This is a genomic window from Thioclava sp. GXIMD4215 (genome assembly GCF_045291555.1).
GTDB lineage: Bacteria > Pseudomonadota > Alphaproteobacteria > Rhodobacterales > Rhodobacteraceae > Thioclava > Thioclava litoralis.
In genome coordinates, this window is sequence record NZ_CP149515.1 from 2,189,925 (window position 1) to 2,243,834 (window position 53,910).

Below are 53,910 nucleotides of genomic sequence, written 5' to 3' on the forward strand. Positions count from 1 at the left end.
TGCTGAAAGGGATCCGCTGATGCAATATCTCCGTTCGCTCGTCTTCATCGTGCTGATGTATCTCGTGATGGCCGTAATGGCGATCTGCCTGTTCCCCGTTGCCCTGATCGGCGGGCGCGGCGTGGCCATCGTGATCTGCCGCAGCTTCTGTCATTGGGTGCGCTTTTCGGCGCGCTGGATTGTCGGATTGCGGACCGAAGTGCGCGGCACCGTTCCGGAAGGGGATGTGCTCGTTTGTGCCAAGCACCAGAGTTTCATGGATATCCTGATGATCTATTCGGTCCTGCCCAAGGGCAAGTTCATCATGAAACGCGAACTGGTCTGGACCCCCTTCGTGGGCTGGTATGCGTGGCTGATCGGCTGCATTCCGGTTAACCGTGGCAAGGGCGGGGCTGCGGTGAAAGCCATGCTGAAAGCCGCCAAGAAAGGGCAGGAAAAGGGCGGCCAACTGGTGATCTTCCCGCAAGGCACCCGTGTCGCTCCGGGGGCGCAGAAGCCCTATAAGGTGGGGGCGGGGGCGCTGTATTCCACGCTGAAAACGCCCGCTGTTCCGGTGGCGGTGAATGTGGGGCTGTTCTGGCCCAAACATGCGATCCTGCGCAAGCCGGGGCTGGCGGTGGTGGAGTTTCTGCCGCCGATCGCTCCGGGGTTGAAGGTCGATGCCTTCATGGCCGAGATCGAGACCCAGATCGAGACCCGGTCCAACATGCTGATGGCCGAAGCCGGTATGCCGATCGTGGCCGAGCTGACGCCGAAGGGCTGAGGGCTAGAACATATAGCCCAGCAGGTCGATCATGCCGGGGGGCCATTTCCGCGTCCCCAGCGGCTTGACCAGCAGCACGTCGCTCATCTCGCCCTCGATCACCGCATGGCTTCTCAATTCGTCAATCGCCAGCCAGCGCATCGGTGCAGCGGGAAGCGGACGATAGCCCCATGCGCGATAGATCTCGGGGCTGTCCGAAAACAGGATCGCAAATTCGCGGTCCTGCCCCAAAGCTTCCGCGGCCTGCACCAAAGCCCGCCCGATCCCCTGTCTGCGGGCTTTGGGGGTGACGCAAAGATCGATCAGCCCGATGATCCGGTAGGGGGTGCCCTCGATGGAGATCACGCGCCGGTCAATGCCGATCTGCCCCACCAGCGTCGGGCCCTGAAAGGCCAGCACGCGCTGATGCGGCTCTTGCTTGAAAAAGCTGCGCTCTTCGAAAAAGCCGGGAAAAGCCTCGTTGAGCAGGCCGGTCAGGGCAGCATCATCGTCTTCGGCAGAGGCCGTGCGGAGAGTGATCTTGTCTGGGTCGATACGCATGGCGCCACTGTAAGGAACGGCTGGCAAAGCAAAACCCCCGCCATTGGTGATGACGGGGGAGAATTTCGGAATATCGGCGGCTTTATGCCGCAAGCCCTTTCGAGCCCATATCCAGAAACTTCTTGCGGCGCGATTTCACAAGCGCGACCCCGTCGCGGCCCGCCAGTTCTTTCAGCATGGCACCGATTTCCGTGCGCACGGCCTCGAAAGTTGCGGTGCGGTCGCGTTGGGCCCCGCCCAGAGGCTCCTTGATGATCCGGTCGATCACCTCGAGCTTCTTGAGATCCTGCGCGGTCAGGCGCAGCGCTTCCGCCGCCTCGCGCATTTTCTCGGCATCCTTCCACAGGATCGAGGCGCAGCCTTCCGGCGAGATGACCGAGTAGATCGAATGTTCCAGCATCGCCACGCGGTCGCCTGCGGCAAAGCCTACGGCCCCGCCAGACCCCCCTTCACCAATGACAAGCGCAATCAGCGGCACCTTGATATTGAGGCAGGTCTGGGTCGAGCGGGCAATCGCTTCGGACTGGCCGCGCTCTTCCGCGCCCTTGCCGGGATAGGCACCGGGCGTGTCGATCAGGGTGATGACCGGCAGGCCGAATTTATCGGCCATTTCCATCAGGCGGATCGCCTTGCGATAGCCCTCGGGGCGGGCCATGCCGAAATTGCGGGCAATCCGCGAGGCGGTGTCATGGCCCTTTTCATGGCCGATCACCACGACCGGCTGGTCGTTGAAGCGCGCAAGGCCGCCCATAACCGCGTGGTCATCGGCAAAATTGCGGTCGCCAGCCAGCGGCGTGAACTCGGTGAAGAGCGCCTCGATGTAATCTTTGCAATGCGGACGCTCGGGATGGCGCGCGACCTGACATTTACGCCAGGGCGAAAGATCCTTGTACAGATCCTTCAGCATCTGCGCGGCTTTCTTGTCCAGCGCAGCGGCTTCTTTCTCCACATCCATCTCTTCGTTTGCCCGTGCCAAGGCGCGAAGCTCTTCGGCCTTGCCCTCGATCTCGGCAAGAGGCTTTTCGAATTCGAGATAGCTGATCATCGTGACCCTCCGGTTGGCTCGATGGCGCCTATATGACCTCGCGCGCATGGAAATGCAACGGTAGGGCTGTGAGCTTGCGAAAGCTGTGCTACATCAGGGGCGAGGAAAGAGGAGAGCAGTATGATCGGAGAGGTGACCATCCGCACTCTGGCGGGTGTCCGTCTGGCGGGTCTGGCCCATCGCGGGGATTATCAGAACCTGACCGAAGCCTTTGCCCGCTTGGTGCATATGTTCGAGGACGGGCTTCTATGGGGGCATGTGGAAGGGGCCGCCGCCGTGGGCTATGACAATCCGCGGATAACGCCTGTGGAAAAACTGCGTTCGGATGCCTGTTTCATTGTGTCGGAGACCTGCCCGATTGTGCCGCCGATGAAAGAAATCCGTTACCCCGAAGGCCGTTACGCCGTTCTGGAGGTGGTCGGGCCCTATCGGCAACTGGCGCAGGCCTATGCCAAACTCAGCGACGAATGGTATCCCGCCTCGGGCGAGGAGCATCGCGGGCTGGTGGCCTATGAGGTCTATCTCAACAACCCCGAGGAAGTGCCGGAGCGGGAGCTGCGGACGGAAATCCGGCTCCCGCTGGCGTGATTAGACGCCGATCATCTCGGCCTGACGCACGATGACTTCGGCCTGACGCATCGAGGCGATATCCACAAGGCGGCCCTTATAGACAGCCGCGCCTGCGCCCTCGGATTTGGCCTGCTCCATCGCGGCGAGGATCTCGCGCGCTTCGGTGACGGCGGCCTCCGAGGGGGTGAAGACCTCGTTGGCGAGCGCGATCTGCTTGGGGTGAATCGCCCATTTGCCAACCATGCCCAGCGTAGCCGACCGCAGCGCCTGTGCGCGGAAGCCGTCATCATCCGAGAAGTCGCCAAACGGCCCGTCCACCGGCAACAGCCCATGCGTGCGGCAGGCTGCCACAATCGCCGTTTGCGCCCAGTGCCACGGGTCGGACCAGTATTTGGCGCCTTCGTGCAGCATATAGTAGTTTTCCTGCGTGCCGCCGATGCCGGTGGTCGCCATCCCCATCGAGGCCGCGAAATCGGCAGCCCCTAGGCTCATCGCCTGCAGGCGGGGCGAGCTGGCCGCGATTTCTTCCACATGGGCGATGCCCGCCGCAGATTCGATGATCACTTCAAGGCTGACCTTTTTGGTGCGGCCCTTGGCGGTCTCGATCGCGGTGATCAGCGCGTCAACGGCATAGACATCCGCCGCACAGCCGACCTTGGGGATCATGATCTGGTCGATGCGCTCCGAGCCTTCCTCCAGCAGCTCGACCACATCGCGGTACCAATAGGGCGTATCCAGCGCGTTGATCCGCACCGAAAGATATTTGTTGCCCCAGTCGATTTCGTGGCTGGCGGCAATGATGTTTTTGCGGGCAACCGCCTTATCATTGGGCGCGACGCTGTCTTCGAGGTCCAAATTGATGACATCTGCCGCCGAGGCTGCCATCTTGGGAAAAAGCTTCGTGTTCGAGCCGGGTCCAAACAGCTGGCAGCGGTTCGGGCGGGCAGGCGGGGTAGGCTGGATGCGGAAACTCATCGTTCCTCCGGTAATGATGTTTCTATCCTGATGCTTGAGTTGATATATTGTTGCGCGGGCGTTTTCAATCACTTTCTGCAATGCAGAATGAACGAGTCGTTTATGCGGCAGAGGATTGCTTGAATCTGTAAAATTTCAGATCAATCTCCGACTCTTTTTCAGGATGACGCAAATAAAATCGGCCAAATTGCCTTTTGTTGAAATATATTTCAGAATTATCTTTCAAAAATGCTCCAAATACCAAGGAAATTTCTGCGCAAAGGTCATAGCCTATGTCCAACAACCCATTTGGAGGCCTGAACGATGGCGCTTATCGAAACCCCGTATCTTCTGTTCCTTGGTGACGCGCCGGACGCTCTGGCCGCGAAAGTGGCGCAGGGCATCAAGGACTGGCGTCCCGAGTTTGCCGTGGGGCAGTTCCGCATGGCGGGCTGCAATGCCGATATGGGTCTGGCCGATATGACGCTGGAAGAGGCCGTGGACGCGGGCTGCAAAACGCTGGTGATCGGCGTGGCCAACCGTGGCGGTGTGATCTCGGCGGCGTGGAAAGAGGTTCTGGTGAAGGCGCTGGAAGCCGGTCTGGACATCGCATCGGGCCTGCATAACCTGCTGCGCGACGAGGCCGAACTGGTGGCCGCTGCCGAGAAAAACGGCCGTCAACTGCATGACGTGCGTATTCCTTCGGTGAAATATCCGATCGCCAATGGGGTGAAGCGCAAGGGCAAGCGCATGCTGGCCGTGGGCACCGATTGCTCGGTCGGCAAGATGTATACCGCGCTTTGTGTGGAAAAAGAGATGCGCGAGCGCGGCATGAAGGCCAGCTTCCGGGCAACCGGCCAGACCGGTATCCTGATCACCGGCGACGGTGTGCCGCTGGATGCCGTGATTGCCGACTTCATGGCCGGTTCGGTCGAATATTTGACCCCCGATAATGACGAGGATCACTGGGATCTGATCGAGGGCCAAGGCTCGCTGTTCCACGTGTCCTATTCGGGCGTGACCATGGCGCTGATCCACGGCGGCCAACCCGACGCGCTGGTGATCTGCCACGAGCCGACCCGTGACCATATGCGCGGCCTGCCGGGCTATAAGCTGCCCTCGCTGCAAGCCGTGCGTGATCTGGCGCTGCAACTGGCACAGGTTGCCAATCCGGCCTGTAAGGTTGTGGGTATCTCGATCAATACCAAGGGCATGCCCGAAGCCGAAGCCAAAGCCTATCTGGCCAAGGTCGAAGCCGAAATGGGTCTGCCCGCAACCGACCCCTTCCGCTTTGGTGCGGGCCCGCTGGTCGATGCGCTGGAAGCGCTTGACGCCGTCGCCGCCGAGTAAGCCCATGACCCGCCGGAACCAGTTTCCGGCGGGTTTTTACTGACACTCTTGGAAAAAGCCTTAGCTTGCGGGTCAAATGGCCTGTGACAGGCCCTGCCAGAGTGAGGAAGAGATCATGATCAAAGTTACCCCCGACAGTTTCAAACTCGCCGAGGCTTTCACCATCTCGCGCGGCTCGCGGACCCAATCCGATGTGCTGACCGTTCGGATCACCCGCGACGGTGTGACCGGCTGGGGCGAGTGCCTGCCCTATAAACGCTATGCCGAGACGCTGGAAAGTGTGACGGCGCAGATCAATTCGCTGCCCGAGGGCATTACCCGTATGGAGCTGCAAGAGGCGCTGCCCGCCGGTGCGGCCCGTAACGCGGTGGATTGCGCCTTGTGGGATCTCGAGGCCAAGAAAGCGGGCAAGCGCGTCTGGGAAATGGCGGGGCTTTCCGCACCCAAGCCGGAAGTGACCGCCTATACGCTCTCGCTCGATACGGTCGAGAAAATGCGCGAGAAAGCCGCCAAGAACGCCCATCGCCCCGTGCTGAAGATCAAGCTGGGCACGCCCGATGATATCCCGCGGCTTGAGGCCGTGCGCGAAGGGGCCCCCAAGGCCAAGATCATCCTTGATGCCAATGAGGGCTGGGAGATGGAGACCTTCCTCGATATCCAGAAGCACCTCCTGCGCCTGAATATCGCGATGGTCGAACAGCCGCTGCCTGCCGCCGCCGATGAGGGCCTGATGGGGGTCGAACGTCTGGTGCCGATCTGTGCCGATGAAGCCTGTCATGACCGCGCTTCGATGGCGCATCTGAAGGGCAAATACGACATGATCAACATCAAGCTCGACAAGACCGGCGGCCTGACCGAGGCGCTCAGCCTGCGCGATGTGGCGCTGTCGGAAGGCTATAAGGTGATGGTCGGCTGTATGCTGGGGTCGTCTTTGGGGATGGCGCCCGCGACCTTGGTGGCGCAAGGTGCCGCTATTGTCGATCTTGACGCCCCGCTGCTTCTGGCAGAAGACCGTGAGCAGCCGCTCTATTACGAAGATGGCAAAGTTTATCCGCCCGAAGCGTCGCTTTGGGGCTGAGGGAAGAAGGAGTAAGGCCGATGAGCCGTATCGTTTATCTCAACGGTGACTATATCCCCGAAGAAGAAGCCAAAGTGTCGATTTTCGACCGCGGCTTCGTTATGGGCGATGCAGTTTATGAAGTGACGGCCGTGATCGGCGGCAAGCTGTGGGACTTCGAGGGCCATGTGAAGCGCCTCGCCCGCTCGCTGAACGAGCTGGAGATGCAGAACCCGCTGACCCGCGACGAGCTTCTGGAGATCCACCGCGAGCTGATCAAGCGCAACCCCGATTTCATCGACGGCGGCATCTACCTGCAGATCTCGCGCGGGAATGCCGGCGACCGTGATTTCGCCTTCCCGCCCGCCGATGTGAAGCCGACCGTGGTGCTTTATACCCAAGCCAAGAACGGCCTGCTGGATGACCCCAAAGCCAAGAAAGGCATCAAGGTTATCTCGATCCCCGATCTGCGCTGGCACCGCCGCGATATCAAGACCGTGCAGCTTCTCTACCCGTCGCTGGCCAAAATGGCGGCCAAGAAAGCGCATGTGGATGATGCATGGTTTGTCGAGGATGGTTTCGTGACCGAAGGCTCGTCGAATAACGTCTATATCGTGAAGGACGGGAAGATCATCACCCGCGCGCTGTCGAATGACATCCTGCACGGGATCACCCGCGCGGCGCTGCTGAAATATGCCGCCGAGGCGCAGATGCAGATCGAAGAGCGTTCCTTCACCATCGAAGAGGCGCAGGCCGCCGATGAGGCCTTCTTCACCTCGGCTTCGGCCTTTGTGACGCCAGTCATCGAAGTGGATGGCAAACCGGTTGCAAGCGGCAAGCCCGGCCCCGTAGCCACCCGCCTGCGCGAGATCTATCTGGCCGAAAGCGCGAAATCGGCGCTGTAAGCGCGGCCCCCGAAACGGCAAAAGAAAACCCCGACCGCGCGGTCGGGGTTTTTGTCATCCGCAGGATCGGTTCTCGATCAGGCATTCAGGACGGTGGGCAGATAGGCTTGCTGGGTGAGGTCATCCACCAGCACGATCTGTTGCGCCAGCGTTTCCATATCCTCGGTGACGCCTTCCAGATAGGCCACGCTATTTCCGTTGATGCGCACCGTGGTACCCGCATCATCGGCCGAGATGGTGAAGGTCGAGGGCGGCCCCTGCATGGTGCTCAGCACCAGCACTTCGGGGTCATCCTCGGTCGTGCCCTCGCCGAAATCCTTGATGGTCACCGGATCGCCATAGGGCGAGCCAGCATTGGTTGCATTGACGATGAAGGCATCCTGACCATCGCCGCCCCACATGACATCGCCATCATCGCCGATCAGCAGGTCGCTGCCCGCGCCGCCATTGAGGGTATCGGAATTGCCCGCGATCGTATCCAGCGCGATCAGCCCGTCATCGCCATAGCCGCCATGCAGCGAATCCGAGCCCTGATGGTCGATCAGCACATCATCGCCGGTATTGCCGCGCAGCGTGTCATTGCCCGGGCCGCCAAGCAGCGCATCATTGCCCGCGCCGCCATCGATATAGTCATCGCCCGCACCGCCGATCCCGCCAAAGAAGCCCTGATCCTCAAGCGAGCTGATCAGGTCATCTATTGAGGAAAGCGTCGTCAGATCGCTCAGGTCGGCGGGGACGCTGCCCATGTCGTCGCCGCCCTTGAGCATGATCGTATCATCGCCATCCCCACCGATGATCGTGTCGCTGCCCTCGGTGCCGTGGATCCAGTCCCGTCCGGCTGAACCATAGGTGACCTGACCCGAGGCCGCGACCTGCCGTATCGGAGAGCTTTGCGTGTCACTTTGCGAGTCGTTTTCGCCAGAGGTGCTGTCATCGGTGCCGCTTTCCGAGCTGTCCTGCGCCGTTTCGTCCTCTCCGGTTTCCTCGGTCGTGTCGGTGGCTTCGGAGGCGCTATCCTCGGTGCTGTCCGGCTCGGTGGTGCTATCGCTTTGCGTGGCGTCGTCAGAGCTGTCGTCTTCCGCATCGTCGGTCTGCGTGCCGGTATCGGTATCGGTATCGGCGGTCATCTCGTCAGAGGGATCGTCGCTATCATCATCGTGATCGGACATGTCGTGGATGCCGAAAGCGAAAGCCAAAGGAAGAAGGGAAAGAAGTAAAAAAGCGCCCATGACCGGCCCCAGCAGAGTATAAGAATATCTGCTGGATATGTGATTGGATGGTTAAGTCAATCTTAATTCACACGCGCGCGTGATAATGCGTGAAGTTGGAAACTGTTAACCTTGAATACCGCGATATTATCGCTGGTTCTGGCAACAATCCAGAGACTGTTGCAGAAGGGGCGCCAAAGTCGCGGCCCATTCCTCTTGCTGAGCTCTGGTCTGGATCAGATCCTGACGCAGTTCGATCAGGATGTTCAGGCGTCCCGTTTGCAGCGCGTGGCGGTCGATGGAATCTCCGGCAAGATGGCCCTTATAGGGTTCGTTATCTCCGGTCGGAATATGTCGCGCCCTGAGCGCCTCGATCAGCGGTTCGGCCAGTCTGCGGTCCCGGGGATCCGACAGGATGCCGACCTGCCAAGGCCGCGGCGGTCGCCCGCGTAGCTGGGGCGTGAAGGAATGGATGGCGCAGATCACGCTGTTCTCGCGCCGTGCGGCCAAGGTTTCCAGTGCCTTGTGATAAGGACGGTGCAGACGCTCCAGACGGCGCAGTTTCTCGGCGGCATCGGCATGGCGGTTGGCGGGAATGATCGTGCCGTCATAGAGCTTCATCAGCAGCGTCGGGTCCGTCTCGCCACGGTTCGGGTCGATCACCAGCCGCGAGAAATTTGTGCTGATCAACGGGGCGTCCAGCAGGCGTGCCAAAGCCTCGGAGACGCCCAACGCGCCCGGATCATAAGCGATATGGCGCGCCATATCGGCAGGCGGCAGCCCCAGATCACCGCCGTTGATCCAGTCCGGCACATGGTTTGTCGCGTGATCACAGGTGACCAGCCAGCATGCGCTCCGCTCTGCGCCCTGAATGTGAAAAGCGGTTTCGGTCATGGAAGATCACCTATTGTCACGCATTCTTAGTTTTGGTGCTGCATCAAAGTGAATAAGCGAGCCTGCCCCGAAGTGCCAGTTGCACTTGCGACAAAATCGCGCAATACCTTGGGGCGGCCCACGACTAAATCGTAATTCCTAACCAACGAGGTCGCATGAGACGCCTTCGCAAAGTAAAGATCGTCGCCACTCTGGGCCCTGCATCTTCCGACTATGAAACGATCCGCGGTCTGTTCGAGGCCGGAGCCGATGTGTTCCGTCTGAACATGAGCCACGGCACGCATGACGAACAGCGTGCCCGCTACGAGATCATTCGTAAGGTCGAAGAAGATTTGGGGCGCCCGATTGCTGTTCTGGCAGATCTTCAGGGCCCGAAATTGCGGGTCGGAACCTTCGCTGCCGGTGCGGCAGATCTGGAAGAGGGGGATGCCTTCCGTCTGGATCTGGAGGACAAAGACGGCGACCAGCATCGTGTCTGCCTGCCGCATCCCGAAATTTTTGCCGCTCTGGAAGCGGGCACCACGCTTCTGGTCAATGACGGCAAGATCCGCCTGAAGGTCGAGGATTGCGGTGCGGATTTCGCGAATTGCACCGTGACGGTGGGGGGCACCATCTCGAACCGTAAGGGCGTGAACGTGCCGGATGTGGTTCTGCCGATCCCCGCGCTGTCCGAGAAGGACAAGAAAGATCTGGAATTCGCCTGCTCGCTGGGCGCGGACTGGCTGGCGCTGAGCTTCGTGCAGCGCGCCGATGACGTGCTTGAGGCGAAAGCTCTGGCGCAGGGGCGTGCGCTGGTGCTGTCGAAGATCGAGAAGCCCGCCGCAGTGAAGGCCTATGACGAGATCCTCGAGGTGTCCGACGGGATCATGGTTGCGCGTGGTGACCTTGGCGTCGAGCTTCCGGTGCAGAACGTCCCGCCGATCCAGAAGAAGCTGGTGCGCAAGGCGCGTGCGGCGGCCAAGCCGGTGATCGTCGCAACCCAGATGCTGGAATCGATGATTGAAAGCCCGATGCCGACCCGCGCCGAAGTCTCGGATGTGGCGACGGCCATCTATGAGGGTGCGGATGCGGTGATGCTTTCGGCGGAGTCGGCCGCAGGCCGCTATCCGATCGAAGCAGTTAAAACGATGAATAATGTCGCCGAGCAGGTCGAAGGCGATTCGACCTACCGCGAGGTTATCAACTCCAGCCGGACCTTCACGGCAGCCCGCCGCCAGACTGTGGCGGATGGCATCGTGGCTGCGGCCCGCGAGATTGCGGAGACCACCGATATCGCCGCGATCAGCTGCTATACCCAGACGGGGACTTCGGTGCGTCTTGTGGCGCGTGAACGTCCGCAGGTGCCGATCGTCGCGCTGTCGCCGGTCACCAAGACCCTGCGCAAGATCTGCCTGACCTGGGGCGTGCAGGCGATCAAATCCGAAGAGGTGGGGCGCTTCAAGATGGCTGTGGTCAATGCGGTCCGTGCGACCCGCGATTTCGGTCTGGCCGATGAGAAAGACCAGATCGTGGTGGTGGCCGGTGTGCCGTTCAATGTGGAAGGCACGACCAACATCCTGCGCGTCGCGCCTTGCGACGAGCGCCAGATCTTCCGCACCGAGCCGGAATAACCGTTTCAAGCCAAGCTGCCGCCCCGGACCCGCGTTCGGGGCGGCTGTCATTTGGGAGACAGCTCGGAAAGGCAGGGTATGATGGCGGATTATTGTCTGACTTTCGGTCTTTTGCTGATCGTTTTCGCGATTCCCGCCGGTGTTTCCGCCTATTCCGAAATGCGCCCGCCCCGCATGGCCGCCGTCACGATCGTGCTGGGGGCCTGTCTTGTCATCCTTGCGGTGACTCTCAGCCCGACCGGCTATAGCTATGGTGACATTCCGCAGGCCGTGGCGCGGGTGATGGCACGGTTTCTGCCCTGATATCGCGAGATCTGGCCATACCGGCCCGATGGGGCGGCTGTCAGGCCAGAATAAGGCTTGCAAAACGGGGCAAAGCTTTCTAGAAGGCGCGTTCTAGACGGCCGCGCGGCCGGCCCAAGAGGCATGCCGAGTCGCGCGTAAACCCCTCTTACGTTAAGGAGACGGAAATGCCCAAGATGAAGACGAAATCCGCTGCCAAAAAGCGGTTCAAGTTCACCGCGAACGGCCATGTCAAAGTTGGTCACGCAGGTAAGCGCCACGGCATGATCAAGCGGACCACGAAGTTCATTCGTAACACCGCTGGCACCATGGTCCTGTGCGACTCCGACGAGAAAATCGTCAAAAAATACATGCCGTACAACCGCTGATACTGGGAGACTTGAACTATGGCACGCGTTAAATCCGGTAAGGTCACCCACGCCCGTCACAAGAAGGTCCTGAAGGCCGCAAAAGGTTACTACAGCTCGCGCTCGCGTAACTTCCGCACCGCCACTCAGGCCGTCGACAAGGCAAACCAGTACGCAACCCGCGACCGTAAGGCGCGCAAGCGTAATTTCCGCTCGCTCTGGATCCAGCGTATCAACGCAGGTGTCCGCGCAGTCGACGCCGAAATGACCTACTCGAAATTCATCAACCTGCTCGCCGTTGCCGGTATCGAAGTGGACCGTAAGGTTCTCGCCGATCTGGCAGTTCACGAGCCGGAAGCCTTCGCTGCAATCGTTGCACAGGCAAAAGCAGCAGCCTGATCGCTGCCGCACCGATGAGTTTTTGAAAACCCGCGCCGCAAGGTGCGGGTTTTTGCTTTTTGATCTGGGGTTTTCTCTATGAATAGTGAGGAGATTACGCCGTTCGGACTGGTGTCTTGGTCCTTGGAGCTCGCGCGGAAGCAGGATGCGGGTGGTGTCTATCGTGGCGGCTGGCGGCGGCTGGCCCGCGATATCGCGGAATTGAGAGGCGGCGATATCGATCCGATGTTCGATCAGAATGCCAATCTGGATATCCTGCTGCGGTCAATGGAAGACGAAATGTCGCGCAGGGATCGGGCGGGGAGCGGCGCGGAGGGGGATAATGCTGGCTTGCAGATGCAGCTTCACCTCTCGCGGCTCTGGGTTCTGGGCGCGTATGAGGTGTTCCGGAGACTTCATAAGGATCTGAGCGCGGGCGCGCATCACAAGCCTATTGGTGCGTGTCTTCGAGCATCCAACTCCAAAGGATGTGGCTTCGAGGAATGCGTCTTGTGCACCATCGGGCATCTGCGCAACGAACTGGCACTCGTTCGCATTCATCTGGCAAAGTGGGATGAGGCGAAACACATTGAGTCTCCGCCTTTGTCGAACGCTATGCGCGAGACACTCGAGGCGGCTCCGGATGCTTCAGAACCTCCTTTTGACAAGCATCTTATGAGGGGTGAGGGCCATATGTCGGGCGGGATCTGTTGGCATGTCACGGATCTGCGTGTGGGTCGTAACCGCAATATCTCGCGCCGTGAGCTATCGCAGCAGATCTTGGACCGACTTTCGGCAGACAAACTCGATACTGTCTTCGGTCGCGGCTTGAAAACAGTCGTCGCAGAGGCTAGCAACGGCCCCAACATTACAGAGGGTAAGAGTCAGATGAGCGATCTCGACCAGCTTCGCACGAAATATCTTTCCGGCGTGGCGGATGCCGCGGATGAGGCGGCTCTGGAAGAGCTGCGTCTGGCAGGGCTTGGCAAAAAAGGCGAAATCAGCCTGATGATGCGCGAGCTGGGCAAGATGAGCCCGGAAGAAAAGCAGACCTTCGGTAAGGCGCTCAACGAGCTGAAGACCGAGATCGACATCGCCCTGCGCGAGAAGAAACAGGCGCTGGCCGATGCCGCTCTCGAGGCACGTCTGCAGGATGAATGGCTGGATGTGACCCTTCCGGGGCGTCCGCGTCGTCAGGGCACCATCCACCCTGTGTCTCAGGTGATGGACGAGGTGACCGCGATCTTCGCCGATATGGGCTTCTCGGTGGCGGAAGGGCCGCAGGTGGAAGACGACTGGCATAATTTCGACGCGCTGAATATCGCGCCCGAGCACCCCGCTCGCCAGGAGCATGACACCTTCTTCATGCATCGTGCCGAGGGCGATGACCGTCCGCCGCATGTGCTGCGCACCCATACCAGCCCCGTGCAGATCCGCGCGATGCAGGAGCAGGGCGCGCCGATCCGTGTCATCGCGCCGGGCCGTGTGTATCGCATGGATATGGACCAGACCCACGCGCCGATGTTCCACCAGATCGAGGGGCTTGCGATCGGGAAGGACATCTCGATGGCGAACCTGAAATGGGTGCTGGAAGAGTTCTGCAAGGCCTTCTTCGAGGTCGATAATGTCGAGCTGCGCTTCCGCGCTTCGCATTTCCCCTTCACCGAGCCTTCGGCAGAAGTGGATATCCGTTGCTCTTGGGAGGGCAAACAACTCAAGATCGGCGAAGGCAATAGCTGGATGGAGATTTTGGGGTCGGGCATGGTCCACCCGAAGGTGCTTGAGGCGGCTGGTGTGGATTCGACGCAATATCAAGGCTTTGCCTTCGGTATCGGGATCGACCGTCTGGCGATGCTCAAATATGGCATCCCCGATCTGCGCGCCTTCTTCGACAGCGATCTGCGCTGGCTCAAGCATTACGGTTTCGCGCCGCAGGATGTGCCGACCGTGCTGGGCGGCCTGAGCCGCTAAGCCTGCCTGCCAAGATGCAGACCTCAAAGACGCCGCCCCCGAGGGGCGGCGTTTTGCATTTGGCGGCAGAGGAAGGCTGGAATGGTGTGCTGAAAAAATGGGCATCTGGCGGCGGGCCGCTGATCTTTCGCTGCGACATTAAGATCTTGCTCATCAACTTCCCGCCAAGTGGGTGGCCGTTTGGCACGGGGCGGGTAAGAATGCTGGCAGAGATAAATCGTAGGAACCGGAGGGATCTCATGAGCTGGGGTGGGTTGATTTTTCTGATGGTGCTGGGCTGCGCGGTCAGCCTTGTGGGTCAGCTATATGTCTGGGGCAAGGGGACGACGCGCGCGCGGGACGAGGATTACGAGGCGGGGATCACCCGCATTGGTGTGGCAAGCCTTGGCGGTGCAATCCTGTTTGTCTTCCTGCTGGCCATCGGGGTGGACCGCGTTATGCCTCTGGCAAGCTATATGGCCTTTGCCACGGGGATCTGCATCACGCTGGTTATTGCATGGGCGGACACGCGCCAGACGATGAACGAGCGCAATTACGATCTGGGCATGAAATACGATGTCGTGATGTTTGTCGTGGCCGCGATGCATGTGGTCTTTGGCGTCATGATGGGGTCTTTCGGCTGGAATTTCGACATGCTCAGCCTCATTTTTGTCGAGCTGGTGGTCGTTCTGGTCAGCGTGATCTTCCGGTCGGTCGTCCGGGCCGCCACCAGCGGGGCAGAAGAGCACGCACACTGAAAGAGGCTTATGCGGATTTCAGGAAAACCCTTGTTTCACCGCGACCAACGCGGTGATTCCGACGAAAAGCGCAAGCTGTATGCCGCCTATGAACTCGCCTATACATTGGTCGATTTCGGGGCGGCCGTTTGCTTTGTGGTGGGGTCGATCATGTTCTTCTTTGACGCATGGATGACCCCCGGCACATGGCTGTTTCTGATCGGCTCGATCCTCTTTGCAGCCAAGCCGACGATCCGTCTGGTGCGGGAAATCCGGCTTTTGCAGATGGGGGATGCAAAGGATGTCGCGAAGCGGCAGGAGTGACCTTCCCATCCGGTCCCTTATCCGCTAGGACAGGCCCGCATCCCGTAGGGGGAATAGACGAAGGGTTGACCCATGAAATTCACGCTGAGCTGGCTGAAAGAGCATCTGGACACCGAGGCAAGCCTTGACGAGATCCTCTATGCGCTGACCGATCTGGGACTTGAGGTCGAAGAGGTCATCGACCCCGCCTCCAAGCTGGCCAGCTTTACCATCGCCAAAGTGGTCCATGCCGAGAGCCACCCCGACGCCGACCGTCTGCGCGTCTGCCGTGTGGCAACCGATGAGGGCGAGACGCAGATCGTCTGTGGCGCGCCCAATGCCCGCGAAGGCATCACCGTTGTTCTGGCCAAGCCCGGCGATTATGTGCCCGGCCTTGATGTGACCCTGTCGGTCGGCAAGATCCGCGGCGTGGAAAGCTTCGGCATGATGGCCTCCGAGCGCGAGCTGGAGCTGTCGGATGAGCATAACGGCATCATCGAACTGCCCTCGGGCGAGGTTGGCCAGAAGTTTGTCGACTGGCTGGCCGAGAATAACCCTGCCGCTGTTGATCCGGTCATCGATATCGCGATCACCCCGAACCGCCCCGATGCTCTGGGCGTGCGCGGTATCGCGCGCGATCTGGCCGCGCGGGGTCTGGGCAAGCTGAAGCCGCTGGCGGTCACGCCGGTTGCGGGCAGCTTCGACAGCCCCGTGTCTGTGTCCATCGACGCGGGCCTGAAAGCCAAGGGCTGCCCCTATTTCGCGGGCCGCGTGATCCGTGGTGTGAAAAACGGCGAAAGTCCCGAGTGGCTGAAAAAGCGTCTTGAGGCGATTGGCCTGCGTCCGATCTCGGCGCTGGTGGATATCACCAATTACTTCACCTTCGACCTGAACCGCCCGCTGCATGTGTTCGATGCGGCCAAGGTGGCCGGTGGTCTGCGTATCGAACCCGCCAAAGGGGGCGAAAGCTTCGCTGCGCTTGACGAGAAAACCTATACGCTGCGCGAAGGCCAGATGGTGATCGTGGATGACAATGGCGTCGAAAGCCTTGCCGGTATCATGGGCGGCTCTGCTTCGGGTGCCGAGGCTGACACCGTCGATGTCTTCCTTGAATCCGCCTATTGGGACCCGATCACCGTGGCGGCCACGGGCCGTGCGCTGAAGATCAATTCCGATGCGCGCTACCGGTTTGAACGTGGCGTTGATCCGGCCTTCACGCTGGACGGGCTGGAACTGGCGACGCAGATGGTGCTGGATCTCTGCGGCGGCGAGGCGTCGCATGTGGTGTCCGATGGTGCCATGCCGCAGGTGGACCGCGCCTATAAGCTCGACCCCGCCCGCGTGATCAGCCTTGTGGGCATGGAGATCGCGGAGGCGACCCAACGCGCAACGCTTGAGGCGCTTGGCTTCACGCTGGACGGCGATATGGCGACCCCGCCCAGCTGGCGTCCCGATATTCTGGGCGAGGCCGATCTGGTCGAGGAAGTGGCGCGTATCGCTTCGCTCGCGCAGCTGGAAGGCAAGCCGATGGCGCGCGAGACCGCGGGCGTTCCGGGGGCGATCCTCACGCCGGTGCAGCGCCGCGAGAAAATGGCGCGTCGTACCATTGCGGGCGCGGGCTATAATGAATGCGTGACCTATAGCTTCATCGATGCCGCCTCGGCCACGCTGTTCGGCGGCGGCGCGGATGCGACCAAGCTGCAGAACCCGATTTCCTCGGAAATGACCCATCTGCGCCCCGATCTTCTGCCGGGCCTTCTGCAAGCCGCCAGCCGCAATCAGGCACGCGGCGCGGGCGATCTGGCGCTTTTCGAGGTTGGCCCCGCCTTCACGGGCGGCGAGCCGGGCGAGCAGCATCTGCAGGCAACCGGCCTTCTGGTCGGCCAGATCGCCCCGCGTGACCCCTATGGCTCGCGCCGTCCGGTGGATCTGTATGACGCCAAGGCCGATGCCGAGGTCATTCTGTCGGCGATCGGTGCGCCTGCGCGGATGCAGATCAACCGCAAGCTGGATGGCTGGTGGCACCCCGGTCGCTCGGGCGTGATGGCGCTGGGTCCGAACAAGCTGTGTGCCTTTGGCGAGATCCACCCCAAGGTCCTGCGCGAGATGGGTGTGAAAGGTCCGGCGGTGGCCTTCACCATCTGGCTCGAAAATGTGCCCTTCCCGAAAGCCAAGGGCCCGTCGCGTCCGGCGCTGGAAATGTCCGACCTGCAAGCGGTCGAGCGTGACTTCGCCTTTGTCGTCGATGCCAAGACCGAGGTGCTGACCGCCGTAAATGCCGCCTTGGGCGCGGATAAGGCGCTGATCGAGGCCGTGAATGTCTTCGACCAGTTCACCGGCCCGAAAGCGGAAGAGCAGATGGGTGCGGGCAAGAAGTCCATCGCGCTCAGCGTCCGCCTGCAACCGCGGGACAAGACGCTGACCGATAAGGATATCGAGGCGGTCTCTGCCAAGATCATCGACAAGGTCACCAAGGCGACCAAGGGCAGCCTGCGCAGCTGATCCTTTTTGCAACATTGACCAAACGCCCCTGCCACCCGCGGGGGCGTCTTTCTATGTCAGAATGCCGTTTGGCGACCAACGGGCTTGTGCCGTGCGCCTATGCTGCCCATCTTGGAAACAGGAGGTGCGCTATGGCAGGAGGTTGGGCCCGCGACGGGGCCGTGAACGAACAGATCGAAGCCTCGGTTCAGGATGAACTGGCCCGTATGCGCCAGCGCCGTGGCCCCACGGGCGAAAGCGCCGAATTTTGCGTGGACTGTGACGAGCCGATCCCCGAGGCGCGGCGTAAGGCCATTCCCGGAGTAAAGCTTTGCGTCGAGTGTCAGGGCGGCCATGACAGCCGTCATGCAAATCGCGGCGGAATGAACCGCCGCGCGTCGAAAGACAGTCTGCTGAAGTGATCAGCCCATAGCATAGGGCCGCAGCCGGTGTCCGTCGGGGTCGGCAATCATGAAGCTGCGGCCAAAGGGCAGGTCGGTCGGCTCCATCAGGACCGGACCTAGCGCTTTCCACTGGTCAAATTGCGTGTCGACCTCGCCTTGGGCCAGCTTGAAGCCGATCTCGCAGCCCCCGGCAGCTCCCGTGGCAGCCGGTGTCACATGATCCTTCTGCCAAAGCCCAAGGGCTTGCCCGTCGGGCAGTTTGAACAGCGCGAACTGGTCCATCCTTTCAAGCGGTGCCTGCCCGAAAGCCGCTTCGTAGAAGGTACAGGACCGTGCGATATCCGCGACATACAGAAAGAGGGTGGTCTGTGTCATGGGGTGCTCCTTTTCATGATGCCCCCTCTCTAGCGTGCCCCTGTGTCAGTTTCTGTCAGCAGCCAAGCAGCCCCTGCGCGCGCCGCCAGTCATCAAACAGCTTCTTGCGCGGGGGGCGGTAGGTCTCGCCCGTGGGCAGGGCTTCCGATATTCGGTCGGTGCGAAAGCTGCGGAAATCGCCGCGCAGCTCGCACCAGCCCAGAAGCACCCGCGCCTGGTCAAAGAATGCCAGCGCCACGGGCCAGATGACGCGCTCCGACAGGGTGCCCTCGCCCGTGCGATAGGTGATGCGCAGCTTCTGTTGCTGGCGGATGGCCGCCCGCAGCGCGCGCGAGGCCACCTGATCGGGGGCAGGGCGCGGGCCGCCCACCACCAGCGTGGTCAGGTCCATCTCGTCGCGCAGGGCAGCGGGCACCACCGCGCGCAATCGCGCCAGCGCGCTTTCCGCGGCCTGCGCCAGATCGCTATCGCCCTTGCTGGCCAGCCAGCGGGTGCCAACAACAAGCGCCTCAAGCTCTTCGACCGGAAAGGTCAGCGGCGGCAGCAGAAAGCCTTCGCGCAGCACATAGCCCAGACCGGCCTCGCCCTCGATCGGGGCGCCTTGCCCCTGCAAGGTGGCAATATCGCGGTAGAGCGTGCGCAGGCTTACCCCGAGTTCCTGCGCCAAAGCGGCCCCCGTCACCGGATGGCGATGGCGGCGCAGGATGTCCAGAAGCTGTAGCAGCCGTTCGGAGCGGCTCATCTGTCAGAGGGGTGCGAGACCCCGTCGACCCATTTGACAGGCTCCCAGTCGCGGGGGTTCACGCCCTCGATGGCACCAAGGTTCACACCATATTGGGTCGGGTCCGAGCGGCGGCGGTGATGGGTGTAAATCCCGCAGGTCTTGCAGAAGTAATGCACCGCCGTCTTGGTATTGAACTGATAGACGGTCAGGTTCTCTTCGCCCTGCGTGATCTCTAGATCCTCCAGCTTCACCGTAACAGCCGCCGCCCCGCGCCTGCGACAGAACGAGCAATCGCAGCGCCGCGCGGTGCGCAGCCCGTCTGCCAGACGGATTTGCAGCTTTACGGCACCGCAATGGCAGCTCACGGTTTGCGGGGCATTCTGGTCGATGATCATGGGCGTTTCCTCCGGTTCACCAACCAGCATAGGCGAAGATGCCGCGCCCACAATAAAAATGGCCTCCCGCAAGGGGAGGCCATTCAGGGGAACAGGGTCCGGACGGGTTATTTCGCGCCCGCCGAGGCCAGAAGCTGGGCGTTGCCGCCTGCCGCTGTGGTGTCGATGCAGATATGGCGTTCATGCCAGACATGGCCCACATCGGGATGGCCGGTGATCAGCGCAAGGATGGGTCCCTCACGGCGGGCCAAGGCCTGCGCGTATTTGCGCGCCTCTTCCGGTTTGCCCCAGTAGAGCGCCCCCGAAATGCCGTGTTTCGCGGTCAGACCATCCGGCGTCATATTGGTGGCCACTTCGGCCACGCCGCCCAGTGCTTCGACAGCCGCTTTCTGGTTGCGGGCCTCTTCGGCGCTGGGGCCCATGCACAGGAGCGGTTCGCGCACATGCAGCGTCAGGCGGTTCGATTCACCGGTCGGGCCCGGAAGCGAGCGCGCCTCTTGCGGCTTGTCCGAGGGTGCCGAAGTGGTGAAGCGCCACAGATATTCGGGGCCACCCGCTTTGGGGCCGGTGCCCGAAAGCCCTTCGCCACCGAAAGGCTGGCTACCCACGACCGCGCCCACCTGGTTGCGGTTAACGTAGATATTGCCGCAATGGATGCTTTCCGTGACTTCCTGCACGCGGTTGTCGATACGGGTGTGCAGACCGAAGGTCAGCCCGTAGCCGGTCGCGTTGACCGCGTCGATGACCTTGTGCAGGTCTTCGGATTTGAAGGTCGCGATATGCAGCACGGGGCCGAAAATCTCGCGTTTCATATCCTCGATGCCGTTCACACGGATCGCGACGGGGGCACAGAAATGGCCCTGCTGCGGGGCGCTGATTTCTTTCAGCACGCGGCCTTGCGCACGGGCGGTTGCCACGTGGTCGCGGATGATGCCTGCAGCCTCGTCATCAATGACCGGACCGATATCGGTGGTCAGATCCCACGGGTTGTCCACCAGCAGCTCGTCCATCGCGCCAAACAGCATTTCCTGAATGGTGGGGGCGATATCGTCCTGCACATACAGGCAACGCAGGGCCGAGCAGCGCTGACCCGCCGATTGGAAGGCCGAGACGAGGATATCGCGCACGGCCTGTTCCGGCAGGGCGGTGGAATCGACGATCATGGCGTTCAGACCACCGGTTTCCGCGATCAGCGGCGCGCCGGGGTCCATGTTGTCGGCCATAGCGCGACGGATGATCTTCGCGGTCTCGGTCGAACCGGTGAAGGCCACACCATTGATCCGCGCATCCGAGGTCAGGCGCGCGCCCACGGTCGCCCCATCCCCCGGCAGCAGTTGCAGGGCTTCGCGCGGCACGCCTGCCTCATGCAGAAGCTGCACGGCGAGGGTGGCGATGATCGGCGTCTGCTCGGCGGGCTTGGCCAGCACGGCATTGCCGGTCGCAAGGGCTGCGGCCACCTGACCGGTGAAGATCGCCAGCGGGAAGTTCCACGGGCTGATGCAGGTGAAGAGGCCACGCGCCTGCGCATTTTGCGGGATGTTGTGGGCGTAGTAATGCAGGAAGTCAACAGCTTCGCGCAGCTCGGCCACGGCATCGATCTGGATCTTGCCAGCCTCGCGGGCGAGGGCCGCGAAGATTTCGCCGTAATGGGCTTCGTAAAGCTCTGCGGCGCGGTTAAGAACCTCAGCGCGTTCGGTTTCCGACGCGGCCCACGGTTGGGCATTGGCCAGAGCGGTCTCGACATCGGCGCTGGAGGCGTTGAAGACCTGACCGATCACATCGCCATTCGAGGGGTTGAGCGCCTCGACAACGGGCAGCGGCTGTGCGGTGCCTGCGATCAGCGGGCGGGCCTCGAAACGGGCGGCCTTGAACGGTGCACGGGCGGCATCAATGGTCGCCAGAGCGTCGCGTTCGGTCAGATCGAAGCCGGTCGAGTTCTTGCGGTCGCCGAACAGCGCATCGGGTTTGCGCAGGATCGGGTTTTCCACATGGCGGGTGCTTTCCACCTGAGCGAAGGGGCAGGAGGCCACTTCCTCGGGGGTCACATCCTCGTCCACGATCTGGTTCACGAAGCTCGAATTCGCGCCGTTCTCCAGCAGGCGACGCACCAGATAGGCCAGCAGGTCGCGGTGGGCACCACAGGGCGCATAGATCCGGCAGCGGGTCTTGTGATCGCCCAGAACGAGGTCATGCAGACGCTCGCCCATGCCATGCAGACGCTGGAATTCGAAATTGCGACGGTCTTCGCCTTCGGTCATTTCCAGCACGGCCGACACGGTATGCGCGTTATGGCCTGCAAATTGCGGATAGATCCGGTCGCGCAGGCTGAGAAGCTTGCGGGCATTGGAGATGTAGCTGACATCGGTCGAGGCTTTGCGGGTGAATACGGGGAAGTCCTTGAGGCCCATGACCTGCGCGCGCTTCACCTCGGCGTCCCAATAGGCGCCTTTCACCAGACGGACCATGATCTTGCGGTCATAGCGCTGCGCCAGATCGTAGAGCCAGTCGATTGCAGGGGTGCAGCGGCGGCCATAGGCCTGCACCACCACGGCAAAACCGTCCCAGCCTGCCAGCGACGGATCGGCCAGAACGGCCTCGATCACCTTGAAGGACAGCGTCATGCGGTCGACTTCTTCGGCATCGACGGTGAAGCTCATATCGGCTTTGGCGGCTTTTTGCGCCAGACGCAGCACGACCGGCACCAGCTCGGCCATCACGCGCTCTTCCTTGGCAAGCTCGTAGCGCGGATGCAGCGCCGAGAATTTCACCGAAATGCCGGGGTTGTCGTAAAGGTGACCCTTGCGGCAGTTGGTGGCAATCGCGTCGATCGCTTTCGAGTAGTCTTCCTCGTAGCGCTTGGCGTCTTTCATGGTGCGGGCGGCTTCGCCCAGCATGTCATAGCTGTAGGAATAGCCCTTGGCTTCCTGCTTCTTGGCGCGCACCATCGCCGACTGGATGGTTTCACCCAGAACGAACTGGCGGCCCATTTCCTTCATCGCGCGGCTTACGGCCTTGCGGATCACCGGCTCGCCCAGACGGCGGATCGCGCCGCGCAGATGGCCTGCCATTCCCGGCGGACGGTCATCGAGCACCTTGCCCGTCAGCATCAGGCCCCACGTGGAAGCATTGACCAGCGGCGAGGCCGAATGGCCCAGATGCTTGCCCCAATCCGACGGTGCGATCTTGTCTTCGATCAGCGCATCCATCGTGTCGGCATCCGGCACGCGCAACAGCGCCTCGGCCAGACACATCAGCGCAATGCCTTCCTCGGTCGACAGACCGTATTCCGCCAGAAAGACCTCCATCAGGCCCGGACGGCTATCGGCGCGGATACGGCGCACCAGTGCGGCCCCGCGTGCGGCAATCTTGCCCCGCGTGCCCTCATCCAGCGCGGCCTGCGCGATCAGGCGGTCCAGCAGCGGTTCTTCGGGTTGCAACGTCAGCGCGTCGATCTGCTGGAAGTCCAGCGCCGGATCAACGATGGGAGATGAAATTTTGGTCATGGCGGGCCTCAAGGAAGGTATTTTGTCTAATCTACATCGAAACTACTTTTTATTTCGCCCATTCGATGACAATTCTTGGTCGAAGAAACCAAAGATACGGGTCTAAACATGCCAAATGATCTGCCAGACCTCGATAATTACGACCAGAAGATTCTCGCAGCGCTTTCGGAAGAGGGGCGGCTGTCTGTTACCGAGCTTGCGCGCCGCGTCGGGCTGACCAAGACGCCTGTGCAGGCGCGGATGAAGCGGCTTGAGGATCTGGGGGTGATCAAGGGCTATCGCGCCGTGCTCAGCCCGATCCGTATGGGGCTGAGCCATGTGGCATTTGTCGAGGTGCGGCTCTTGGACACGCGTGAGGTGTCGCTGGCGGCGTTCAACCGCGCGGTGCGCGCCCTTCCCGAGGTGGAAGAATGCCATATGATCGCTGGCGGCTTCGATTACCTGCTGAAGGTCCGGACCCGCGATATCACCGATTATCGCCGTGTGATGGGCGAGAAAATCTCGGCTTTGCCACATGTTTCCTCCACCACCACCTATGTGGCGATGGAGACGGTGACGGATGCGGCGGCGATCAGTCCGCAGGTCTGACCGCGATGATAACGGGTTGGCCATCGGCGCGCAGTTCGATGCCGTCTTGCGTGGCCGCAACATTGTCGACGCGGGCAATGGCTGCATGGAAGGCCTGTTCGGTCTGCATTTGCGGTTCCGAGCACATCATGCGGGTGCCGACAATCGCACCGATATGCAGCTTGCCGTCGCGCCGTTCCACAGGCGCGCTATAGCGGTTGCAGCCCGAATTTCCGGCAATCTGCTCCGCTTCCGGATGGAGCAGGTTGACCTTGACCCCCTCGGGCACCGGACGGCCTGCGATCTGCGTGACCTGCCATTCCTGCCCGACAGGCAGAGCGGCCAGCATATCCGCTGGTGGGGCGTCGGGTTTGCAGGCGGCAAGACAAGCAATCAGGGCAATCGGGAGCATGAAACGCATGGGGCTATCCTTCGGATAAGGACCGGAACGCGTGCTGGCACGGCCCGCAGGCCAAAATCGGCGCATTCCGGCCCGTGTCGGTATCGTCCATGCATGCGGTCATTGTGCAGTGAAGTAAAGGCCATTGACGTGAGGACCCTCCGGCGCGCGCGGGCGATCGGCCTCTTGGGCGGGGTGGTTCGGGGGCGGGCCGGCCTTCATGCCGTGCCAGAAACCGCTTGCAGAGCTGTGGTAAATTAATCAAAAGGGGCCGCAGCATGTGCTGTTTTTGTTCCTGTGGTTGCCCTGTCCGAGCCGGATAGGGATGTCTGAGAGCGGTTTTCCCGAGGTGATTTCATGACAGGTGAGAGCGTTTCTTCTGATCAGCTCGATGATACGGACCGCCGTCTGATTGCCGCGCTGCGTCGCGATGGGCGGGCGGCTGTCTCCGATCTGGCGACCCAGCTCAACCTGTCGCGGGCCACCGTGCGCTCGCGGATCGAAAAGATGATCTCGCGGGGCGAGATTACCGGCTTTTCCGTCCAGACCCGCTCGGATGCGCCGCAGGCTGCCGTGCGCGGGGTGATGTTGCTGGAGATCGACGGTCGCCAGACCGACCAGATCGTGCAGAACCTGCTGGGCCTGCCTCTGGTGCAGGCGGTGCATACGACCAATGGGCAATGGGATCTCCTGCTGGAGATCGGCGCCCGCAATCTGCAGGAATTCGATGATCTTCTGCTGATCATCCGCGCCTTCGAAGGGGTGCGCCGCAGCGAAACCAGCCTGTTGCTGGGCACGAGGCGGCCTGCGGTGATCGGCTAGGGCCAAGCCTGCAACATATTCCATGGTGTGATAGGCTGGGTGCTTTTCCTACGCGCCTGCGGGCGGTAAGGTGCCTGCGCAACAGGAGGCCCCCGCGATGATTGCCGAGCTAGGTCACTTTACTCTTATACTGGCACTTTTTGTGGCCGTTATTCAGTCCCTTGTGCCGCTGATCGGGGCGCATAAGAACTGGCGCGGCTGGATGGCGGTCGCCGGACCGGCGGCGACGGTGCAGTTTCTGCTTGTCGTGACATCCTTTCTGGCGCTGACCTATGCTTTCGTGACATCGGATTTTTCGGTCGCGCTGGTCTACGAGAACAGTCACACCGACAAGCCGATGCTCTATAAGGTCTCGGGAGTTTGGGGCAACCACGAGGGCTCCATGCTGCTTTGGGTGCTGATCCTGTCGATCTTCGGCGCGGCGGCGGCATGGTTTGGTGGCAATCTCCCGCCCCGTCTGCGGGCCCGTGTCCTGTCGGTGCAGGGCATGATCGGGCTGGCATTCCTGATTTTCATCCTGTTCACCTCGAACCCGTTTCTGCGCATGGCCAATCCGCCGATGAACGGGCGCGGGATGAACCCGCTGCTGCAAGACCCCGGTCTGGCCTTCCACCCGCCCTTCCTCTATCTGGGCTATGTCGGGCTTTCGATGGCCTTTTCCTTTGCCGTGGCCGCCCTCATCGAGGGGCGCGTCGATGCGGCATGGGCGCGCTGGGTGCGGCCCTGGACGCTTGCGGCATGGATCTTTCTGACCATCGGTATCGCCCTTGGATCATGGTGGGCCTATTACGAGCTGGGCTGGGGCGGTTTCTGGTTCTGGGACCCTGTGGAAAACGCCTCCTTCATGCCGTGGCTTCTGGCGGCGGCGCTTTTGCATAGTGCGATCGTTGTGGAAAAACGCGAGGCGCTGAAAAGCTGGACGATCCTTCTGGCCATTCTGGCCTTCGGATTTTCGCTGATCGGCACGTTTATCGTGCGCTCCGGTGTGATTACCTCGGTGCATAGCTTTGCCAATGACCCGCAGCGCGGGATCTATATCCTGAGCATTCTGGCGGTCTTCGTGGGCGGGGCGCTGACGCTCTATGCCTTCCGCGCGGGGGCCATGCAGGCGCGGGGCGTGTTTTCCATGCTGTCGCGGGAAAACGCGCTTGTGCTGAACAATATCCTGCTGGCCGTGGCGGCGCTTGTGGTGTTTGTGGGCACGATCTGGCCCCTGCTGGCCGAGATGTTCTGGGCGCGCAAGCTTTCGGTCGGGGCGCCGTTCTTCGATAAAAGCTTCACGCCGTTCTTCGTGGCACTGGCGCTGGTGCTGCCGGTCGGGGCGATGATGCCGTGGAAACGTGCGAAGATGGGCCGTGTGCTGCGTCCGCTGCTGCCGGCCTTCGTGCTGGCGCTGGCGATTGCCGGACTGGGATGGACAATGGAAACGGGCCGGTCGCTGATGGCGCTGGTGGCCAGTTTCCTCGGGGCATGGATCATTCTGGGGGCGCTTGTCGAACTCTGGCAGCGCGCCGGACGCAGGCCCGCACGGCTGTTGCGCCTGCCGCGCGCCGATTGGGGCAAGGCGGTGGCGCATTCCGGTCTGGCGATCACCATCATGGGGGTCGGGCTGCTGACCGCCGGTCAGGTCGAGGATATCCGCGTGGCACAGGAGAGGCAGCCCTTCGAGGTGGCCGGATACCGGATCAGCCTTGACGAGGTGCATCGCGATCAGGGGCCGAACTATGTTGCCACCACCGCCACGATGACTGTGCGGCGTGGCGGGAAGGTGATCACGGTGCTGCATCCCGAAAAGCGGGTCTATCCGACCGAGGGCATGCCCACCACAGAGGCCGCAATCCATAGTGGCTTCCTGCGCGACATCTATCTGGTGATCGGCGATCCGCAGGAGAATGGCGGCTGGGCCGTGCGCACCTATATCAAACCCTTCGCGATCTGGATCTGGGGCGGGGCGATTATCATGGCCCTTGGCGGGTTGCTCAGCCTGTCGGACCGCCGGTATCGTGTGGCTGCGGGCGCGCGCAAGGCGTCGGCAGTCTCTTCCGCCACTCCGGCAGAGTGAGGCCGTGCCGATGATTCGTATCCTTCTTTGCGCCCTGTCTTTCGTCATGTTGCAGGCGGCGGCGGTTCTGGCCGTGCAGCCCGACGAGATCCTGCCCGATCCGGCGCTGGAGGCCCGGGCCCGCGCCCTGAGCACAGAGCTGCGCTGTCCCGTCTGCCAAGGCGAGGATATCGACGATTCCAACGCCGCCGTGGCCCGTGATCTGCGGCGTCTGGTGCGCGAAAGGCTGGTGGCGGGCGATACGGACCAGCAGGTGCTGGACTATGTAACGGCGCGCTACGGGGAATATGTGCTGTTTTCTCCCGAGGCGAAGGGCGCCAATCTGCTGCTCTACTGGGCGGGGCCTGCCACCTTGCTGATTGCCTTGGGCAGTGTGGTGGTCTGGGTGCGCCGCAGGGCCCGCCGTCACGACCCCCGCCCCGAGGCGCTGAGTGTCGAGGAAAAGGCGCGTTTGGACGAAATATTGAAGGGTTAGAGGCGCTGGCCTCTTGCGCCTTCGTAGCCTTTCGCTTAGCCAAGACGACGTTGCGGGCGTGGCGGAATGGTAGACGCATGGGACTTAAACTCCCTGGGGCCTAGGCCCATACCGGTTCGAGTCCGGTCGCCCGTACGGTTTCCCCCCATTTTTTCCGTGGCGCTGCCGATCCCCCGCTCGGGCGCGGCGCGTGAGGCCGATCCGGGCCGCAGGAGGGGGTATTTGCCTGGGATGGCCGGGGTGGAGCCTTGCCTTTCGCCTTGCGCCCCACGGCCGTTATCGCCACTATCCGCGCGCGATAAACGGAGACACCCATGAGCTTTACCCTTGCCACCTGGAACATCAACTCGGTCCGCCTGCGCGAGGGGCTTGTGGCGCGTCTGATGCGCGAAGAGGCGCCCGATGTGCTGTGCCTGCAGGAGTGTAAGAGCCCTGTGGAGAGCATCCCCTTCGAGAGCTTCCGCGTTTTGGGCTACGAGCACATGGTTGCCCGCGGCCAGAAGGGCTATAACGGGGTGGCGATTTTTTCCAAGATCCCGATGGAAGAGGCAGGCGCCGGCGATTATGCCAATCTGGGCCATGCGCGCCATGTGGCGGGCCGTCTTGCTAATGGCGTGACGGTGCATAACTTCTATGTGCCCGCAGGGGGCGATGTGCCCGACCGCGAGGTGAACGAGAAATTCGGCCAGAAGCTGGATTACCTCACCCATATGCGCGATGAATTCGCCGCCAAAGCGCCCGAGCGCGCCATTCTGGTGGGCGATCTGAATATCGCCCCGCGCGAGGATGATGTCTGGTCGCATAAGCAGCTTCTGAAAATCGTCAGCCATACGCCCATCGAGGTAGAGCATCTGGACGCGGTGATGAAAGCGGGCAACTGGGTCGATGTGACCCGTCAGGACATCCCCGAAGGGCTGCTTTATAGCTGGTGGAGCTATCGCGCCAAGGATTGGTCCGCCGCCGATAAGGGCCGTCGTCTGGACCATATCTGGGCGACAGCGGATATTGCGGGCGCGGCCTCGGGCTCGCGTATCCTGCGCGATGTGCGCGGTTGGGAACAGCCCTCCGACCATGCGCCGGTCTTCGCGACTTTCGATCTTTAATTTCGCGCGTCCCGCAGGGCAGCCCTTGGCGGGGCGGGTCCGCGAGCGCATATAGACACCGACAGAACTCCGGAAGGAAGATCCCATGCTCGGCAATGAGATGATCGGCGGTATGACAGCCGCAACCGATGACCTGATCAAGGACGTAACCGAAGCCAATTTCATGGCCGACGTGATCGAGAGATCGCAAACCGTGCCAGTGATCGTCGATTTCTGGGCGCCGTGGTGTGGCCCGTGCAAGACGCTGGGTCCGGCGCTGGAAGCGGCGGTGACCAAGGCCAAGGGTGCGGTCGTGATGGCCAAGATCAATGTCGATGAAAACCAGATGCTCGCAGGGCAGATGCGGGTGCAGTCCATCCCGACCGTCTATGCCTTCTATCAGGGCCAGCCGGTGGACGGGTTCCAGGGCGCGCTTCCGGGCTCCGAGATCGAGAAATTCGTGACCAAGATCGCCGAGATGGGGCCGGGGGCCGATAACGGTCTGGCCGATGCGATTGCCGCCGCCGAAGAGATGCTGGCGGAGGGCGCGGCCGAGGACGCCGCCGAGACCTTTGCGGCCATTTTGGACGAAGAGCCTGAAAATGCCGAGGCCTTCTCGGGGTTGATCCGTGCCCATATCGCGGCAGGGCAGCTTGAGCAGGCGCAGGCGCTGGTTGAAAATCTTGCGCCCGCCCTTGCCACGGCGGCATCGGTCGAGGCGGCGCTGGCACAGCTGGAACTGGCTAAACAATCGGCCAATGCCGGTCCGCAGGCGGAACTGCAGGCCAAGGTGGATGCCGATCCGACCGATGCTCAGGCGCGCTTCGATCTGGCGCAGGCGCTGTTTGCCGCTGGTGATGCGGAAGGCGCGATCAACCAGCTTCTGGAGCTGTTCCGCCGTGACCGCGAATGGAATGATGGCGCGGCCAAAGCCCAGTTGCAGACCATTTTCGAGGCGCTCAAACCCACCGATCCTCTGGTTGCAAAGGGGCGTCGCAAACTCGCCTCGATGATATTTGTCTGATCGGGGTTTCGGCCTAGCTGGTGGTCCATGATGAACGCAATCGACCTGCCCGATGCCATTCCGCTCTTCCCGTTGCCCGGGGCGCTTTTGCTGCCCCGGGGGACGCTGCCCCTGCATATCTTCGAGCCGCGCTATTTGCAGATGATCGAGGATTGCCTGAAAACGCCGGGGCGGTTGATCGGGATGATCTTGCCGCGCAACCACGGCGAGGACGAGGCCGAGCTTGCGCCGATCGGCTGCGCGGGGCGTCTGACGGGGTTTTCCGAAACCGAGGACGGGCGCTATCTGATCACCCTGACCGGCATCTCGCGCTTCCGTCTGATGGGCGCACGCGACGGGTTCACGCCCTACATTATGGGCGAGGTCGAGTGGGACGAGTTCTCCGGCGATCTGCATGGGCCTGACCATGACCGGGGCCTGCAACGCGAGAGTTTCTTTGCGCTTCTCAGCCGGTTTTTCGAGGCCAATGGCATGGATACCGACTGGGACAGTCTGCGTGATGCCGAGGACGAATTGCTGATCAATTCGCTTTCGATGCTGATGCCGCTTTCTCCGGAGGACAAGCAGGCCCTGTTGGAGGCTCCCAACCTGACGGTGCGGCGCGAAACCCTGCTGACGCTGATGGACTTCTCCCTGCGCAGTGGTGGCGAAGGGGAAGAGAGCCTGCAATGAGCACAGCGCAACCGGAGGATAATCCCGACCGTGTCAGTACCGAGCGCCCTGCCTTCGACAGGCGGATGCTGGAGGTGCTTGTGTGCCCGTTGACCCATGCCGTGCTGCATTATGATGCCGCCGCACAGGAACTGATCTCGAAGCCCGCACGTCTGGCCTTCCCGATCCGCGGCGGCATTCCGATCCTGATCCCGTCCGAGGCGCGGGATCTGGATGTCGATTGAGGCGGGCTAAAGCGCCTCGCCCTTCAGAAGGCGGGGCAGGGGGCCACCCAGCCCTGCGGCCTGTGTCATGAAGCCGCGCCGCAATCCGGGGAGTGCCTGAACCAGCCCCATTCCCATCTGGCGCCCGAGTTTCAGCAGGGGGTTATGGTTGGAAAACAGCTTGTTGACCGTATCCATCCCCAGCGCCAGCGAGGTGGAATCAAAGCGCCGCCAGCTTTGATAGTCTTCCAGCACATTCAGCGCACCGATATCATCGCCACGCCGGTAGGCATCCACCAGAACCTGCGCCAGCGCCGCGACATCACGCAGCCCGAGATTGAGCCCCTGTCCCGCAATCGGATGCACGCCATGCGCCGCATCGCCGACCAATGCGATCCGCGCGGCCACATAGGATTTGGCAAGCGTCAGGTTCAGCGGGTAGCTGAAACGCGGGCCAGCCAGAGAGATCTGGCCAAGGAAATCCCCGAAGCGCGGGCGCAGCAGGCCCAGAAAATCGCCATCCGACAGGCCGTCCAGCGTCTGCGCGTTCTCGCGCGTCTCGCTCCAGACGATAGAGGACCGGTTGCCGGTCAGCGGCAGGATCGCCAACGGGCCGGTCGGCATGAAGAACTGCTGCGCGATGCCGTGATGCGGTTTTTCATGGGCGATTGCGGCGACCAGAGCGGTCTGGCCGTAATCCCAGCCCTCGCGCGTGATCCCCGCACGTTCGGCCACGCCGGATTTGCGTCCGTCGGCCCCGACCAGCAGGCGGGCCGTCAGGCATTGACCGTCCGAAAGCGTCGCTGTGACATGGCCTTGGGATACCTCTTGCGCGATGACAGAGGTGCCCGCGATTACGGTGACAAGGGGCTGTGCCTCCATCGCGTCCTGCAAGGCGCGGGACAGATAGCGGTCTTCCAGCATCCAGCCCACAGGCGACTGGTCCATCTCGCGCGAGTCGAAATGCAAAAAGAAGGGGGCCGCGCCGTCGCCTGCGTGACCATCGGAGGCTTTGACATCCATCATCGGTTGCGCCTCGGGGGCAAGCTGGCCCCATAGGCCCAGCCCCTTCAGCAGCCGCTGCGAGGCGACCGCCAAAGCGTAGGCCCGCCCGTCAAAGCCCTGATGAGCCCTTGCGCGGGGCGGCGTTGCATCGACCACGGTCACCCGTAGCCCCGCCTGTGCCAGCGCCAATGCCAAGGTCGGGCCGTTCAGCCCGCCGCCGGAAATAAGGATATCACAATCGGTTTTCATGCTGCTAAATATGGCGTTTTCGGCGCGCTTGTCCATTGCTTGCACGACTTTGGTGTAACCCCCATTGTCAGAACGATAAAATCATGTCTAGCCTTGGGTTTGAGTGATGATTGGAGAGCCTGCATGACGACCTCGACCCGCTATCTGCCTGCCGCGGAACAAGGGCGTCTGATTGCCGCGGGCATGCTGGATCCGGTCGCGCAGGTCGAACTCTATCTGGAGACGGCAGCGGGGCGCGATGGCCGGATGGCATTTGCCCGCCTGACCCCCAATCGGGCGCGCTTCGAGGCGATGGCGGCGCGGACCCGTACGAAAGTGGGGCAGGGGCGTTCGGCGCTGGATGGGGTGGCCATTTCATGGATGGATGCGGTGGACAGTGCGGGGGCGGTCACCGAAGCGGGCAGCCGGCTGTTTTCGGGCCATGTGCCCGCTCGTGATGCGCGCGCGTTGCAGCAGGCCAGTGCTGCGGGCGGGGTCTGTCTGGGGAAGACGCAGATGACCGAGCTGGGGCTGGATCTTCTGGGGGTGAATGCCCTCAGCGTCACCCCGCCCAACCGCCATGATCCCAGCCTTGTGACGGGGGGAGGGGCCTCTGGCGGGGCGCTCTCGGTCACACTGGGGCTTTGTGCTATGGCGGTGGGGCTGGAGAACGGCGGCGGGCTTCTGGTGCCTGCCGCGTGGAACGATCTGGTGGGGTTCCGCCCCGGACTGGGGCGCGTGCCGCTTGCGGGGGTGGCGACGGGGTCGCAATTCGATACGCTGGGCTTCATGGCGCGACGGGTCGAGGATTGCGCGCAGGGGCTGGCGCTGGTGGAAAACGGCAAGCTCCCCGATCTGCGTGGCGCAGACATATCGGGCGCGCGTCTTCTGGTGCTGGAGGGCGGCGTCTTTGATGATGCCGATCCGGCCTGTCTGGAGGCAATGAGCCGTGCGATAGGCCGTTTGGCCAAGGCGGGCGCCAAGATTACGGTGCAAAGCCCCAAAGCGTTCGAGGCGCTGAAGCGGCTGCGCTTTTTGGCGCAGACCGAGTTTCACGCCCGCTGGCAGCAGCGGGTGAGAGAAAATCCGCTTAAGGTGACGCCCGATTTCCTACGGGCCTTCGAGGCGGCGGGAGGTGTCTCGGCGGATGTCTATCTGCAGGGGCTCGCGCAGTTGCACGCGGTGCGGCAGGACTGGCGGGGCGTGGTTGCGGGCTATGATGTCGTGCTGATGCCCACTGCGGCATCCTTGGCCCCAAGCTATGATAGCCTGTTGATAGATCAGGAATTCTTTAGGAGCCAGCAACAGTTGGCCAGCCGGAATGTCGGCAGTGCGGCGCTTCTGGGCGGGCCGGTGCTGACCCTACCCACGGGGCGCGATATGGTGGGGCTAAGCCTTCTGGGGCTGCCCGGAGAGGATGAAAAGGTGCTGTGTTTTGGGGCTGCAATCGAGGCCGCGCTTGGCTGAAATGCCACAATCCAAAGGCGACCTTGCCCGCATCTCGCCATGATCTGGACAGGACATGTGGTTTTTGGGTAACGTCGTCCCGAACGGGGCGCAAAATGACTCCGGCAAATGAGGCATATAATGGATTATCCCGAGCGGTTCTCGAACCTGCCCGAATACGCGTTTCCGCGTTTGCGGACGCTGCTCGATTCCCACCAGCCGGGCGGGGAAATTATTAATATGACCATTGGCGAGCCGCGGCATGCGATGCCGGGCTTTGTGGGCGATGTGCTGGCGGCCTCTGTCGCGGAATTCGGCAAATACCCAGCCAATAACGGTACCCCCGAACTTCTGGCCGCGATTTCGGCATGGATTGCGCGGCGCTACGGCGTGGAGGTTGCCGAGGATCGGATCATGGCGCTGAATGGCACCCGTGAAGGGCTGTTCAATGCGGTGCTGGCACTTTGCCCCGAAACCAAACGGGGCAAGCGCCCCGTGGTTCTGATCCCCAACCCCTTCTATCAGGTCTATGCCATCGCCACGATGATGATCGGCGCAGAGCCTGTTTTCGTGCCCGCCACCGCAGAAACGGGGTTCATGCCCGATTATCGCGCGCTGCCTGCCGAGGTGCTGGACCGCACGGCGATCGCCTTTATCTGCTCGCCCGCCAATCCGCAGGGGGCCGTGGCCTCGCGCGCGTATCTGGCCGATCTGCTAGAGCTGGCCGAGACACATGATTTCCGTGTTTTTGCCGATGAATGCTATTCGGAACTCTATCGCCATGACCCGCCCCCCGGGCTGATCGAGGTGGCGCAGGAGGTGGGGGCCGATCCCGAGCGCGTGGTGATCTTCCATTCGCTGTCCAAACGGTCCAGCCTGCCGGGGCTGCGGTCCGGCTTTGTTGCGGCGGGGCCGAAAAGCATGCATTATATCCGCCAGTTGCGCGCCTATTCGGGGGCACCGCTGCCGCAGCCCTTGCAGCGTGTCGCGGAAAAGGTCTGGGCGGACGAGGATCATGTGATCGAGAACCGCCGCCTGTATCAGGAGAAATTCGATGACGCGGCCGTTGTCTTTGACGGCATCAATTCGGTTACCATGCCCGATGCGGGCTTTTTCCTGTGGTTGCCGGTGGAGGATGGCGAGGCGGCGGCCATGAAATTATGGCGCGAGACCGGTGTGCGGGTTCTGCCCGGTGCCTATCTTTCGCGCGAAGTCGAGGGCGAAAATCCCGGCAGATCCTATATTCGGGTGGCTCTTGTCGCCCCAAGAGAAGAAACGCGACGCGGACTGACCAAGCTCCGTGATTGCCTTTACCTTTGAGGACGAGCAGCAGATGGCATTGTATCAAATGAGACAGCGCGACCCCCTTCTCGACCAGAATACGCAGGCACTTCTTGAACGCCGCGGTAAAGAGCTTGCCGGCGCGGGACTGATCGTTCTGGCGGCGCTCTTGAGCATGATGCTTGTCAGCTATTCGCCCGAAGATCCCAGCTGGATGGCCGCCTCGGATGGAGAGGTGCAGAACTGGCTGGGGCGGATCGGCGCGGGGATTGCCTCGCCGCTTTACGTCATTTTTGGCCGTGGATCATGGCTTCTGCCGCTGGCCTCGCTGGCATGGGGCGTGCGTTTCATGACCCATCGCGGCGAAGAACGGGCCCTGTCGCGGCTGATTTTCCTGCCCATCGCAATCGCGGTTTCGGCGGTGCATTCGGCACTTCTGGTGCCGGGGGCGGAATGGACCGCGAATTTCGGACTTGGCGGCCATTTTGGCGATATGATCGCGGGAATGATGCTGGGGATCGTTGGCGCTTCGGCCTTTGTGGTGAAGTTCCTGTCGCTGCTCTTTGCGGCCGGTAGCCTTGCGATGATGGCCTTCGTTACCGGGTTCGTGAAGCCGGAGTTGCAAAATATCCTGCGTTTTCTGCTGCTTGGTCTGCTGGCAGGTTATGACGCGATCATGCGTATGATCGGGCAGGGGGCATCGGCTTCGGTGCTGGCGGCGCGTGGTGCCGCCGAACGCCACCGTGCCCGCCGTGCCGAGGCACAGGCCCATGCCGCCGAACTGGCCGAATGGGAAGCCCAACAGGACTATCAGGCGCAGGCGGCCCAGCCCCCGCGCGCCCAATCGGCGCGTCGCGCGCCGGTATATCAGGCCCCCGTCTATGACGAGGAAGAGGAGGTTCTTTACGACGACGAACCCGAACAGGACGCGCCTCGCGCAGGCTTCCTGTCGCGCATTATCCGTCCCGCCGAGCCGGAGCCGATGGTCGAAGCCGAGCTTGTGGACTTCGAATATGACGATCCGCGCGCCGGAACGGACGAGGCACCCAGCCCCGAGCGGATCAAGGCACGTATTGCCGAGGCCGTGCATCAGCGTCGGCAGGCCCCGCGGGTGCAGCGTCAGGAGGCTCCGCAACACCTTGCAGCACCGGTCGCGCCGGAACCCGAAGAGGTCCAGCCTGCACGGCCCGAAGCCCCGCTTTCGGTCATGGCGGCTGTGGCCCGCCGTCTGGCCCGTGGTCCGAAACTGCGCGAGCGGATCGAGCCGCAGCTGAAGGCCGAACCGGCCCGCGTCGAACCGCCGCTGCGTGCCGAGCCGCGCTATATGCCGCGTTTCGGAGCGTCCCATGCCGAGGCTCCGTCGGCCCCTTATGCCGATATGGCGCATCCTGCTTATGCTCTGCAGCCCGCGCCGCGCGCGCAATCTGCGGCAGAGGTCTCGGATGCGCGCAGCCGTTTGATGGCCGAGCCGCATCAGGATTTCCGCGCGCAGGATCAGTGGCTTGATCAGGGCTATCACATGGATGAGGTCGAAACGATGGACAGCCATCAGTTCGAGCCTTTCGACGTGGATGCGTTCAGCGCCTTGGACGAGACCTATGGCTCCGCCCATTCCGAGCCCGCACCCGTACAGATGCCCCGCGCCAGCTTCTCGGCGCCGGTGGAAGAGAACGAGGAGCCGTCTGCGGCTTATCGTATGATCCAGCGCGGCGAGGCCTATGCCGAGGATGCGACGCTGAGCGGGGATGATGACGACGACATGATAGATGCGCCGCAGCCGTCATTGTCGGAGCCATCGCTGGATGAGGCGCATGATATGGGCGTTGCGCGCAATGCCATGCCGGATGTGCCTGCCGTCAAGCCGATTGCAACGGCAAAGACCGTGGCACAGGGGGAAAGCCTCAATCGCGGGCCGATCCAGAAGCCCGTGCATATGCCGAGCGCGACCCATGCCAATTACGAAGCGCCGCCGATGTCGTTGCTGACCGATCCGGCTTCCATCCCGCGCCACCAGTTGCCCGACGAGGCGCTGGAAGAAAATGCACGCCAGCTGGAAACCGTGCTGGAAGATTACGGCGTCAAGGGCGAGATCGTCTCGGTCCGTCCGGGTCCCGTGGTCACCATGTACGAGTTGGAACCGGCGCCGGGTCTGAAAGCCAGCCGCGTGATCGGTCTGGCCGATGATATCGCGCGGTCGATGTCGGCGCTGTCTGCGCGGGTGTCGACCGTGCCGGGGCGCACCGTGATCGGGATCGAGTTGCCGAACGAGCATCGCGAGAAGGTCGTGCTGCGCGAGATCCTGACCGCGCGTGATTTCAGCGATGGCAACATGCGCCTGCCGCTGGCTCTGGGTAAGGATATCGGCGGCGAGCCTGTTGTGGCCAACCTTGCCAAGATGCCCCACCTGCTGATCGCAGGGACCACGGGTTCGGGGAAATCGGTGGCGATCAACACGATGATCCTGTCGCTGCTCTATCGCCTGACGCCGGATGAATGCCGTCTGATCATGATCGACCCGAAGATGCTGGAACTGTCGGTTTATGATGGCATCCCGCATCTGCTTTCGCCCGTTGTGACCGACCCGAAGAAGGCCGTTGTGGCGCTGAAATGGGTCGTGGGCGAGATGGAAGACCGCTATCGCAAGATGTCCAAGATGGGCGTGCGCAATATCGAAGGCTATAACGGCCGCGTCAAAGAGACGCTGGCGCGTGGCGAGATGTTCAAGCGCACCGTGCAGACCGGTTTTGACGAGGAGACCGGCGAGCCGATCTTCGAGACCGATGAATTCCGTCCCGAGCCCTTCCCCTATATCGTCGTTATCGTCGACGAGATGGCCGACCTGATGATGGTCGCGGGCAAGGAAATCGAAGCCTGTATTCAACGGCTTGCACAGATGGCACGTGCTTCGGGTATCCACCTGATCATGGCCACGCAGCGCCCGTCGGTGGATGTGATCACAGGCACGATCAAAGCGAACTTCCCCACCCGTATCTCCTTCCAGGTGACCTCGAAGATCGACAGCCGCACCATTCTGGGCGAGCAGGGGGCCGAGCAGCTTTTGGGCATGGGCGACATGCTTTACATGGGCACCGGTTCGCGTCTGAACCGTGTGCACGGGCCGTTCTGCTCGGATGAAGAAGTCGAGGAGGTGGTGAACCACCTGAAATCCTTCGGGCCGCCCAGCTATATGTCGGGCGTGGTCGAGGGGCCGGAAGATGACAAGGCCTCGGATATCGACGCGGTGCTGGGTCTTAATACCGGCGGCAATACCGGCAATGAGGACGCGCTTTACGATCAGGCGGTGCAGATCGTGGCGAAGGACCGCAAATGCTCGACTTCTTACATCCAGCGTAAACTGGGCATCGGCTATAATAAGGCCGCGCGTCTGGTCGAGCAGATGGAGGAAAACCATGTGGTGTCTTCCGCGAACCATGTCGGTAAACGCGAGATCCTGATCCCCGAAGCCTGAGCCGGTTTCCGCAAACTCGTGATAGGCGCCCCGTGCAAGTTGATTGCGCGGGGCTTTTCCTTTTTCAAAAAGCGCCTAAATTCCAGGTTATGAACATACTTCGCTTCGCGCTTGCGCCCGTCCTCGCCCTGTCTCTTGCCGTGCCGGCATTTGCCGATGCGATTTCGCTTGGGACTTTGTCCAGCTATCTCAACAGCCTGCAATCGGCCTCTTCGAAGTTCACACAGGTGAATTCCGATGGCTCGATCTCGACAGGCACGATTTATATCCGCCGCCCCAATCGCGTGCGGTTCGAATATGATAAGGATAAAACGCTGGTGCTGGCTTCGGCAGGGCAGGTGGCGATTTTCGATCCGAAATCCAATATGGGACGACCGGAGCAATATCCGCTGTCGAAAACGCCCTTGAGCCTGATTCTGGCCGATAATGTCAATCTGGCCAAATCGGGGATGGTGACCCAGCATACATCGGATGGCACGAAAACAACCGTCACCGCGCAGGACCCGCAGCACCCCGAATATGGCAATATCCAGATGGTGTTTACGGGCAACCCGACCCAGCTGCGCCAATGGGTGATTACCGATAATGCGGGGGCGAAAACCACGGTGATTCTGAATGGCTTGCAGAATGGCAAAGCCTTTGCGCCGTCGCTGTTCTCGATCGATCAGGAGGTCAGCCGCCGAGGCGGCTGATCCCTGTTTTCAGCGCCGACAGGAGGCAAGCTGTGCGCGATACATCAGCGCACGGCTTTGCACTTTGCGCGCCACGGCCAGAAGCCAGGGCTTCGATTTATGCGACCCGTTGGCAAAGCCGCCCCGCCCCTCGTGATAGGCCAGATACTGGTTCATGGCATCGGTTTTGGGGATGCCCAGCTTTTTGCTGGTGCCATCCATATACCATCCGATAAAATCGGTGGCGTCCTGAATCCGGTTGCGCCGCGCACCGCGCCCGCCGCCGCTGTCGCGATATTCTTCCCATGTCGCGTCCAGCGCCTGACTATAGCCATAAGCCGAACTCTGACGCCCCATCGGAATCACCCCAAGCGCATATTTGAACGGGGTTTTGGCATTGCCGACAAAGCGCGACTCTTGGTGAATGGTGGCCATCTGCACATAGACAGGAATCCCCCACCGCGATTCGGTGCGTTTCATCGCCTTGAAATAGGCGGGTCGCTCACGCGACAATGCGCATGCGTCATCAAGATTTTGTGGCGCCTTGTAGTTGCCCCCACCACAGGAAGCGGCCAGTAGGGCCAGCGCCAAAAAGGCGAATTTCTTCATACTGCTCTTGCCTGATTATGATCTCGTTTTGCAGGGCAGTGTATCCGAAAATGACCATAACGAAAATCACAAAGCTTTAGGCACGACTGTCAGGGCCACTTACACAGATTGTTTCCGGCGAATTTGTGGAAAAAATGCTGGGTTGTTTGTAAAAGAATTAAGAATTCGAAAACTTTAGGGAAGGCCGTGTATGTTTGCCACTCAAGCCAAATTCCATATCGGGCAGGTTTTGCGCCACCGGAAGGATGCATTTCGTGGCGTTGTCTTCGATGTGGATCCGACTTTCGCCAATTCACAGGAATTCTATGACGCTATTCCCGAGGATAGCCGCCCTGCGAAAAACCAGCCCTATTACCACCTTCTCGCCGAGACGGATGACGATTTCTATGTCGCCTATGTCTCGGAGCAGAACCTGATTGTAGACGGGTCAGGTGAGCCTGTGGAGCATCCGGATCTGCCGGATCTGTTCGGCGAGTTTGAAAACGGCGCCTATCCGCTGCAATTCCAGCTGAACTGAACCCCGATCAGCCTTCTTGCCGCAATGGCAGGCGAAAGGCCAACATGTTACGTCCATTTTCGCGTTTATAGCCAAGATCTTCGGCCAGATCGCGAATGAGGAACCAGCCGAACCCGCCTTCAGGAAGTTCGTCTGTATTCAGAGTCTGCAACGCATCTTCGACAGTATCGAAGGTTGACGGGTCCTCCAGAACGAAGGACGGCAGCTCGACCCCGTCATCAGTGACAGAGCAGTTCAGCCCGCGCTTTTCCATCACCATGGAAAGGGTGATCGTTCCGACGCCGGTATCCTGATAGCTATGTTCGACGATGTTATTGAGCACTTCCGCCAGCAGCAGCTCTAGCGTCCCCGCTTCGTCTTGCGACATATGCAAGACAAACCGTGCCAAAGCGGCGCGCAATGCCTCTCGTACCGCAAGCGGGGTGGCGGGAAAGCTATGATGAAACAGTCGCGGCTGAAGCCGATCCTCTCGCGGAATGGCCGTGCCGGACTTCAACGCCTCTGCGTCATGATTAGCCAGCATTCCGTACCTCCGGCAGGAAGGCCTCTTCCGCAGTGGGATGGATTTTGAAAATGGTGTCCATCCGCGTCAGGCGGAAGACTTTTGCCACATTCATATTCAGACCGGCCAGTTCCAGCTTGCGATCCGCCGGCAACGCTTTCATGACCGCCACGATCGCCCCCAGGCCGGAGCTGTCGAGAAATGTCACGCTTTCAAGGTCCAGTACCACGCGTTGCGATGGTTGCGTGCAGGCTTCACGCATTTGATCTTTGAAGCGGATCGCGATGGCTGCATCAAGACGGTTCTCTTCGACCCGGACCCATAATGCGTCTTGGCGGGCTTCGGCATAAAGATTCATCTGCAGTCTCCAGCTCGTCACTCTTCACCTATCCCGTTTAAGCGCAAAAGCTTACCAAACCGTAATTATGGCCCCGGCCGTAATCGGGACCAAAGGGGGCTTGACCACGCAGACGATCGCAGGCAAGCGACCTTTATGATGTATCGCTATGATCCGCCAACCGACCCCGTCACGATCCTGCATGCCGACCATGAAATTCTGGTGGTCGACAAGCCGTCCGGCTTGCTGTCGGTGCCAGGCAAGGGGCCGGAAAAGGCGGACTGCCTGATTGCGCGCCTGCGTCATTCCTACCCCGAGATCCTGCTCGTGCATCGTCTCGATTGCGATACCTCGGGGGTGATGGTCTTTGCGCTTACCCCCCATGCGCAACGGCACCTGGGGCTGCAATTCGAGCACCGCCAGACCAAAAAGGCGTATCTGGCGCGGCTCTGGGGCCATCTGGAACCGAAAGCGGGGCGTGTCGACCTGCCGTTGATCGTTGATTGGCCGAACCGCCCGCGCCAGCATGTGGATCACGAGAACGGCAAACCTGCCCAGACCGACTGGAAAGTGCTGCGCCATGATCCCGACGGGACGACGCGGGTGCGGCTGATGCCGTTGACAGGCCGGAGCCACCAGCTTCGGGTCCATTGCCAGTCGCTGGGGCATCCCATTCTGGGGGATCCGCTTTATGCCGAGGGAGAGGCGCAGGCCTATCCGCGCCTGATGCTTCATGCCCATACGCTGCGGCTGCGTCATCCCGATGGCGGGATGCATATGTCCTTTAGTGCCGAAGCGCCGTTCTGAGGGGCCTTCAGGAGGCGGCTGCCTCGGTCAGGGCATAGCCCTTGCGGGCGGCCTGCATGCGCCATGTATCAGCGGCCTGAACCGCATCTCGCAGGTTCGAGAAAAGTACGCTGCGCATTCCTGTAGCGCGGCCGTGGCGCCCCCATTCGCGCTGGACGGTGTATTCACCAAAAAGATTGTCGCACACGTCCACACGGTAGAAATCGCGGGCGCATTGGCGATGTAGAAGAAGGGTCAGCATGGCAGTGCGTTCCTTAATCGGCCTATCACCATTGAATCAGAAGAGCGCGCATGGGGCTATCAAAAATCCACCCGTCCGGCAGGATTTTTCACAGCAGGATTTTGCAAGAAAAGCGAGATGACAAAAGAAAAACCGCAAGGTTTCCCTTGCGGTTTGATCTTGCCGATGGCTCGGTCGTCTCAGCCCTGACGGGCTTTGAAACGACGCTGCGTCTTGTTGATCACGTAAACGCGGCCCTTGCGGCGCACGATTTGGCAATCGCGATGACGCTGCTTGAGCGAGCGGAGCGAGTTGCGAACCTTCATGGTCGTATCTCCTTGTCGCGGCGCGCGTGCGCCTTGAAAGCAAAAAGCCCCGACAGCCAGGCCGAAGGGGCGGCGAAATAGAATGGTGGGCGGTACTGGGATCGAACCAGTGGCCACTACGATGTCAACGTAGTGCTCTACCGCTGAGCTAACCGCCCACGCTCCGATTTGATTTGCCTTCGACCGGATTTTGTCTCAGGCTTGTGCCTGTCCAGAACCTCGATCTTCCGGTTCACCTCATCGGTGTGGAGGGGTCTATAAAAGGTGTTCGCGAGACGCGCAAGAGGGTTTTGACGAGAAAATGCATTGCGCTACACTGCGGGCATCATAAAGAGGGTTCATGACCATCCATGAAACATGATCTTCCGGCATTCAAACTGTCCGTGCCCGATCCGGTCCGGACGTCTGTCATTTTTTCCTCGCCGCATTCTGGGCGCTATTATCCATCTGATTTTAAACAGAATACAGCGTTGGATCTGCTGCGCCTCAGGTCGTCCGAGGATGCTTTTGTGGATGATTTCATGCGCTTGGCCCCTGATCTCGGGGCCTGTTCCATCGCCGCGACCTATCCGCGCGCCTATCTCGATCTCAATCGTGCGAAAGACGAGCTTGATCCGGGAATCATCGACGGGCTGCGCCATCGGGGCAGCGGAAGTCGCGTGGCCGCCGGTCTTGGCGTGATTCCCCGCGTGGTTTCGGGCGGTCGCGCAATTTTGCGCGGCAAGATCAGTGTCGAAGAGGCCCAGAATCGCCTTGATGATATCTGGGAGCCCTGGCATGGCCGGATTGCCAGCCTGATGGAGGATGTGCACGCTATTTTTGGCGAAGCGATTCTGGTTGATCTGCATTCCATGCCCAGCGAGGCGATTGAAGCATTCGGCTTGCGGCGCCCCGAGATTGTGATCGGGGATCGCTATGGCAGTTCGGCATCGGAGCGAATCGTCGAGGGAATCGAGGCGGCATTTGCCGAGACCGGCCTTTCTGTCAGCCGGAATGCGCCTTTTGCCGGGGCATATATCGCGAAAACCTATGGTCAGCCGAACCTGGGCCGCCATGCGGTGCAGATCGAAATCAACCGCGCGCTCTACATGGATGAAGCGCGAATCGAACGACGTGCGGATTTTCCCGAGTTTCAGGCGCTTATGGACGGGGTGCTGACCCGTATCGCGGATATCGGCCGTCCGCGCCAGTCCGGCTCTCTGGCGGCGGAATAGCTAGTCTTTCGGGTCCAGATCCAGCCCGCGTCCGGTCCGGATGGCCGTAGTGCCGAATTTCGCGCGGATCGCATCGGTGGCCCGCTCCAGCTTGGCCCGCTGTCCGGCTTCGGGGTCCAGAAGGTCGCCGACAGGATCGCCCGCCTGCGCGGGGCGCAGACCCGAATATCCGATGCCGATCAGCCGATAGGCCGTGCCGGAGGGCAGGGTATCAAACAGCCGCCGTCCCACGTGAAACAGCGTATCGGCCAGCTGGCTCGGGTCTTCCAGCGGCAACTGGCGGGTGATGGTCGAGAAATCGGATCTTTTCAGCTTGAGCGTCACGATGCTGCCCGCCAGTTCCTTGGCCTTCATCCGCGCCGCCGTCTTTTCGGACATGTGCCATAATTGAGCCAACAGCGCGTCACGGTCACTGAGGTCCTGCGAGAAGGTTGTTTCGTTCGAGACGGACTTGACCGGCGCATCCGGTATCACTTTGCGGCTGTCCTCGCCCTGCGCCAATGACCAAAGCCGCATACCCTGACCGCCAAACCGCCGGAGCATGTCATCCCGCCCGATCCGGCGGATGTCGTTCAGGGTCCGGATACCTGCCTGTCCCAAGGCCTGACGTGTCGCCGTGCCGACCCCCCATAGAATACTGACGGGCTTATCTTGCAAAAATGCGGCTGTCTCGGATTTGCCGATCACCGAAAATCCGCGCGGCTTATCGAGATCGGACGCAATCTTGGCAAGAAACTTGTTGTGGCTAAGCCCCACCGAAATCGTCACGCCAATCTCGTTCTCGATCTCGTTGGCCAGCCGCGCCAGACACTCTGCGGCCGTCATACCATGAAGCTTCTCGGTCCCCGTCAGATCCAGAAAGGCCTCATCGAGCGAGAGCGGCTCGATCAGCGGCGTTAGCCTTGCCATCTTGGCTCGGATCTCGCGCGATACCTCGGCATAATAGGAGATGCGTGGGGGAAGAATAACGGCATCCGGACATAGTTTGCGCGCCTGAAACATCGGCATGGCAGACCGTACACCATAGATCCGCGCCACGTAGCAACAGGTCGTGACAACCCCCCGCGTGCCGCCGCCAACAATCAGAGGCTTGGCGGCCAGGGACGGGTTATCCCGTTTTTCGACCGAAGCATAGAAACTGTCGCAATCCATATGGGCAATGCCCAGAGAGAAAATCTCGTCATGGCAGACAAGGCCATCGCGGCGACAGCGCGGGCAACGCCCCCGAAAGTTATCGGGATAATGGGCAAGGCAGGATCTGCAAAGCGTCGCCATGATATCCCTCAAAAGGCAAAAGAAGGAGGGGCGCTCGCGCCCCTCTTGGCCCTTGGGGCCAATTCACCCCTGAGGATATTTCTTGCAGCTGGAAACCCACTTTATAGATCCAGCTGCTGAAAATATCCCGGGGGGCTGCCGCAGGCAGCGGGGGCAGAGCCCCCTCCATGGTTGTGGGAGAGGCGGCGACTTGTATCGCCGCCTCTCCGGTTAATGTAGCGAAGCGCTAAGGGGGGCGTTGTCCCCCGGAGGCACGATGTGCCCCCCGACAGAAAGTCCGTCCGCTCCGGCGGTGACCGTCACGGTGGACCCGTCAAGGACTTCACCAGACAGGATCAGGTTGGCCAGCGGGTCCTGCAGATAGCGCTGGATCACCCGTTTCAGCGGGCGTGCGCCATAGACCGGATCGTAGCCCTTGTCGGCTAGCCAGGTGCGCGCGGCATCATCTAGCGCCAGTCCGATTTTGCGGTGGCCCAGACGGGCTTCGAGCCGTGCGAGCTGTACCGTCACGATACCGTCCATATTCTCGCGCGAGAGGCGGTCGAAGATGACCATCTCGTCCAGCCGGTTCAGGAATTCGGGGCGGAAGTGCGCCCGTACCGCATCCATCACCTGCGCTTTGGCCTGTGCCGCATCCGATCCGTCCGGCAGGGTGCTCAGCGCCTGCGAGCCGAGGTTCGAAGTCAGCACGATCAGCGTCTGTTTGAAGTCCACCGTCCGGCCTTGGCCATCGGTCAGCACGCCATCATCGAGCACCTGCAGAAGCACGTTGAACACATCGGGATGCGCCTTTTCGACCTCGTCGAACAGCACCACCTGATAGGGGCGGCGGCGCACGGCTTCGGTCAGAACCCCGCCTTCGTCATAGCCGACATAGCCCGGAGGAGCGCCGATCAGACGCGACACGGCGTGTTTCTCCATGAATTCCGACATGTCGATGCGCACCATCGCCTGATCATCATCAAAGAGATAATTGGCCACGGCCTTGGTCAGCTCGGTTTTCCCCACACCGGTCGGGCCGAGGAACAGGAAGGACCCCAGCGGGCGGTTCTCGTCATTCAGGCCCGCACGCGCACGGCGCACCGCATTGGCTACTGCTGTTACAGCTGCGTCCTGCCCGATCACCCGCTTATGGAGCTCTTCCTCCATTTTCAGCAGCTTCTCGCGCTCGCCCTCGAGCATTTTCGAGGTCGGGATGCCGGTCCAGCGTTCGACAACCTCGGCGATCTGCTCGGGGCGCACGGCCTCTTCCACCATGACATCTTCCGACGCCTCGGCCTCGGAGAGCTGTTTCTCCAGATCCGGTATACGGCCATATTGCAGCTCGCCGGCTTTGGCGAAATTGCCTTCGCGTTTGGCACCTTCCAGTTCCGCCCGTGCGCGGTCCAGCTGTTCTTTCAGCACGCGGCTGGATTCCAGCTTGTCACGTTCGGCCTGCCATTTGGCGGTCATCCCGGCAGAGCGTTCCTGCAGCTCCGAGAGTTCTTTCTCGAGCTTTTCAAGACGGTCCTGGCTTGCGGCGTCATCTTCTTTCTTCAGCGCCTCGGCCTCGATTTGCGCCTGCAAAATCTGGCGATCCAGCGCATCAAGTTCCTCGGGCTTCGAATCAACCTCCATCCGCAGGCGGGATGCCGCCTCGTCGACTAGATCGATGGCCTTATCGGGCAGGAAACGATCGGTGATATAGCGATGCGAGAGCGTTGCCGCCGACACAAGCGCCGAGTCAGAGATCCGCACCCCGTGGTGGAGTTCGTATTTCTCCTTGATGCCGCGCAGGATCGAGATCGTATCCTCGACGGTCGGCTCTTCCACCATCACCGGCTGGAAGCGCCGCGCAAGGGCAGCGTCTTTTTCCACATATTTGCGGTATTCATCCAGAGTGGTGGCGCCAACGCAATGCAGCTCGCCCCGCGCAAGCGCCGGTTTGATCAGATTGGCCGCATCCATCGCCCCATCGGATTTGCCCGCGCCCACAAGCGTGTGCATTTCGTCGATGAAGAGGATGATCTCGCCGGCGGCGGCTTCGACCTCTTTGAGAATGGATTTCAGGCGTTCCTCGAATTCACCGCGATATTTCGCACCGGCAATCAGCGCGCCCATATCCAGCGCCAGAAGCCGTTTGTCGCGCAGGGATTCCGGCACGTCACCATTGATGATGCGCAGCGCAAGCCCTTCGGCAATCGCGGTTTTCCCCACGCCCGGTTCCCCGATCAGCACAGGGTTGTTCTTGGTGCGGCGCGAGAGGACCTGCATCGTGCGGCGGATTTCGTCATCGCGCCCGATGATCGGGTCGATCTTGCCTTCCGCAGCGGCCTCGGTCAGGTCGCGGGCATATTTTTTCAGCGCCTCATAGCCGTCCTCGGCAGAGGCACTATCGGCCGTGCGGCCTTTGCGCAGGTCGTTGATGGCGGTGTTGAGTTTCTGTGCGGTCACAGCCCCTGCATCCAGCGCGTCTTTCGCGCGGGTATTGACGACAGCCAGCGCCATCAGGATCCGTTCGACCGGAACAAAGCTGTCACCGGCTTTCTTGGCGATCTTCTCGGCCTCGTCCAGCACGCGCACCAGCGATTGCTCGACATAGGTCTGACCATCGCCACCCGAAACTTTGGGCAGTTTTTCAACGGCTTGATTGACCGCATCGGTCACGCGTGCGGCATCCCCGCCGGCACGGTTGATCAGGTTGGCCGACAGCCCCTGATCGTCATCCATTAGTGCTTTGAGCAGATGTTCGGGCACCACACGTTGATGGCCTTCCCGCATTGCAATGGTTTGCGCAGATTGAAGGAAGCCGCGCGAACGCTCCGTGAACTTTTCCATGTTCATCGGGTATCTCCTTTTCTAAAGCCCCCGAAAATCGATATGCCCGTAAGCGGCACATATCTGGTCGGGTCTCATCGAATAATTGGGTGGGTTTCTATGCGTATTCAAGGGACCGGCCTCGACCAAATTGAAATATTTCGCCTTAGGCGACGTGTTTGGGGAACTGTTTGGGCCCCGGCGAGGTTCCGTAAATGTCTCGCCCGTAGGATGAGACATCAGGAACAGGAGAGACATCATGACTGTGCTGCATTATCTGCCCTTCCTCGCCGCCTTAACCCTTATGGGTCTGGTCATGATGCATCGCCTTCGGGTGCATGCCTTGACGCCGGTCAAGTCCCGTATCTGACGTTGCGGCCTTCCCGGCGGCTCTCGGCACAGGAAATTTTAGGCGATTTTTCCGTTCGCGGGACCTCGGGGCTTGATTTTTGAGGCTGGCTTGCGCATCGGGGTGCAAACCCACAGGAGATGCCGCATGACTGCCCTACTTCCCGCAGATGACCGTCTGATTGTCGCACTGGATGTGCCCAATGCGCTGGCGGCGCTGGATCTGGCCCAGAAGCTGGGCGATAGCGTGTCGTTTTATAAAATCGGTCTGGGGATGCTGACCGGCGGCGGGCTGGCTCTTGCCAACGAGCTCAAGCAGGAACATGGCAAGCGCATCTTTCTCGATATGAAATTCTTCGATATCGGCGCGACCGTTGAGAATGCCGTGCGCGGAATTGCCCAGTTCGATCTGGATTTCCTGACCGTGCATGGCGACCCCCATGTGGTGCGCGCCGCCAAAGAGGGCGCGTCGGGCAAAGATCTCAAAATTCTGGCGGTGACCATCCTGACGTCGCTGGACCGTGCCGATCTGGATGCGGCGTTGATCCAGCCGGGCGATATTGCCGATCTGGTAACCGAGCGGGCGGCCCGTGCGCTGGAGGCGGGTGCGGATGGCGTGATCGCCTCGCCGCGCGAGGCGGCGATGATCCGCGCGCTGCCGCAAGCGGAAGGCAAGCTGATCGTCACGCCTGGCGTGCGTCCGGCGGGGGCGGCTTTGGGAGACCAGAAACGGGTCGAGACGCCCGCATCTGCCCTGTCCGCCGGTGCGGATCACCTTGTCGTTGGCCGCCCGATCTGGCAGGCCGAAGACCCCAAGGCCGCGGCGCAGGCAATTCTGGCTGAAATCCGCCATATCTGACTGTTTCACGAGAAACGTTCGGACAAGGCTCAGTGGAAAAGGCCCGCCAATCGCGGGCCTTTTTGTAGCTAGTAGCTATATGATTAGTTTGCCTGCGGTTGGGTGCCATTATCGGCATCAGGCGCGACATCCACCTGTGCCGGAGGTTCCTTGTTGTCCTGCGTTTGGGGCGCGGGGTCGGATTGCGGCGCGACCTCATTGGTAATGGACACATCTCCGGCGCCCGAAGGCGGGGTTGCGCTCTGATCACCAGGCGAACCCATGATGTACCACATCAACACCCCCAAAGCCACGACGATGGCCCCGAGGATGAAATACAGCCCGCCATCGCGGCGCGGCGGAGGTGTAGGGGTCTGTGACATTGTCGTCTCCTCTCGACTGAGATTTGACGGTAAAACGTCGGGGAAGCTGGCAGGTTCCTTGTTGTGAGATCCGCGCCGCCCGATGCGCAGATCCTTGCCAATGGCTACAGCGCCGGAGGCTCGAGCCCCTTCTTGCATTGCTCGGGCCCGTCATAGCGGGCCGAATAAGCGACGGCCCCGCATGTCTTGCAGCGGAATTGCTTCAGCGTGCCTTTGCCGCCCACCCGTTCCCATCGGCAGGGATTACGCCTGCGATACCACAGGAGGCCGACGAAAATGAACACCGCAAGAAAAATGGCAATAGGCATGATCCGCTCCTTTGGTTCCGATTTAAGGCTGGGCGGAGGGTGTAACAGGGGCGGGAGAGGTCACATCGGGGTGAGAGGCCGGTTCGGGCAGCAGCTTGACACCCACCAGAATCAGCACGACCAACACGGCCCACCCGCCAGGCCGCGAGATCAACCATAGCGCCACGACCAGAGCCACCCCGATCAGGCGGGAGGTCAGGGCGGTCAGAGGGGCGATCAGCAGGCCGAACATCGGATCAGTCGAGGCGCTCGGGAAGGGGCAGTGCCTGAAGCACCTGCGCCGCGCTCACCGGTTTCTTGCCGGCCCGCTGGGCCTCCAGAACCTCGACCGCGCCGGTGCTGCCCGCGATGGTAAAGCCATCCAGCACCTGACCCACCTCACCCGACCCCGCCACCTGCGCGGCGCGCAGCAGTTTGACGCGCTCGCCGTTGATCTCGCACCACGCGCCGGGGAAGGGGGAGAGCCCGTTGATCTTGCGGGTGATCTCTTCGGCGGGGGCGGCCCAATCGATCCGCGCCTCGGCCTTGTCGATCTTACTGGCATAGGTCACGCCATCTTCCGGTTGAACCTCTACCGGCAGATCGGCCAGCCCTTCCAGCGCCTCGATGATCATCGAAGCCCCCATGACCGACAGCCGGTCATGCAGCTCGCCTGTAGTCTCGGTCGCGCCGATTTCGGTGGCGCGGCGCAGGCGCACGGGGCCGGTGTCGAGCCCTGCCTCCATCTGCATGATACAGATGCCTGTCTCGGCGTCTCCGGCCATGATCGCGCGGTGAATGGGGGCCGCGCCGCGCCAGCGCGGCAGAAGCGAGGCATGGATATTCAGACAGCCCTGCGCGGGCGCATCCAGAATACCCTGCGGCAGGATCAGCCCATAGGCCACGACCACGGCCACATCGGCCTTCAGATCGGCAAAGGCCTGACGGTCGGCGTTATCCTTGAAATTCAAAGGGGTGCGCGTCTCGATCCCCAGCTCTTCCGCCCGTGCCTGAACCGGCGAGGGACGCAGCTTCTTGCCGCGGCCCGCAGGGCGCGGCGGCTGGGAATAGGCGGCGATGACGTCATGTTCGCGCGCCAGTGCCTCGAGCACCGGCACAGAAAACTCGGGGGTGCCCATGAAGACGACGCGCATAACCTTAGCCTTTGTTCAGTTTCTTCGATTTCTGGATCAGCATCTTGCGGCGCAGGGGCGAGAGATGGTCCACATAGGTCTTGCCGTTCAGATGGTCGATCTGGTGCTGTACCGACGTCGCCCAAAGGCCCACAAAATCACGCTCTTCCATCTCGCCATCGGCATTGAGAAAGCGCACGGTCACGGCGCGAGGACGCTCGATCGGTGCCCAGACGCCCGGAAGATTGGGGCTGGCCTCGTCATGCTTGCGCATCTTGACGCTGGCATGAAGCACCTCGGGGTTGGCCATGCGCACCGCCTCGCCGCGTTTGTCGGACGCATCCACCACCGCCAGACGCAGCATGATCCCGATCTGCGGCGCGGCCAAGCCGACCCCCGGCATGGCGTCCATCGTCTCGATCATGTCATCCCAGATCATCCGAACGGTCTCGGTGATCTCGGCCACAGGCTCGGCCGCCGTGCGAAGGCGCTTGTCCTCGAAGGGGATGAACTTGCGAACGGCCATTAGATGATCCCGTCGGATTTCGGCGCGCGGGCGCGCTCGCGTTTGAGCTTTTGCATCTTCGCGGTGATCAGCTTGCGCTTCATCGGCCCGAGATAATCGATGAACAGCTTGCCATCGAGGTGATCCAGCTCGTGCTGGGCGCAGGTGGCCCAAAGCCCGTCGAATTCCTCTTCCATGACCTTGCCGTCGATATTCAGCCATTTCATCCGCACCAGTTTCGGGCGGGTGACCTCGGCATATTGATCGGGAATCGACAGGCAGCCCTCTTCATAGGTGTTGGTCTCTTCCGAGGACCATGTGATCTCGGGGTTGATCATCACCATCGGTTGGGGCGCCGCGTTTTCTTCCTTCACGCAATCCATCACGAAGACGCGCTGCAAAACGCCGATCTGCGGCGCGGCAAGGCCGACACCGGGGGCGTCATACATCGTGGCCAACATATCATCGGCCAGTTTGCGGATTTCGGCATCGACGGAAGCGACCGGATCACAGGTCTTCTTCAGTCGCGGGTCGGGATGGATCAGGATCGGGCGTAGGGTCATAGGGCCGATTTAGGCGATGGTGGAGATTTAGGCAATGGGTCAGCGGCCCCGGCCCCGCATTATAAGGGTACAATCGGGCATTTGTATCCCGCGCCAAGAGGTGGTCTGATGCGCGGCAAAGATGCAGGAGAGTTGTCATGAGCACACCCGATTTCGACGAGATCATTGATCGCCGCGGCACCCATTCCGCGAAATGGGACAGTATGGAGGGCATTTACGGCGTGCCCGCCGAGACCGGCATTCCGATGTGGGTCGCCGATATGGATTTCCGCCCGCCCGCCTACGTGCAAGAAGCGCTGGAAGAGATGACCCGTCAGGGCGTTTACGGCTATTGGGGGGGCGACGCCGAATATAACGCCGCGATCCGCTGGTGGATGAAGACGCGCCACGGCTGGGACGTGCAGGACGACTGGATCTTTACCACGCATGGCTTGGTCAATGGCACGGCGCTTTGCGTGGATGCCTTCACCTCGGAAGGCGATGGCGTGATGCTGATGACGCCTGTCTACCACGCTTTTGCCCGTGTGATTAAGGCCGCGGGGCGCGCGGTTGTGGAATGCCCGCTGAAGCTGGTGGATGGGCGCTACCAGATGGATTTCGACGCGTGGGACGGGATTGTGGATGCAAAGACCCGCATGCTGGTGCTGTGCTCGCCGCATAATCCGGGCGGTCGGGTCTGGACGCAGGAGGAGCTGGCGCAGGTGGTGGAATTTGCCCGCAAGCATGATCTGGTGCTGGTCTCGGACGAGATCCACCATGATCTGCTGATGCCGGGGCAGACCCATGTGCCGATGGCGAAGGTTGCGGGGGATTTTCCGGTAGTGATGATGACCGCCACCACCAAGACCTTCAACATCGCGGGCACCCATTCTGGCAATGTGATCATTGCCGATCCGGCATTGCGGGCGCGTTTTGCCGCGCGGATGGGGGCGCTCGGGATCTCGCCCAATAGCTTCGGCATGGCGATGGCGACGGCGGCCTATAGTCCCGAAGGGGCAGAGTGGGTGGATGCGCTTTGCGCCTATCTGGATGGCAACCGCCGGATCTTCGACGAGGCGGTGAATGCGATTCCGGGGCTGAAGTCGATGCCGCTAGAGGCGACCTATCTGGCTTGGGTCGATTTCTCGGGGACGGGGATGGCACGCGAGGAATTCACCCGCAGGGTCGAGAAAGACGCGCAGATTGCCGCCAATTACGGCACGACCTTCGGCAAAGGCGGCGAGGCTTACCTGCGCTTCAATCTGGCGACGCCGCGCGCGCGGGTGGAAGAGGCTGTCACGCGCTTGCAGCAGGTCTTTGCGGACCTGCAATAAAGCTGTGAATGGCCCCGTCGTCGGGGCCATTTCCGTCAGGCGCTTGGCAGGTAGCCCGCCGGAGCATTGGGATCGCGCACGAAATCCAGCGGCGCGCGGTCCATCACAGGGGTTTCCCGCTTGATCGTGCAGATCAGTTCGCCATTCTCGACTTCCGATGCGATGATCAGCCCCGTGGCAATGTGGCGGATGCCCTCATACAGGGCGACTTCGCCGCGAAGATGATCGATCTCATCGGCATTCAGCGCCAGCCCGCCACGCCAGCGGCGCAGGATCGGCCAGCTTTTTTCGCCCGATTTCAGGCTCAGCCTCGTACGTTGGCCCGCGGTCTTGGTTTGCGCCTCGCGCATGGCTTGGGCAATATCTTTGGGCAAGAACTCCATCAGGTCCTCCATCTTCCGGATGAGCGGTCTTGGCATCAATTCTGTGCCGTTAATGGTGAAAATCAAGTGAAGTCGCACAAGATTTCTGACCTGATGCAAAGCCGTGGATGATGTGAAGCTTTTGGATAACCTAATGAAATAACGATGAAATCCCTGTTTTTCTCTTTTCTGGTTGTAAGTTCTGTGGCCGCGGCGCCACTTTCTGCGGCGGGCTGTGGCGGCAATTTTACAACCTTTCTGAGCACTCTGACCCTTGAATTGCAGGCCGAGGGGCTAAGCGATTCTCAGGCGAAGGCATTTCTGCATGGGGCCCGTATCGATCCGGAGGTTCTGAAAGCGGATCGGGCGCAGGGTGTGTTCCGGTTGGATTTCGATGACTTCGCGCGTCGGGTGATCAGCCGGAACCGTCTTGAGACCGGCGCGTATCAAGCGGTGAAACAAGGCCCGTTGCTGCAAGACATCGAGCAGACTTACGGTGTTTCACGTGGCGTGCTTCTGGCTTTCTGGGGGTTGGAAACCGATTTCGGACAGGTGCAGGGGACGTATAAGACCCGCGATGCGCTTTTGACGCTGGCGCATGATTGCCGCCGCCCCCAGCTGTTTCTGCCACAGGTCATGGCGGCTGCAAAGCTGTATGCGCGGGGGGATTTCGACCCTTTGCGAACCCGTGGCGCATGGGCGGGCGAGATCGGGCAGGTCCAGATGCTGCCCAAGGATATTCTGGAAAACGGGGTGGATGGCGACGGGGACGGGCATGTCGATTTGAAAGGGTCTGCGGCGGATGCTCTGACGTCGGCGGCCAGACTGCTGCGTCATCTGGGCTGGCAACCGAACGCGCCTTGGCTGCAAGAGGTGACGTTACCCGATGATCTGGATTGGGCGCGGACCGGGCTGGATCACCCGGCGCCCATCTCGGAATGGGTCGCGCGGGGGGTGGTGCCGCGCGATGGCGTATTGGACCCCGCATTGTCTGCCGCCGTGATCCTGCCGATGGGGCGCAAGGGGCCGGCCTTCCTTGCTTACCCAAATTGCGAGGTTCTGTTCGAGTGGAATAAGAGTTTTGTCTATGTGACGACGGCGGCCTATTTCGCGACGCGACTGGAAGGGGCTCCGGTTTTCGAGGCGGGCCATCCCGATCCGGGGCTTTCAAAGGCCCAGATCAAGATCTTGCAAGAAAAGCTCTCGGCCCGTGGCGCGGATGTCGGCACGGTGGACGGCATCTTGGGCCGCAAGACGCGGGCCGCCGTACAAGGTGCGCAATCCGCTCTGGGGTTGCCTGCCGATGCTTGGCCGACCGTTGGATTGCTGAACCGTCTCTAGCTCAACTTTCGCGGAAGGCATGTTCGAGATA

Annotated in this window: 59 protein-coding genes and 2 tRNA genes (2 of these 61 running past the window's edge); 34 read left to right on the forward strand and 27 right to left on the reverse strand. The window is 61.4% G+C overall.

Annotated elements, in window-relative coordinates:
- Both WDB86_RS10830 and WDB86_RS10835 read left to right on the forward strand, forming a co-directional pair.
- Positions 1-20: the final stretch of a cell division protein FtsX gene (locus WDB86_RS10830; protein WP_339108472.1), read on the forward strand. Its footprint begins 874 nt before the window's first position; only the last 20 of its 894 coding nucleotides appear in the window; the start codon falls outside the window, past its left edge; it ends in the stop codon at positions 18-20.
- Positions 20-763, forward strand: coding sequence for a lysophospholipid acyltransferase family protein (locus tag WDB86_RS10835; protein ID WP_339108471.1), 744 nt, complete (start codon positions 20-22; stop codon positions 761-763). The genes WDB86_RS10830 and WDB86_RS10835 overlap by 1 nt, the downstream gene beginning before the upstream one ends.
- Positions 764-766: 3 nt before the next feature.
- Here the strand turns inward: WDB86_RS10835 and WDB86_RS10840 are convergent, their stop codons facing one another.
- Both WDB86_RS10840 and WDB86_RS10845 read right to left on the reverse strand, forming a co-directional pair.
- Positions 767-1,303: a GNAT family N-acetyltransferase gene (locus WDB86_RS10840; RefSeq protein WP_406735914.1), complete on the reverse strand. Its 537-nt coding sequence runs from the start codon at positions 1,301-1,303 to the stop codon at positions 767-769.
- An 82-nt stretch (positions 1,304-1,385) separates the two neighbouring features.
- Positions 1,386-2,345, reverse strand: coding sequence for an acetyl-CoA carboxylase carboxyltransferase subunit alpha (locus tag WDB86_RS10845; RefSeq protein WP_406721618.1), 960 nt, complete (start codon positions 2,343-2,345; stop codon positions 1,386-1,388).
- Between the two features lie 123 nt (positions 2,346-2,468).
- Between WDB86_RS10845 and WDB86_RS10850 the strand changes: the two genes are divergently transcribed.
- Entirely contained in the window at positions 2,469-2,936 is a 468-nt protein-coding gene (locus WDB86_RS10850; RefSeq protein ID WP_339108469.1) for a GyrI-like domain-containing protein, read from the forward strand.
- Here the strand turns inward: WDB86_RS10850 and WDB86_RS10855 are convergent, their stop codons facing one another.
- Positions 2,937-3,893 carry an L-malyl-CoA/beta-methylmalyl-CoA lyase gene (locus WDB86_RS10855; protein ID WP_339108468.1) on the reverse strand — a complete coding sequence of 319 codons (957 nt, stop codon included), beginning with the start codon at positions 3,891-3,893 and terminating at the stop codon, positions 2,937-2,939.
- A gap of 303 nt (positions 3,894-4,196) precedes the next feature.
- On the opposite strand from WDB86_RS10855, the gene dgcN reads away from it, so the two are divergent.
- From dgcN to WDB86_RS10870, 3 genes are all read left to right on the forward strand, one after another.
- Positions 4,197-5,222, forward strand: coding sequence for an N-acetyltransferase DgcN (gene dgcN, locus WDB86_RS10860; protein ID WP_339108467.1), 1,026 nt, complete (start codon positions 4,197-4,199; stop codon positions 5,220-5,222).
- Positions 5,223-5,337: 115 nt separating this feature from the next.
- On the forward strand, positions 5,338-6,300 hold the full coding sequence (gene dgcA, locus WDB86_RS10865) for an N-acetyl-D-Glu racemase DgcA (RefSeq protein WP_406735915.1): 963 nt from the start codon (positions 5,338-5,340) through the stop codon (positions 6,298-6,300).
- Positions 6,301-6,320: 20 nt separating this feature from the next.
- Positions 6,321-7,184, forward strand: coding sequence for a D-amino-acid transaminase (locus WDB86_RS10870; protein ID WP_339108465.1), 864 nt, complete (start codon positions 6,321-6,323; stop codon positions 7,182-7,184).
- A gap of 77 nt (positions 7,185-7,261) precedes the next feature.
- Here WDB86_RS10870 and WDB86_RS10875 read toward each other — a convergent pair whose 3' ends face one another.
- Both WDB86_RS10875 and WDB86_RS10880 read right to left on the reverse strand, forming a co-directional pair.
- The gene (locus WDB86_RS10875) at positions 7,262-8,353 is read right to left on the reverse strand and encodes a calcium-binding protein (RefSeq protein ID WP_406735916.1); all 1,092 of its coding nucleotides are present in this window, start codon (positions 8,351-8,353) and stop codon (positions 7,262-7,264) included.
- Between the two features lie 186 nt (positions 8,354-8,539).
- Positions 8,540-9,286 (reverse strand): N-formylglutamate amidohydrolase, encoded by a 747-nt coding sequence (locus WDB86_RS10880; RefSeq protein ID WP_339108463.1) that lies wholly within the window; start codon positions 9,284-9,286, stop codon positions 8,540-8,542.
- Positions 9,287-9,441: 155 nt separating this feature from the next.
- On the opposite strand from WDB86_RS10880, the gene pyk reads away from it, so the two are divergent.
- From pyk to WDB86_RS10925, 9 genes are all read left to right on the forward strand, one after another.
- Positions 9,442-10,896: a pyruvate kinase gene (gene pyk, locus WDB86_RS10885; RefSeq protein WP_406735917.1), complete on the forward strand. Its 1,455-nt coding sequence runs from the start codon at positions 9,442-9,444 to the stop codon at positions 10,894-10,896.
- Between the two features lie 78 nt (positions 10,897-10,974).
- A complete protein-coding gene (locus tag WDB86_RS10890; protein ID WP_406735918.1) occupies positions 10,975-11,199 on the forward strand; it encodes a hypothetical protein in 225 nt (74 codons plus the stop codon).
- A gap of 167 nt (positions 11,200-11,366) precedes the next feature.
- Complete coding sequence (gene rpmI / locus WDB86_RS10895; RefSeq protein WP_339108460.1) at positions 11,367-11,567, forward strand: 50S ribosomal protein L35; 201 nt, start codon at positions 11,367-11,369, stop codon at positions 11,565-11,567.
- 18 nt (positions 11,568-11,585) lie between these two features.
- On the forward strand, positions 11,586-11,945 hold the full coding sequence (rplT, locus tag WDB86_RS10900; protein ID WP_339108459.1) for a 50S ribosomal protein L20: 360 nt from the start codon (positions 11,586-11,588) through the stop codon (positions 11,943-11,945).
- An 867-nt stretch (positions 11,946-12,812) separates the two neighbouring features.
- Positions 12,813-13,895 (forward strand): phenylalanine--tRNA ligase subunit alpha, encoded by a 1,083-nt coding sequence (gene pheS / locus WDB86_RS10905; RefSeq protein WP_339108457.1) that lies wholly within the window; start codon positions 12,813-12,815, stop codon positions 13,893-13,895.
- A 239-nt stretch (positions 13,896-14,134) separates the two neighbouring features.
- Positions 14,135-14,632 carry a hypothetical protein gene (locus tag WDB86_RS10910; protein ID WP_339108456.1) on the forward strand — a complete coding sequence of 166 codons (498 nt, stop codon included), beginning with the start codon at positions 14,135-14,137 and terminating at the stop codon, positions 14,630-14,632.
- Between the two features lie 9 nt (positions 14,633-14,641).
- Positions 14,642-14,935: a YrhK family protein gene (locus WDB86_RS10915; RefSeq protein ID WP_406735919.1), complete on the forward strand. Its 294-nt coding sequence runs from the start codon at positions 14,642-14,644 to the stop codon at positions 14,933-14,935.
- Positions 14,936-15,007: 72 nt separating this feature from the next.
- Complete coding sequence (pheT, locus tag WDB86_RS10920) at positions 15,008-17,416, forward strand: phenylalanine--tRNA ligase subunit beta (RefSeq protein ID WP_406735920.1); 2,409 nt, start codon at positions 15,008-15,010, stop codon at positions 17,414-17,416.
- A 131-nt stretch (positions 17,417-17,547) separates the two neighbouring features.
- Positions 17,548-17,817, forward strand: coding sequence for a DksA/TraR family C4-type zinc finger protein (locus WDB86_RS10925; RefSeq protein WP_406721426.1), 270 nt, complete (start codon positions 17,548-17,550; stop codon positions 17,815-17,817).
- On the opposite strand, the gene WDB86_RS10930 is transcribed toward WDB86_RS10925, so the two are convergent.
- From WDB86_RS10930 to putA, 4 genes are all read right to left on the reverse strand, one after another.
- Positions 17,818-18,174 carry a VOC family protein gene (locus WDB86_RS10930; protein WP_406735921.1) on the reverse strand — a complete coding sequence of 119 codons (357 nt, stop codon included), beginning with the start codon at positions 18,172-18,174 and terminating at the stop codon, positions 17,818-17,820.
- A gap of 55 nt (positions 18,175-18,229) precedes the next feature.
- Complete coding sequence (locus tag WDB86_RS10935) at positions 18,230-18,916, reverse strand: YafY family protein (protein ID WP_339108451.1); 687 nt, start codon at positions 18,914-18,916, stop codon at positions 18,230-18,232.
- Complete coding sequence (locus WDB86_RS10940; protein ID WP_339108450.1) at positions 18,913-19,293, reverse strand: GFA family protein; 381 nt, start codon at positions 19,291-19,293, stop codon at positions 18,913-18,915. The genes WDB86_RS10935 and WDB86_RS10940 overlap by 4 nt, the downstream gene beginning before the upstream one ends.
- A gap of 107 nt (positions 19,294-19,400) precedes the next feature.
- Positions 19,401-22,796 (reverse strand): bifunctional proline dehydrogenase/L-glutamate gamma-semialdehyde dehydrogenase PutA, encoded by a 3,396-nt coding sequence (putA, locus tag WDB86_RS10945; protein WP_339108449.1) that lies wholly within the window; start codon positions 22,794-22,796, stop codon positions 19,401-19,403.
- A 108-nt stretch (positions 22,797-22,904) separates the two neighbouring features.
- Here putA and WDB86_RS10950 point away from each other — a divergent pair, with 108 nt between their 5' ends.
- Entirely contained in the window at positions 22,905-23,384 is a 480-nt protein-coding gene (locus WDB86_RS10950; protein WP_339108448.1) for an Lrp/AsnC family transcriptional regulator, read from the forward strand.
- On the opposite strand, the gene WDB86_RS10955 is transcribed toward WDB86_RS10950, so the two are convergent.
- Positions 23,368-23,784 (reverse strand): META domain-containing protein, encoded by a 417-nt coding sequence (locus WDB86_RS10955; RefSeq protein WP_406735922.1) that lies wholly within the window; start codon positions 23,782-23,784, stop codon positions 23,368-23,370. The two genes, WDB86_RS10950 and WDB86_RS10955, sit on opposite strands and share 17 nt — an antisense overlap.
- 336 nt (positions 23,785-24,120) lie before the next feature.
- Between WDB86_RS10955 and WDB86_RS10960 the strand changes: the two genes are divergently transcribed.
- The 8 genes from WDB86_RS10960 (at position 24,121) to WDB86_RS10995 (ending at position 30,124) form a co-directional block, all read left to right on the forward strand.
- Positions 24,121-24,585, forward strand: coding sequence for an Lrp/AsnC family transcriptional regulator (locus tag WDB86_RS10960; protein WP_339108446.1), 465 nt, complete (start codon positions 24,121-24,123; stop codon positions 24,583-24,585).
- A gap of 97 nt (positions 24,586-24,682) precedes the next feature.
- Positions 24,683-26,647, forward strand: coding sequence for a heme lyase CcmF/NrfE family subunit (locus WDB86_RS10965; RefSeq protein ID WP_406735923.1), 1,965 nt, complete (start codon positions 24,683-24,685; stop codon positions 26,645-26,647).
- A gap of 10 nt (positions 26,648-26,657) precedes the next feature.
- Positions 26,658-27,122 (forward strand): cytochrome c-type biogenesis protein, encoded by a 465-nt coding sequence (locus WDB86_RS10970; RefSeq protein WP_406735924.1) that lies wholly within the window; start codon positions 26,658-26,660, stop codon positions 27,120-27,122.
- Positions 27,123-27,174: 52 nt separating this feature from the next.
- A tRNA-Leu gene (locus WDB86_RS10975) sits at positions 27,175-27,257 on the forward strand.
- A gap of 179 nt (positions 27,258-27,436) precedes the next feature.
- Positions 27,437-28,225 (forward strand): exodeoxyribonuclease III, encoded by a 789-nt coding sequence (locus WDB86_RS10980; RefSeq protein WP_406735925.1) that lies wholly within the window; start codon positions 27,437-27,439, stop codon positions 28,223-28,225.
- 85 nt (positions 28,226-28,310) lie between these two features.
- Positions 28,311-29,228 carry a tetratricopeptide repeat protein gene (locus WDB86_RS10985; protein ID WP_406721421.1) on the forward strand — a complete coding sequence of 306 codons (918 nt, stop codon included), beginning with the start codon at positions 28,311-28,313 and terminating at the stop codon, positions 29,226-29,228.
- Positions 29,229-29,255: 27 nt separating this feature from the next.
- On the forward strand, positions 29,256-29,900 hold the full coding sequence (locus WDB86_RS10990; RefSeq protein WP_339108441.1) for an LON peptidase substrate-binding domain-containing protein: 645 nt from the start codon (positions 29,256-29,258) through the stop codon (positions 29,898-29,900).
- Positions 29,897-30,124: a Trm112 family protein gene (locus tag WDB86_RS10995; protein WP_339108440.1), complete on the forward strand. Its 228-nt coding sequence runs from the start codon at positions 29,897-29,899 to the stop codon at positions 30,122-30,124. Before WDB86_RS10990 ends, WDB86_RS10995 begins: the two co-directional genes overlap by 4 nt.
- 6 nt (positions 30,125-30,130) lie before the next feature.
- Here the strand turns inward: WDB86_RS10995 and WDB86_RS11000 are convergent, their stop codons facing one another.
- Positions 30,131-31,357, reverse strand: coding sequence for an FAD-dependent monooxygenase (locus WDB86_RS11000; protein ID WP_406735926.1), 1,227 nt, complete (start codon positions 31,355-31,357; stop codon positions 30,131-30,133).
- A gap of 123 nt (positions 31,358-31,480) precedes the next feature.
- Here WDB86_RS11000 and WDB86_RS11005 point away from each other — a divergent pair, with 123 nt between their 5' ends.
- The 4 genes from WDB86_RS11005 to WDB86_RS11020 all read left to right on the forward strand — a co-directional run bounded on the left by WDB86_RS11005 (position 31,481) and on the right by WDB86_RS11020 (position 38,224).
- Positions 31,481-32,803: an amidase gene (locus tag WDB86_RS11005; protein ID WP_406735927.1), complete on the forward strand. Its 1,323-nt coding sequence runs from the start codon at positions 31,481-31,483 to the stop codon at positions 32,801-32,803.
- A 120-nt stretch (positions 32,804-32,923) separates the two neighbouring features.
- A complete protein-coding gene (locus WDB86_RS11010) occupies positions 32,924-34,102 on the forward strand; it encodes an aminotransferase class I/II-fold pyridoxal phosphate-dependent enzyme (RefSeq protein WP_406721418.1) in 1,179 nt (392 codons plus the stop codon).
- A gap of 13 nt (positions 34,103-34,115) precedes the next feature.
- Complete coding sequence (locus WDB86_RS11015; protein ID WP_406735928.1) at positions 34,116-37,532, forward strand: DNA translocase FtsK 4TM domain-containing protein; 3,417 nt, start codon at positions 34,116-34,118, stop codon at positions 37,530-37,532.
- Between the two features lie 89 nt (positions 37,533-37,621).
- Positions 37,622-38,224 (forward strand): outer membrane lipoprotein carrier protein LolA, encoded by a 603-nt coding sequence (locus WDB86_RS11020; protein ID WP_339108435.1) that lies wholly within the window; start codon positions 37,622-37,624, stop codon positions 38,222-38,224.
- A 9-nt stretch (positions 38,225-38,233) separates the two neighbouring features.
- Here WDB86_RS11020 and WDB86_RS11025 read toward each other — a convergent pair whose 3' ends face one another.
- Positions 38,234-38,812 carry a lytic transglycosylase gene (locus WDB86_RS11025; RefSeq protein WP_339108434.1) on the reverse strand — a complete coding sequence of 193 codons (579 nt, stop codon included), beginning with the start codon at positions 38,810-38,812 and terminating at the stop codon, positions 38,234-38,236.
- Between the two features lie 190 nt (positions 38,813-39,002).
- Here WDB86_RS11025 and hspQ point away from each other — a divergent pair, with 190 nt between their 5' ends.
- The gene (gene hspQ / locus WDB86_RS11030) at positions 39,003-39,329 is read left to right on the forward strand and encodes a heat shock protein HspQ (protein ID WP_339108433.1); all 327 of its coding nucleotides are present in this window, start codon (positions 39,003-39,005) and stop codon (positions 39,327-39,329) included.
- Positions 39,330-39,336: 7 nt separating this feature from the next.
- Here the strand turns inward: hspQ and WDB86_RS11035 are convergent, their stop codons facing one another.
- Together WDB86_RS11035 and WDB86_RS11040 are read right to left on the reverse strand one after the other, a co-directional pair.
- Positions 39,337-39,852 (reverse strand): ATP-binding protein, encoded by a 516-nt coding sequence (locus WDB86_RS11035; RefSeq protein ID WP_339108432.1) that lies wholly within the window; start codon positions 39,850-39,852, stop codon positions 39,337-39,339.
- Positions 39,842-40,189 carry an STAS domain-containing protein gene (locus WDB86_RS11040; protein ID WP_339108431.1) on the reverse strand — a complete coding sequence of 116 codons (348 nt, stop codon included), beginning with the start codon at positions 40,187-40,189 and terminating at the stop codon, positions 39,842-39,844. The genes WDB86_RS11035 and WDB86_RS11040 overlap by 11 nt, the downstream gene beginning before the upstream one ends.
- A gap of 135 nt (positions 40,190-40,324) precedes the next feature.
- On the opposite strand from WDB86_RS11040, the gene WDB86_RS11045 reads away from it, so the two are divergent.
- The gene (locus WDB86_RS11045; protein ID WP_339108430.1) at positions 40,325-40,975 is read left to right on the forward strand and encodes a pseudouridine synthase; all 651 of its coding nucleotides are present in this window, start codon (positions 40,325-40,327) and stop codon (positions 40,973-40,975) included.
- A 7-nt stretch (positions 40,976-40,982) separates the two neighbouring features.
- On the opposite strand, the gene WDB86_RS11050 is transcribed toward WDB86_RS11045, so the two are convergent.
- From WDB86_RS11050 to WDB86_RS11060, 3 genes are all read right to left on the reverse strand, one after another.
- The gene (locus tag WDB86_RS11050) at positions 40,983-41,216 is read right to left on the reverse strand and encodes a WGR domain-containing protein (protein ID WP_339108429.1); all 234 of its coding nucleotides are present in this window, start codon (positions 41,214-41,216) and stop codon (positions 40,983-40,985) included.
- Positions 41,217-41,395: 179 nt separating this feature from the next.
- On the reverse strand, positions 41,396-41,521 hold the full coding sequence (ykgO, locus tag WDB86_RS11055) for a type B 50S ribosomal protein L36 (RefSeq protein WP_096433353.1): 126 nt from the start codon (positions 41,519-41,521) through the stop codon (positions 41,396-41,398).
- A gap of 83 nt (positions 41,522-41,604) precedes the next feature.
- Positions 41,605-41,679, reverse strand: a tRNA-Val gene (locus WDB86_RS11060).
- Between the two features lie 192 nt (positions 41,680-41,871).
- Here WDB86_RS11060 and WDB86_RS11065 point away from each other — a divergent pair.
- Positions 41,872-42,735, forward strand: coding sequence for an N-formylglutamate amidohydrolase (locus WDB86_RS11065; protein WP_406721415.1), 864 nt, complete (start codon positions 41,872-41,874; stop codon positions 42,733-42,735).
- Here the strand turns inward: WDB86_RS11065 and WDB86_RS11070 are convergent, their stop codons facing one another.
- The gene (locus WDB86_RS11070) at positions 42,736-44,010 is read right to left on the reverse strand and encodes a DNA polymerase IV (protein WP_406735929.1); all 1,275 of its coding nucleotides are present in this window, start codon (positions 44,008-44,010) and stop codon (positions 42,736-42,738) included.
- Between the two features lie 210 nt (positions 44,011-44,220).
- Positions 44,221-46,833, reverse strand: coding sequence for an ATP-dependent chaperone ClpB (gene clpB / locus WDB86_RS11075; protein ID WP_406721413.1), 2,613 nt, complete (start codon positions 46,831-46,833; stop codon positions 44,221-44,223).
- 469 nt (positions 46,834-47,302) lie between these two features.
- On the opposite strand from clpB, the gene pyrF reads away from it, so the two are divergent.
- On the forward strand, positions 47,303-48,013 hold the full coding sequence (gene pyrF, locus WDB86_RS11080) for an orotidine-5'-phosphate decarboxylase (protein WP_406721412.1): 711 nt from the start codon (positions 47,303-47,305) through the stop codon (positions 48,011-48,013).
- Between the two features lie 83 nt (positions 48,014-48,096).
- Here pyrF and WDB86_RS11085 read toward each other — a convergent pair whose 3' ends face one another.
- The 6 genes from WDB86_RS11085 to def (WDB86_RS11110) form a co-directional block, all read right to left on the reverse strand.
- Positions 48,097-48,375, reverse strand: a complete 279-nt coding sequence (locus WDB86_RS11085) for a hypothetical protein (RefSeq protein WP_339108423.1) — start codon at positions 48,373-48,375, stop codon at positions 48,097-48,099.
- A 104-nt stretch (positions 48,376-48,479) separates the two neighbouring features.
- Positions 48,480-48,683, reverse strand: a complete 204-nt coding sequence (locus WDB86_RS11090; RefSeq protein WP_406735930.1) for a hypothetical protein — start codon at positions 48,681-48,683, stop codon at positions 48,480-48,482.
- Between the two features lie 22 nt (positions 48,684-48,705).
- On the reverse strand, positions 48,706-48,915 hold the full coding sequence (locus WDB86_RS11095; RefSeq protein WP_406721411.1) for a hypothetical protein: 210 nt from the start codon (positions 48,913-48,915) through the stop codon (positions 48,706-48,708).
- Positions 48,916-48,919: 4 nt separating this feature from the next.
- A complete protein-coding gene (gene fmt / locus WDB86_RS11100) occupies positions 48,920-49,816 on the reverse strand; it encodes a methionyl-tRNA formyltransferase (protein WP_406735931.1) in 897 nt (298 codons plus the stop codon).
- Positions 49,817-49,820: 4 nt separating this feature from the next.
- Positions 49,821-50,321, reverse strand: coding sequence for a peptide deformylase (gene def, locus WDB86_RS11105; protein WP_339108419.1), 501 nt, complete (start codon positions 50,319-50,321; stop codon positions 49,821-49,823).
- Positions 50,321-50,863 carry a peptide deformylase gene (def, locus tag WDB86_RS11110; RefSeq protein WP_406735932.1) on the reverse strand — a complete coding sequence of 181 codons (543 nt, stop codon included), beginning with the start codon at positions 50,861-50,863 and terminating at the stop codon, positions 50,321-50,323. The genes def (WDB86_RS11105) and def (WDB86_RS11110) overlap by 1 nt, the downstream gene beginning before the upstream one ends.
- Positions 50,864-51,000: 137 nt before the next feature.
- Between def (WDB86_RS11110) and WDB86_RS11115 the strand changes: the two genes are divergently transcribed.
- Entirely contained in the window at positions 51,001-52,176 is a 1,176-nt protein-coding gene (locus tag WDB86_RS11115) for a MalY/PatB family protein (protein WP_406735933.1), read from the forward strand.
- 35 nt (positions 52,177-52,211) lie between these two features.
- Here WDB86_RS11115 and WDB86_RS11120 read toward each other — a convergent pair whose 3' ends face one another.
- Positions 52,212-52,559, reverse strand: a complete 348-nt coding sequence (locus tag WDB86_RS11120) for a hypothetical protein (protein ID WP_339108416.1) — start codon at positions 52,557-52,559, stop codon at positions 52,212-52,214.
- A 144-nt stretch (positions 52,560-52,703) separates the two neighbouring features.
- Between WDB86_RS11120 and WDB86_RS11125 the strand changes: the two genes are divergently transcribed.
- Positions 52,704-53,879 carry a lytic murein transglycosylase gene (locus tag WDB86_RS11125; RefSeq protein ID WP_406735934.1) on the forward strand — a complete coding sequence of 392 codons (1,176 nt, stop codon included), beginning with the start codon at positions 52,704-52,706 and terminating at the stop codon, positions 53,877-53,879.
- 1 nt (position 53,880) lies between these two features.
- Here the strand turns inward: WDB86_RS11125 and WDB86_RS11130 are convergent, their stop codons facing one another.
- Positions 53,881-53,910, reverse strand: partial view of an HlyD family type I secretion periplasmic adaptor subunit gene (locus WDB86_RS11130; protein ID WP_339108414.1) — the final stretch only. The gene runs 1,380 nt beyond the window's last position; the window shows 30 of its 1,410 coding nt (coding positions 1,381-1,410); its start codon lies beyond the right edge, outside the window; the stop codon is at positions 53,881-53,883.

What these genes read in the sequence shown, in the direction of transcription:
- WDB86_RS10835 (WP_339108471.1), top strand. Translation starts at nt 20, where the DNA reads ATGCAATATCTCCGTTCGCTCGTCTTCATCGTGCTGATGTATCTCGTG.
- WDB86_RS10840 (WP_406735914.1), bottom strand. Translation starts at nt 1,303, where the DNA reads ATGCGTATCGACCCAGACAAGATCACTCTCCGCACGGCCTCTGCCGAA.
- WDB86_RS10850 (WP_339108469.1), top strand. Translation starts at nt 2,469, where the DNA reads ATGATCGGAGAGGTGACCATCCGCACTCTGGCGGGTGTCCGTCTGGCG.
- WDB86_RS10855 (WP_339108468.1), bottom strand. Translation starts at nt 3,893, where the DNA reads ATGAGTTTCCGCATCCAGCCTACCCCGCCTGCCCGCCCGAACCGCTGC.
- dgcN (WP_339108467.1), top strand. Translation starts at nt 4,197, where the DNA reads ATGGCGCTTATCGAAACCCCGTATCTTCTGTTCCTTGGTGACGCGCCG.
- dgcA (WP_406735915.1), top strand. Translation starts at nt 5,338, where the DNA reads ATGATCAAAGTTACCCCCGACAGTTTCAAACTCGCCGAGGCTTTCACC.
- WDB86_RS10870 (WP_339108465.1), top strand. Translation starts at nt 6,321, where the DNA reads ATGAGCCGTATCGTTTATCTCAACGGTGACTATATCCCCGAAGAAGAA.
- WDB86_RS10875 (WP_406735916.1), bottom strand. Translation starts at nt 8,353, where the DNA reads ATGTCCGATCACGATGATGATAGCGACGATCCCTCTGACGAGATGACC.
- WDB86_RS10880 (WP_339108463.1), bottom strand. Translation starts at nt 9,286, where the DNA reads ATGACCGAAACCGCTTTTCACATTCAGGGCGCAGAGCGGAGCGCATGC.
- pyk (WP_406735917.1), top strand. Translation starts at nt 9,442, where the DNA reads ATGAGACGCCTTCGCAAAGTAAAGATCGTCGCCACTCTGGGCCCTGCA.
- WDB86_RS10890 (WP_406735918.1), top strand. Translation starts at nt 10,975, where the DNA reads ATGATGGCGGATTATTGTCTGACTTTCGGTCTTTTGCTGATCGTTTTC.
- rpmI (WP_339108460.1), top strand. Translation starts at nt 11,367, where the DNA reads ATGCCCAAGATGAAGACGAAATCCGCTGCCAAAAAGCGGTTCAAGTTC.
- rplT (WP_339108459.1), top strand. Translation starts at nt 11,586, where the DNA reads ATGGCACGCGTTAAATCCGGTAAGGTCACCCACGCCCGTCACAAGAAG.
- pheS (WP_339108457.1), top strand. Translation starts at nt 12,813, where the DNA reads ATGAGCGATCTCGACCAGCTTCGCACGAAATATCTTTCCGGCGTGGCG.
- WDB86_RS10910 (WP_339108456.1), top strand. Translation starts at nt 14,135, where the DNA reads ATGAGCTGGGGTGGGTTGATTTTTCTGATGGTGCTGGGCTGCGCGGTC.
- WDB86_RS10915 (WP_406735919.1), top strand. Translation starts at nt 14,642, where the DNA reads ATGCGGATTTCAGGAAAACCCTTGTTTCACCGCGACCAACGCGGTGAT.
- pheT (WP_406735920.1), top strand. Translation starts at nt 15,008, where the DNA reads ATGAAATTCACGCTGAGCTGGCTGAAAGAGCATCTGGACACCGAGGCA.
- WDB86_RS10925 (WP_406721426.1), top strand. Translation starts at nt 17,548, where the DNA reads ATGGCAGGAGGTTGGGCCCGCGACGGGGCCGTGAACGAACAGATCGAA.
- WDB86_RS10930 (WP_406735921.1), bottom strand. Translation starts at nt 18,174, where the DNA reads ATGACACAGACCACCCTCTTTCTGTATGTCGCGGATATCGCACGGTCC.
- WDB86_RS10935 (WP_339108451.1), bottom strand. Translation starts at nt 18,916, where the DNA reads ATGAGCCGCTCCGAACGGCTGCTACAGCTTCTGGACATCCTGCGCCGC.
- WDB86_RS10940 (WP_339108450.1), bottom strand. Translation starts at nt 19,293, where the DNA reads ATGATCATCGACCAGAATGCCCCGCAAACCGTGAGCTGCCATTGCGGT.
- putA (WP_339108449.1), bottom strand. Translation starts at nt 22,796, where the DNA reads ATGACCAAAATTTCATCTCCCATCGTTGATCCGGCGCTGGACTTCCAG.
- WDB86_RS10950 (WP_339108448.1), top strand. Translation starts at nt 22,905, where the DNA reads ATGCCAAATGATCTGCCAGACCTCGATAATTACGACCAGAAGATTCTC.
- WDB86_RS10955 (WP_406735922.1), bottom strand. Translation starts at nt 23,784, where the DNA reads ATGCGTTTCATGCTCCCGATTGCCCTGATTGCTTGTCTTGCCGCCTGC.
- WDB86_RS10960 (WP_339108446.1), top strand. Translation starts at nt 24,121, where the DNA reads ATGACAGGTGAGAGCGTTTCTTCTGATCAGCTCGATGATACGGACCGC.
- WDB86_RS10965 (WP_406735923.1), top strand. Translation starts at nt 24,683, where the DNA reads ATGATTGCCGAGCTAGGTCACTTTACTCTTATACTGGCACTTTTTGTG.
- WDB86_RS10970 (WP_406735924.1), top strand. Translation starts at nt 26,658, where the DNA reads ATGATTCGTATCCTTCTTTGCGCCCTGTCTTTCGTCATGTTGCAGGCG.
- WDB86_RS10980 (WP_406735925.1), top strand. Translation starts at nt 27,437, where the DNA reads ATGAGCTTTACCCTTGCCACCTGGAACATCAACTCGGTCCGCCTGCGC.
- WDB86_RS10985 (WP_406721421.1), top strand. Translation starts at nt 28,311, where the DNA reads ATGCTCGGCAATGAGATGATCGGCGGTATGACAGCCGCAACCGATGAC.
- WDB86_RS10990 (WP_339108441.1), top strand. Translation starts at nt 29,256, where the DNA reads ATGATGAACGCAATCGACCTGCCCGATGCCATTCCGCTCTTCCCGTTG.
- WDB86_RS10995 (WP_339108440.1), top strand. Translation starts at nt 29,897, where the DNA reads ATGAGCACAGCGCAACCGGAGGATAATCCCGACCGTGTCAGTACCGAG.
- WDB86_RS11000 (WP_406735926.1), bottom strand. Translation starts at nt 31,357, where the DNA reads ATGAAAACCGATTGTGATATCCTTATTTCCGGCGGCGGGCTGAACGGC.
- WDB86_RS11005 (WP_406735927.1), top strand. Translation starts at nt 31,481, where the DNA reads ATGACGACCTCGACCCGCTATCTGCCTGCCGCGGAACAAGGGCGTCTG.
- WDB86_RS11010 (WP_406721418.1), top strand. Translation starts at nt 32,924, where the DNA reads ATGGATTATCCCGAGCGGTTCTCGAACCTGCCCGAATACGCGTTTCCG.
- WDB86_RS11015 (WP_406735928.1), top strand. Translation starts at nt 34,116, where the DNA reads ATGGCATTGTATCAAATGAGACAGCGCGACCCCCTTCTCGACCAGAAT.
- WDB86_RS11020 (WP_339108435.1), top strand. Translation starts at nt 37,622, where the DNA reads ATGAACATACTTCGCTTCGCGCTTGCGCCCGTCCTCGCCCTGTCTCTT.
- WDB86_RS11025 (WP_339108434.1), bottom strand. Translation starts at nt 38,812, where the DNA reads ATGAAGAAATTCGCCTTTTTGGCGCTGGCCCTACTGGCCGCTTCCTGT.
- hspQ (WP_339108433.1), top strand. Translation starts at nt 39,003, where the DNA reads ATGTTTGCCACTCAAGCCAAATTCCATATCGGGCAGGTTTTGCGCCAC.
- WDB86_RS11035 (WP_339108432.1), bottom strand. Translation starts at nt 39,852, where the DNA reads ATGCTGGCTAATCATGACGCAGAGGCGTTGAAGTCCGGCACGGCCATT.
- WDB86_RS11040 (WP_339108431.1), bottom strand. Translation starts at nt 40,189, where the DNA reads ATGAATCTTTATGCCGAAGCCCGCCAAGACGCATTATGGGTCCGGGTC.
- WDB86_RS11045 (WP_339108430.1), top strand. Translation starts at nt 40,325, where the DNA reads ATGATGTATCGCTATGATCCGCCAACCGACCCCGTCACGATCCTGCAT.
- WDB86_RS11050 (WP_339108429.1), bottom strand. Translation starts at nt 41,216, where the DNA reads ATGCTGACCCTTCTTCTACATCGCCAATGCGCCCGCGATTTCTACCGT.
- ykgO (WP_096433353.1), bottom strand. Translation starts at nt 41,521, where the DNA reads ATGAAGGTTCGCAACTCGCTCCGCTCGCTCAAGCAGCGTCATCGCGAT.
- WDB86_RS11065 (WP_406721415.1), top strand. Translation starts at nt 41,872, where the DNA reads ATGAAACATGATCTTCCGGCATTCAAACTGTCCGTGCCCGATCCGGTC.
- WDB86_RS11070 (WP_406735929.1), bottom strand. Translation starts at nt 44,010, where the DNA reads ATGGCGACGCTTTGCAGATCCTGCCTTGCCCATTATCCCGATAACTTT.
- clpB (WP_406721413.1), bottom strand. Translation starts at nt 46,833, where the DNA reads ATGAACATGGAAAAGTTCACGGAGCGTTCGCGCGGCTTCCTTCAATCT.
- pyrF (WP_406721412.1), top strand. Translation starts at nt 47,303, where the DNA reads ATGACTGCCCTACTTCCCGCAGATGACCGTCTGATTGTCGCACTGGAT.
- WDB86_RS11085 (WP_339108423.1), bottom strand. Translation starts at nt 48,375, where the DNA reads ATGTCACAGACCCCTACACCTCCGCCGCGCCGCGATGGCGGGCTGTAT.
- WDB86_RS11090 (WP_406735930.1), bottom strand. Translation starts at nt 48,683, where the DNA reads ATGCCTATTGCCATTTTTCTTGCGGTGTTCATTTTCGTCGGCCTCCTG.
- WDB86_RS11095 (WP_406721411.1), bottom strand. Translation starts at nt 48,915, where the DNA reads ATGTTCGGCCTGCTGATCGCCCCTCTGACCGCCCTGACCTCCCGCCTG.
- fmt (WP_406735931.1), bottom strand. Translation starts at nt 49,816, where the DNA reads ATGCGCGTCGTCTTCATGGGCACCCCCGAGTTTTCTGTGCCGGTGCTC.
- def (WP_339108419.1), bottom strand. Translation starts at nt 50,321, where the DNA reads ATGGCCGTTCGCAAGTTCATCCCCTTCGAGGACAAGCGCCTTCGCACG.
- def (WP_406735932.1), bottom strand. Translation starts at nt 50,863, where the DNA reads ATGACCCTACGCCCGATCCTGATCCATCCCGACCCGCGACTGAAGAAG.
- WDB86_RS11115 (WP_406735933.1), top strand. Translation starts at nt 51,001, where the DNA reads ATGAGCACACCCGATTTCGACGAGATCATTGATCGCCGCGGCACCCAT.
- WDB86_RS11120 (WP_339108416.1), bottom strand. Translation starts at nt 52,559, where the DNA reads ATGGAGTTCTTGCCCAAAGATATTGCCCAAGCCATGCGCGAGGCGCAA.
- WDB86_RS11125 (WP_406735934.1), top strand. Translation starts at nt 52,704, where the DNA reads ATGAAATCCCTGTTTTTCTCTTTTCTGGTTGTAAGTTCTGTGGCCGCG.